Origin of the sequence: Agathobaculum sp. Marseille-P7918 (assembly GCF_964248325.1) — a bacterium.
GTDB lineage: Bacteria > Bacillota > Clostridia > Oscillospirales > Butyricicoccaceae > Agathobaculum.
On record NZ_CAXTXI010000004.1, the window covers coordinates 218,645 to 275,433 of the forward strand.

The 56,789-nt window shown below is 53.5% G+C and carries 57 protein-coding genes, 1 tRNA gene and 1 pseudogene (2 of these 59 running past the window's edge); 48 read left to right on the forward strand and 11 right to left on the reverse strand.

The annotated features are described in order from the left end of the window. On the forward strand, nucleotides 1–814 hold the 3' portion of the coding sequence (locus ACESSO_RS08085; RefSeq protein WP_373164534.1) for an N-acetylmuramoyl-L-alanine amidase. 629 nt of this gene lie to the left of the window's left edge; only the last 814 of its 1,443 coding nucleotides appear in the window; its start codon lies beyond the left edge, outside the window; its stop codon occupies nucleotides 812–814. A gap of 75 nt (nucleotides 815–889) precedes the next feature. Here the strand turns inward: ACESSO_RS08085 and ACESSO_RS08090 are convergent, their stop codons facing one another. Both ACESSO_RS08090 and ACESSO_RS08095 read right to left on the reverse strand, forming a co-directional pair. Next, on the reverse strand, nucleotides 890–1,744 hold the full coding sequence (locus ACESSO_RS08090) for a hypothetical protein (RefSeq protein ID WP_373164535.1): 855 nt from the start codon (nucleotides 1,742–1,744) through the stop codon (nucleotides 890–892). 217 nt (nucleotides 1,745–1,961) lie between these two features. Beyond that, nucleotides 1,962–2,035, reverse strand: a tRNA-Gly gene (locus tag ACESSO_RS08095). 136 nt (nucleotides 2,036–2,171) lie between these two features. Here ACESSO_RS08095 and ACESSO_RS08100 point away from each other — a divergent pair. After that, nucleotides 2,172–2,744 carry a biotin transporter BioY gene (locus ACESSO_RS08100; RefSeq protein ID WP_373164536.1) on the forward strand — a complete coding sequence of 191 codons (573 nt, stop codon included), beginning with the start codon at nucleotides 2,172–2,174 and terminating at the stop codon, nucleotides 2,742–2,744. 144 nt (nucleotides 2,745–2,888) lie between these two features. Here the strand turns inward: ACESSO_RS08100 and ACESSO_RS08105 are convergent, their stop codons facing one another. Both ACESSO_RS08105 and ACESSO_RS08110 read right to left on the reverse strand, forming a co-directional pair. Next, nucleotides 2,889–4,103, reverse strand: a complete 1,215-nt coding sequence (locus ACESSO_RS08105) for an FprA family A-type flavoprotein (protein ID WP_373164537.1) — start codon at nucleotides 4,101–4,103, stop codon at nucleotides 2,889–2,891. 23 nt (nucleotides 4,104–4,126) lie between these two features. Next, nucleotides 4,127–6,037 carry an acyl-CoA dehydrogenase family protein gene (locus ACESSO_RS08110; RefSeq protein WP_373164538.1) on the reverse strand — a complete coding sequence of 637 codons (1,911 nt, stop codon included), beginning with the start codon at nucleotides 6,035–6,037 and terminating at the stop codon, nucleotides 4,127–4,129. A gap of 491 nt (nucleotides 6,038–6,528) precedes the next feature. On the opposite strand from ACESSO_RS08110, the gene ACESSO_RS08115 reads away from it, so the two are divergent. Beyond that, nucleotides 6,529–7,437: a hypothetical protein gene (locus ACESSO_RS08115; RefSeq protein ID WP_373164540.1), complete on the forward strand. Its 909-nt coding sequence runs from the start codon at nucleotides 6,529–6,531 to the stop codon at nucleotides 7,435–7,437. 7 nt (nucleotides 7,438–7,444) lie between these two features. Then, a complete protein-coding gene (locus tag ACESSO_RS08120; RefSeq protein ID WP_373164541.1) occupies nucleotides 7,445–9,223 on the forward strand; it encodes an S-layer homology domain-containing protein in 1,779 nt (592 codons plus the stop codon). Nucleotides 9,224–9,294: 71 nt separating this feature from the next. Here the strand turns inward: ACESSO_RS08120 and ACESSO_RS08125 are convergent, their stop codons facing one another. Together ACESSO_RS08125 and ACESSO_RS08130 are read right to left on the reverse strand one after the other, a co-directional pair. Next, nucleotides 9,295–11,271, reverse strand: a complete 1,977-nt coding sequence (locus ACESSO_RS08125; RefSeq protein ID WP_373164542.1) for a fructose-1,6-bisphosphatase — start codon at nucleotides 11,269–11,271, stop codon at nucleotides 9,295–9,297. Nucleotides 11,272–11,392: 121 nt separating this feature from the next. Then, nucleotides 11,393–12,133, reverse strand: coding sequence for a tRNA 2-thiocytidine biosynthesis TtcA family protein (locus tag ACESSO_RS08130; protein ID WP_373164543.1), 741 nt, complete (start codon nucleotides 12,131–12,133; stop codon nucleotides 11,393–11,395). A gap of 277 nt (nucleotides 12,134–12,410) precedes the next feature. On the opposite strand from ACESSO_RS08130, the gene rplM reads away from it, so the two are divergent. Together rplM and rpsI are read left to right on the forward strand one after the other, a co-directional pair. Further along, complete coding sequence (gene rplM, locus ACESSO_RS08135; protein ID WP_373164544.1) at nucleotides 12,411–12,839, forward strand: 50S ribosomal protein L13; 429 nt, start codon at nucleotides 12,411–12,413, stop codon at nucleotides 12,837–12,839. Between the two features lie 15 nt (nucleotides 12,840–12,854). Then, a complete protein-coding gene (gene rpsI / locus ACESSO_RS08140) occupies nucleotides 12,855–13,262 on the forward strand; it encodes a 30S ribosomal protein S9 (RefSeq protein ID WP_373164545.1) in 408 nt (135 codons plus the stop codon). A gap of 70 nt (nucleotides 13,263–13,332) precedes the next feature. On the opposite strand, the gene ACESSO_RS08145 is transcribed toward rpsI, so the two are convergent. Further along, nucleotides 13,333–14,358, reverse strand: a complete 1,026-nt coding sequence (locus ACESSO_RS08145; protein WP_373164546.1) for a LacI family DNA-binding transcriptional regulator — start codon at nucleotides 14,356–14,358, stop codon at nucleotides 13,333–13,335. A gap of 264 nt (nucleotides 14,359–14,622) precedes the next feature. Between ACESSO_RS08145 and ACESSO_RS08150 the strand changes: the two genes are divergently transcribed. The 32 genes and pseudogenes from ACESSO_RS08150 (at nucleotide 14,623) to rsmA (ending at nucleotide 46,852) form a co-directional block, all read left to right on the forward strand. Continuing rightward, on the forward strand, nucleotides 14,623–15,948 hold the full coding sequence (locus ACESSO_RS08150) for a sugar ABC transporter substrate-binding protein (protein WP_373164547.1): 1,326 nt from the start codon (nucleotides 14,623–14,625) through the stop codon (nucleotides 15,946–15,948). Beyond that, nucleotides 15,945–16,841 (forward strand): carbohydrate ABC transporter permease, encoded by an 897-nt coding sequence (locus ACESSO_RS08155; RefSeq protein ID WP_373164548.1) that lies wholly within the window; start codon nucleotides 15,945–15,947, stop codon nucleotides 16,839–16,841. Before ACESSO_RS08150 ends, ACESSO_RS08155 begins: the two co-directional genes overlap by 4 nt. Then, on the forward strand, nucleotides 16,813–17,664 hold the full coding sequence (locus ACESSO_RS08160) for a carbohydrate ABC transporter permease (RefSeq protein ID WP_373164549.1): 852 nt from the start codon (nucleotides 16,813–16,815) through the stop codon (nucleotides 17,662–17,664). Before ACESSO_RS08155 ends, ACESSO_RS08160 begins: the two co-directional genes overlap by 29 nt. A gap of 6 nt (nucleotides 17,665–17,670) precedes the next feature. Then, nucleotides 17,671–18,765, forward strand: a complete 1,095-nt coding sequence (locus ACESSO_RS08165) for an ABC transporter ATP-binding protein (protein ID WP_373164550.1) — start codon at nucleotides 17,671–17,673, stop codon at nucleotides 18,763–18,765. 33 nt (nucleotides 18,766–18,798) lie between these two features. After that, entirely contained in the window at nucleotides 18,799–20,124 is a 1,326-nt protein-coding gene (locus tag ACESSO_RS08170) for a glycoside hydrolase family 32 protein (RefSeq protein WP_373164551.1), read from the forward strand. Between the two features lie 2 nt (nucleotides 20,125–20,126). Then, nucleotides 20,127–20,366 carry an HPr family phosphocarrier protein gene (locus ACESSO_RS08175; RefSeq protein ID WP_373164552.1) on the forward strand — a complete coding sequence of 80 codons (240 nt, stop codon included), beginning with the start codon at nucleotides 20,127–20,129 and terminating at the stop codon, nucleotides 20,364–20,366. After that, complete coding sequence (locus ACESSO_RS08180; protein ID WP_373164553.1) at nucleotides 20,366–20,941, forward strand: PfkB family carbohydrate kinase; 576 nt, start codon at nucleotides 20,366–20,368, stop codon at nucleotides 20,939–20,941. Before ACESSO_RS08175 ends, ACESSO_RS08180 begins: the two co-directional genes overlap by 1 nt. A 122-nt stretch (nucleotides 20,942–21,063) precedes the next feature. Continuing rightward, nucleotides 21,064–21,249 carry a hypothetical protein gene (locus tag ACESSO_RS08185; protein ID WP_373164554.1) on the forward strand — a complete coding sequence of 62 codons (186 nt, stop codon included), beginning with the start codon at nucleotides 21,064–21,066 and terminating at the stop codon, nucleotides 21,247–21,249. A 124-nt stretch (nucleotides 21,250–21,373) separates the two neighbouring features. Beyond that, complete coding sequence (locus ACESSO_RS08190) at nucleotides 21,374–21,883, forward strand: helix-turn-helix domain-containing protein (RefSeq protein WP_373164555.1); 510 nt, start codon at nucleotides 21,374–21,376, stop codon at nucleotides 21,881–21,883. Nucleotides 21,884–22,144: 261 nt separating this feature from the next. Beyond that, complete coding sequence (locus ACESSO_RS08195) at nucleotides 22,145–25,012, forward strand: EAL domain-containing protein (protein WP_373164556.1); 2,868 nt, start codon at nucleotides 22,145–22,147, stop codon at nucleotides 25,010–25,012. A gap of 95 nt (nucleotides 25,013–25,107) precedes the next feature. Continuing rightward, complete coding sequence (locus ACESSO_RS08200) at nucleotides 25,108–27,036, forward strand: diguanylate cyclase domain-containing protein (RefSeq protein WP_373164557.1); 1,929 nt, start codon at nucleotides 25,108–25,110, stop codon at nucleotides 27,034–27,036. Between the two features lie 658 nt (nucleotides 27,037–27,694). Then, a complete protein-coding gene (gene ychF, locus ACESSO_RS08205) occupies nucleotides 27,695–28,798 on the forward strand; it encodes a redox-regulated ATPase YchF (RefSeq protein ID WP_373164558.1) in 1,104 nt (367 codons plus the stop codon). Nucleotides 28,799–29,038: 240 nt separating this feature from the next. Further along, complete coding sequence (locus tag ACESSO_RS08210) at nucleotides 29,039–30,799, forward strand: VanW family protein (RefSeq protein WP_373164559.1); 1,761 nt, start codon at nucleotides 29,039–29,041, stop codon at nucleotides 30,797–30,799. 29 nt (nucleotides 30,800–30,828) lie between these two features. Beyond that, a complete protein-coding gene (locus tag ACESSO_RS08215; RefSeq protein ID WP_373164560.1) occupies nucleotides 30,829–31,815 on the forward strand; it encodes a DUF975 family protein in 987 nt (328 codons plus the stop codon). A 441-nt stretch (nucleotides 31,816–32,256) separates the two neighbouring features. Then, nucleotides 32,257–34,197, forward strand: a pseudogene (metG, locus tag ACESSO_RS08220) (methionine--tRNA ligase); the annotation flags it as partial. Nucleotides 34,198–34,283: 86 nt separating this feature from the next. Beyond that, on the forward strand, nucleotides 34,284–34,733 hold the full coding sequence (dtd, locus tag ACESSO_RS08225) for a D-aminoacyl-tRNA deacylase (RefSeq protein ID WP_373164561.1): 450 nt from the start codon (nucleotides 34,284–34,286) through the stop codon (nucleotides 34,731–34,733). A gap of 20 nt (nucleotides 34,734–34,753) precedes the next feature. Next, nucleotides 34,754–35,386, forward strand: a complete 633-nt coding sequence (locus ACESSO_RS08230; protein ID WP_373164562.1) for an MBL fold metallo-hydrolase — start codon at nucleotides 34,754–34,756, stop codon at nucleotides 35,384–35,386. Further along, nucleotides 35,386–36,855: a coproporphyrinogen dehydrogenase HemZ gene (hemZ, locus tag ACESSO_RS08235; protein ID WP_373164612.1), complete on the forward strand. Its 1,470-nt coding sequence runs from the start codon at nucleotides 35,386–35,388 to the stop codon at nucleotides 36,853–36,855. Before ACESSO_RS08230 ends, hemZ begins: the two co-directional genes overlap by 1 nt. A gap of 14 nt (nucleotides 36,856–36,869) precedes the next feature. Next, a complete protein-coding gene (locus ACESSO_RS08240; RefSeq protein ID WP_373164563.1) occupies nucleotides 36,870–37,793 on the forward strand; it encodes a uridine kinase in 924 nt (307 codons plus the stop codon). Between the two features lie 90 nt (nucleotides 37,794–37,883). Further along, the gene (locus ACESSO_RS08245; RefSeq protein ID WP_373164564.1) at nucleotides 37,884–38,276 is read left to right on the forward strand and encodes a hypothetical protein; all 393 of its coding nucleotides are present in this window, start codon (nucleotides 37,884–37,886) and stop codon (nucleotides 38,274–38,276) included. 62 nt (nucleotides 38,277–38,338) lie between these two features. After that, entirely contained in the window at nucleotides 38,339–39,964 is a 1,626-nt protein-coding gene (locus ACESSO_RS08250) for an oligosaccharide flippase family protein (protein WP_373164565.1), read from the forward strand. Between the two features lie 16 nt (nucleotides 39,965–39,980). Then, nucleotides 39,981–40,772: a nucleoside triphosphate pyrophosphohydrolase gene (gene mazG, locus ACESSO_RS08255; protein WP_373164566.1), complete on the forward strand. Its 792-nt coding sequence runs from the start codon at nucleotides 39,981–39,983 to the stop codon at nucleotides 40,770–40,772. Nucleotides 40,773–40,789: 17 nt separating this feature from the next. Continuing rightward, on the forward strand, nucleotides 40,790–41,068 hold the full coding sequence (locus ACESSO_RS08260; RefSeq protein ID WP_373164567.1) for an HU family DNA-binding protein: 279 nt from the start codon (nucleotides 40,790–40,792) through the stop codon (nucleotides 41,066–41,068). Nucleotide 41,069: 1 nt separating this feature from the next. Further along, nucleotides 41,070–41,312, forward strand: coding sequence for an RNA-binding S4 domain-containing protein (locus tag ACESSO_RS08265; protein WP_297274375.1), 243 nt, complete (start codon nucleotides 41,070–41,072; stop codon nucleotides 41,310–41,312). Between the two features lie 73 nt (nucleotides 41,313–41,385). Next, entirely contained in the window at nucleotides 41,386–41,670 is a 285-nt protein-coding gene (yabP, locus tag ACESSO_RS08270) for a sporulation protein YabP (protein ID WP_373164568.1), read from the forward strand. Between the two features lie 6 nt (nucleotides 41,671–41,676). After that, nucleotides 41,677–42,135 (forward strand): spore cortex biosynthesis protein YabQ, encoded by a 459-nt coding sequence (gene yabQ / locus ACESSO_RS08275; RefSeq protein ID WP_373164569.1) that lies wholly within the window; start codon nucleotides 41,677–41,679, stop codon nucleotides 42,133–42,135. Between the two features lie 47 nt (nucleotides 42,136–42,182). Further along, entirely contained in the window at nucleotides 42,183–42,464 is a 282-nt protein-coding gene (locus ACESSO_RS08280; RefSeq protein ID WP_373164570.1) for a septum formation initiator family protein, read from the forward strand. Nucleotides 42,465–42,498: 34 nt separating this feature from the next. Next, a complete protein-coding gene (locus tag ACESSO_RS08285; protein ID WP_373164571.1) occupies nucleotides 42,499–42,954 on the forward strand; it encodes a S1 RNA-binding domain-containing protein in 456 nt (151 codons plus the stop codon). 217 nt (nucleotides 42,955–43,171) lie between these two features. Next, entirely contained in the window at nucleotides 43,172–44,344 is a 1,173-nt protein-coding gene (locus ACESSO_RS08290; RefSeq protein ID WP_373164572.1) for an amidohydrolase, read from the forward strand. Next, nucleotides 44,341–45,183 carry a fumarate hydratase gene (locus ACESSO_RS08295; RefSeq protein ID WP_373164573.1) on the forward strand — a complete coding sequence of 281 codons (843 nt, stop codon included), beginning with the start codon at nucleotides 44,341–44,343 and terminating at the stop codon, nucleotides 45,181–45,183. Before ACESSO_RS08290 ends, ACESSO_RS08295 begins: the two co-directional genes overlap by 4 nt. Nucleotides 45,184–45,356: 173 nt before the next feature. Continuing rightward, entirely contained in the window at nucleotides 45,357–45,884 is a 528-nt protein-coding gene (gene hpf / locus ACESSO_RS08300) for a ribosome hibernation-promoting factor, HPF/YfiA family (RefSeq protein WP_373164574.1), read from the forward strand. A gap of 98 nt (nucleotides 45,885–45,982) precedes the next feature. Further along, nucleotides 45,983–46,852: a 16S rRNA (adenine(1518)-N(6)/adenine(1519)-N(6))-dimethyltransferase RsmA gene (gene rsmA / locus ACESSO_RS08305; protein ID WP_373164576.1), complete on the forward strand. Its 870-nt coding sequence runs from the start codon at nucleotides 45,983–45,985 to the stop codon at nucleotides 46,850–46,852. A 43-nt stretch (nucleotides 46,853–46,895) separates the two neighbouring features. Here rsmA and ACESSO_RS08310 read toward each other — a convergent pair whose 3' ends face one another. The 3 genes from ACESSO_RS08310 to ACESSO_RS08320 are packed head-to-tail and all read right to left on the reverse strand — an operon-like array spanning nucleotide 46,896 to nucleotide 47,853. Continuing rightward, complete coding sequence (locus ACESSO_RS08310) at nucleotides 46,896–47,162, reverse strand: hypothetical protein (protein WP_373164577.1); 267 nt, start codon at nucleotides 47,160–47,162, stop codon at nucleotides 46,896–46,898. Nucleotides 47,163–47,184: 22 nt separating this feature from the next. Next, nucleotides 47,185–47,571: a hypothetical protein gene (locus tag ACESSO_RS08315; RefSeq protein ID WP_373164578.1), complete on the reverse strand. Its 387-nt coding sequence runs from the start codon at nucleotides 47,569–47,571 to the stop codon at nucleotides 47,185–47,187. Nucleotides 47,572–47,583: 12 nt separating this feature from the next. Then, complete coding sequence (locus ACESSO_RS08320; RefSeq protein ID WP_373164579.1) at nucleotides 47,584–47,853, reverse strand: hypothetical protein; 270 nt, start codon at nucleotides 47,851–47,853, stop codon at nucleotides 47,584–47,586. A 132-nt stretch (nucleotides 47,854–47,985) separates the two neighbouring features. On the opposite strand from ACESSO_RS08320, the gene ACESSO_RS08325 reads away from it, so the two are divergent. Both ACESSO_RS08325 and ACESSO_RS08330 read left to right on the forward strand, forming a co-directional pair. Beyond that, nucleotides 47,986–48,501 (forward strand): metallophosphoesterase, encoded by a 516-nt coding sequence (locus tag ACESSO_RS08325; RefSeq protein ID WP_373164580.1) that lies wholly within the window; start codon nucleotides 47,986–47,988, stop codon nucleotides 48,499–48,501. Between the two features lie 20 nt (nucleotides 48,502–48,521). Further along, nucleotides 48,522–49,364, forward strand: coding sequence for a type III pantothenate kinase (locus ACESSO_RS08330; protein WP_373164581.1), 843 nt, complete (start codon nucleotides 48,522–48,524; stop codon nucleotides 49,362–49,364). A 58-nt stretch (nucleotides 49,365–49,422) separates the two neighbouring features. On the opposite strand, the gene nth is transcribed toward ACESSO_RS08330, so the two are convergent. After that, the gene (gene nth, locus ACESSO_RS08335) at nucleotides 49,423–50,061 is read right to left on the reverse strand and encodes an endonuclease III (RefSeq protein WP_373164582.1); all 639 of its coding nucleotides are present in this window, start codon (nucleotides 50,059–50,061) and stop codon (nucleotides 49,423–49,425) included. 201 nt (nucleotides 50,062–50,262) lie between these two features. Here nth and glyA point away from each other — a divergent pair, with 201 nt between their 5' ends. The 8 genes from glyA to ACESSO_RS08375 all read left to right on the forward strand — a co-directional run. Beyond that, complete coding sequence (gene glyA / locus ACESSO_RS08340) at nucleotides 50,263–51,507, forward strand: serine hydroxymethyltransferase (protein WP_373164583.1); 1,245 nt, start codon at nucleotides 50,263–50,265, stop codon at nucleotides 51,505–51,507. 209 nt (nucleotides 51,508–51,716) lie between these two features. Beyond that, complete coding sequence (locus tag ACESSO_RS08345) at nucleotides 51,717–53,048, forward strand: glucose-6-phosphate isomerase (RefSeq protein ID WP_373164584.1); 1,332 nt, start codon at nucleotides 51,717–51,719, stop codon at nucleotides 53,046–53,048. A 27-nt stretch (nucleotides 53,049–53,075) separates the two neighbouring features. After that, entirely contained in the window at nucleotides 53,076–54,200 is a 1,125-nt protein-coding gene (locus ACESSO_RS08350; protein ID WP_373164585.1) for an acyltransferase, read from the forward strand. 125 nt (nucleotides 54,201–54,325) lie between these two features. Then, nucleotides 54,326–54,877: a putative ABC transporter permease gene (locus ACESSO_RS08355; RefSeq protein ID WP_373164586.1), complete on the forward strand. Its 552-nt coding sequence runs from the start codon at nucleotides 54,326–54,328 to the stop codon at nucleotides 54,875–54,877. Nucleotides 54,878–54,894: 17 nt separating this feature from the next. Then, on the forward strand, nucleotides 54,895–55,347 hold the full coding sequence (locus ACESSO_RS08360; protein ID WP_373164587.1) for a nucleoside 2-deoxyribosyltransferase: 453 nt from the start codon (nucleotides 54,895–54,897) through the stop codon (nucleotides 55,345–55,347). 41 nt (nucleotides 55,348–55,388) lie between these two features. After that, nucleotides 55,389–55,742, forward strand: coding sequence for a hypothetical protein (locus ACESSO_RS08365; protein ID WP_373164588.1), 354 nt, complete (start codon nucleotides 55,389–55,391; stop codon nucleotides 55,740–55,742). 67 nt (nucleotides 55,743–55,809) lie between these two features. Continuing rightward, a complete protein-coding gene (locus tag ACESSO_RS08370; RefSeq protein WP_373164589.1) occupies nucleotides 55,810–56,580 on the forward strand; it encodes a type III pantothenate kinase in 771 nt (256 codons plus the stop codon). Between the two features lie 68 nt (nucleotides 56,581–56,648). Then, on the forward strand, nucleotides 56,649–56,789 hold the 5' end (the start) of the coding sequence (locus ACESSO_RS08375; protein ID WP_373164590.1) for an ECF transporter S component. It continues 519 nt past the right edge of the window; only the first 141 of its 660 coding nucleotides appear in the window; it begins with the start codon at nucleotides 56,649–56,651; the stop codon falls past the right edge of the window.

Genomic DNA, 56,789 nt, shown 5'->3' on the forward strand with positions numbered 1-56,789 from the left:
GGTATTTATCGGTGTTGGCCACGGCGGCAGCGACCCCGGCGCGGTCGGTTATCTGGTTGAGAAGGATATTAACCTCACAATGGCGACCGCGTGCCGCGATTTTCTGACGGCTTATGGCGTGGATGTGTGCATGTCCCGCACCAAGGACGAGGACGACACGGTCAGCCAGGAGGTTGCGGAGTGCAACGCTTACGCGCCCGATTTGGCGATTGACGTGCACAATAACAGTGGCGGCGGTGACGGCTTCGAGGTGTTCCACACGATCCACGGCGGCACGGGTAAGACGCTCGCGCAGAACATCGAGAAGCACGTCAAGGCCATGGGCCAGAACAGCCGCGGTGTGAAAACCAGACAGGGCACGAGCGGCGATTACTATGCCTTTATCCGTGAGACGGCTGCACCGGCGGTCATTTGCGAGGGCGTGTTCGTCGACACTAAGGCGGACGCCGCGCAGGCCGACACGCTGGCTGAGCAGCAGGCGTTTGGCGTGGCGTATGCGAAGGGTATTCTCGATACGCTCGGTCTGGCCTACGACGAGCCGGAGGAAGATCCGGACGATGAACCGGCAGAGCCAGAGAAGGGAGCAGATAGTGTGACGCAGGCAGAATTTGAGGCAATGTACAACAAGGTCAACCCGCTGTACAAGACCATCGACGACGTGCCGAGCTATTGGCAGCAGGACGTGCGCGAGATGCTCGACAGCGGCGCTATCAACGGCGGCACGGACGGCAACCCCGATGACGTCAATATGCGTCATGAGGCGCTGCAGGCGGCGATTGTTGCTCGTCGCGCGGCGGTAGCAGAGAGCAAATAAGTGTGTTCAATTTGGACACGGGAAAGCCCCGACCGAGAGGTCGGGGCTTTTGCCTGTGATTCTCGAAAATGAAGATTACAGTGTGCCTTGAGGGAGCTTTTCTATCGAAAGGATTTGCTCAGGGGGGATTTCGCTTTTCAGATGAGCAAAAAATATACTGTTATCTTTATTTATACCCCAGCTGTCGAGTAAAAAATGTTTGCTGGCTAAAATACCAATGAGTTGATTTAGCACAAAGTCTCTTGAATATTCGGAAGAGCCATTCATGGTTTCTGTAATTCGAAAACGAAGTTGGATTATATGGGGACAGGTACGCTGGATTAACGATTGATATAATGTACTTTTTTTAATTGTATCCATATGGTCTCTGTTGATTTCCCCAAGAACATTTTTCCCATATAAGAAGGACATATTATCAGAAAAGTCGTATAATGCGAAATTAGAATTAGCTGAAAAAATAGAAATCGTTTCCTTACGGGAAGAAAAGGAAAGGTCTGCATCGTCATGTCCTGTGTCATCTTGATATCGGTTTTTGAAATATTCCCGAAAAGAAGCCTTTTCATTTGGACTGCCATCTATTCTTGATAAGATATCAGCGATATATTCCTTTGTAAAAACACGATCTGGTAAACGTAGACCTTGTTTCCAATAGTACTTTTTGAGGAAGTCGCCATCAGGGAATGCTCGCGTGATATGAAAACCTTCGATCCAACATCCATTTAATTGGTCATAAACGTCTCTTTGTAATTTCTGATATTTGCTATGAGTTTTATAGTTTTCTTGAAGCCACCAAGCAACTGGTGGAAGTTTATTGGATGTGTGTCGGTCTTTTTCATAGTAATCGATGAATAAATCTCTCTGCTGATCTATCAGCCGAACTAAATGCGGAGGATACGATTCGATATCAAAGATTTTGATCATTTTATTCACGATTAAATAGCTCCCTCACATAAAAATAGATTCTTCTGTGCTTGCGGAGAAGATGCAACACGCCTTATATCGTGTTGCATTTTCGTGTTGCATCATGCGGTTTTTGATTGTATTTTAGTGGTTTATTATCGTAACTAAAAGTTATGTGCGCAATCGTTAAAACCCGCACCATATCTGGAGAAAATGAAAAACCCCCGGTATTTCGGGGGTTTTTGTTTGGAGCGGATGATGGGAGTCGAACCCACCTATGCAGCTTGGGAAGCTGCCGTTCTACCGATGAACTACACCCGCAAACAGTAATTTTATTATACTGAAATGGCAGCGCTTTGTCAAGAATAAGTAAACGTAAACCAAAATTTCTAAATGAGTTGACAATGCGGCGAACGTATGATATACTCGTACCGAAAAACGGAAAAGGAGTATTCTCATGGAGCAGAATCAAAGACCAAACACCCGAATGCTGGTGCTCAGCGCATTGTTCACCGCTCTGGTGGCGGTCGGCGCATTTATCCGCATCCCAATTCCGCTGTGGCCGTTTACGCTGCAAACCTTGTTTACGACCATGGCCGGTTTGCTGTTGGGACCGCGCTATGGCACGTTGGCATGCACCGCTTATATGGTGCTGGGGCTGGCAGGATTGCCGATTTTTACGGGCGGCGGCGGACCGCAGTATATTTTCCAGCCGACCTTTGGCTGTATCATTGGCTTTGCGCTGGGGGCGCTGGTGGCCGGTCTCATTGTGCAGCGCGCACCCAAACGGTGCTTCGGTACTTATGTGGTTGCCGCGCTGGTTAACATCGTGGTTGTGTACGTGATTGGCATGGTTTGGTTCTGGGGTGTCAAGGCGTTTTACCTCAATGACCCCATCGGCATGTGGACCCTGTTTGTCACCTGTTTTGTGCCGACCATTGGCGTGGACATTGCCAAGGCATTGGCGGCAGCCGTACTGGCGGCGCGTTTGGTTCCTGTAGTGGGGACCTATCGTGTACCGGCAGCGTGAGCCGGTAGATAGCATAGCAATTCCTGTAGAATACATGTTTCACATGTGCAAAAGCGCTGCCCCGTCCGGTATGATCCGGCGGGGCAGCGCTTTTTTGGGAGTTTATGTGATTTTTTGGTGCTCCGAACCAAAATAGAGGGTTGCTTACTGGTTGACCGATTCGACGATGACATCTGCCAGTGCGTCCAGCTCGCTAGCCTTGTCGGGAAGCAGTGCGGAGGCCATAGACAAACGCTCATTGAGCACGGTCATATTCTTGAGCTCCTCGTCGATAAACTTCTGCATCAGGTCGCCTGATTTAACCGCCCACGAACCGTTCTCAATGATGGCAAAGGTGCGGTTCTGCAGGTTAAGTGCCTTCATATCCATCAGGTAATTATGCATGACCGGATAGATGCCCAGGTTATACGTGACGGATGCCAGCACAACATGGCTCAGGCGGAAGGTTTCGGAAATCAGGTAGGAAACATGGGTGTTGGAAACATCGTACAGCCAAACATTGGTTACGCCTTTTTCGCACAGACGGCTTGCCAGTGCCTGCGCCGCAGCCTCTGTGTTGCCGTACATCGAGGCGTATACGATCATGACGCCCTTTTCTTCCGGCTCATAGCGGCTCCAGTGGTCGTACTTGTCAATGAAGTATCCCAAATCCTTGCGCCAGACTGGACCGTGCAGCGGGCAGATAAACTTGATTTGGTCCAGAATGCCGGCCGCCTTTTTGAGCAGCAGCTGAACGTGAGGGCCGTACTTGCCGACGATGTTGGTCAGATAGCGGCGGGCATCGTCAATCCAGTCGCGGTCAAAGTTGACTTCGTCCGCGAACAGCTTGCCGTCCAGAGCGCCGAACGAACCGAACGCATCAGCCGAGAACAGCACGCCGTTGGTGGTATCAAAGGTCACCATAGCCTCGGGCCAGTGTACCATGGGCGCGGCGACAAAGGTCACCACATGCTTGCCGAAGCTCTGCGTGTCGCCTTCCTTGACCTCGATGAGTTCGTGGTCGTCGATATCAAAGCCAAACTGGCGCATGAGCATGAATGCCTTTTCGGTGGAAATTACCTTGACGGACGGATAACGAATCAAAACCTCCTCAATGGAAGCGCCGTGGTCAGGCTCCATGTGGTTGATGACCAGATAATCCAGCGGACGACCGTCCAGCAGGTGCTCGATGTTTTCCAGCAGCTGGCGGCAGGCCGACCAGTCGACCGTGTCAAACAGTACGGTCTGCTCGTCAAGCAGCAGATACGCGTTGTAGGATACGCCGCGCGGGATGGGGTGGATATTTTCAAACAAAGCAAGACGATGGTCGTTCGCGCCGACCCAATAGAGATCGTCCGTTACATTGCGTACGCAGTACATATATTCTCCTCCTTATTTTCCGGTCAGCCTTCAATGAACATCTCTTTGCCTTCGCCGCATTCCGGGCATACCCAGTCCTCAGGCAGCTTTTCAAACAGCGTGCCGGGAGCGATTTCGGCGTCCTCGTCACCCAGTTCGGGGACATATTCGTAGCCGCAGCCGCCGCAGACATAGCGCTTGCCGATCGGCTCGGGCTTGGGCACGGGCGGGCGCTTCATCTTAACCATGGGCGGAGCGGGCTGCTTTTCGCCGGTATCAAGCGCGGCAGTCAGCAGCGGCAGGATCTCGTTGACATCGCCCACAATGCCGTAGTCACAATTCTTGAAAATGGGTGCATTGCCGTTCTTATTGATTGCCACGATAGTGGAGGCGTCCTTGATGCCCTTGAGGTGCTGAATGGCGCCCGAAATACCGCAGGCGATGTACAGATTGCCCTTGAACTTCTGACCGGACATGCCGACATAGCGGTCAAGCGGCACATATTTGAGCGTTTCCGCAACCGGACGGGAGGAACCGACCGCAGCACCAGCAGCGCGTGCCAAATCCTCAACCAGCTTCATGTTTTCCTTGCTGCCGATGCCCTGACCGGCGGAAACCACACGTTCGGCCTGCGTAATCGGGGTGTCGATCGGGATGCCGACCGTAAAGTCGTGGCCGTCCTTCTGCAGTGCCGCAACCAGTGCTGCGACCTTCTCTTCCGAAGAACCCTCCTTGAGGATGTTGCGCTTGCGCACGCCGGTCACCGGTGCGGGCTTCTTCGGACGGCTGGACGAGCCGCCTTCGCTCTTGGGCGGCTTGCCCAAGATGTTTGCAGCGATAACGACGCGCTGAATTTCGTTGGTACCCTCATAGATCGTGGTGATCTTAGCGTCGCGGTACATGCGCTCCACATCCATGCCCTTGAGGAAGCCGGTGCCGCCGAAGATTTGCAGTGCATCATTGGTCACTTCAAGCGAAATATCGGATGCGTACATCTTAGCCATGGCAGCTTCCGTGGCGTACGGTTCGTGCGCTTCCTTCAGCTCAGCTGCGGAGTAAACCAGCATGCGCGCGCAGCGCAGCTTGGTCGCCATATCCGCGATTTTGAACGAGAGCGCCTGCTGGAAGCCGATCGGCTTGCCGAACTGGACGCGTTCCTTTGCGTAGTCGACTGCCGCTTCGTATGCGCCCTGCGCGATGCCGAGCGCCTGCGACGCGATACCGATGCGTCCGCCGTCCAGCGTTGCCATGGCGATTTTGAAGCCCTGGCCTTCCTTGCCGAGCAGGTTTTCCTTGGGGACCTTGACGTCGTTGAAAATCAGCTCCGCGGTGGACGAGGAGCGGATGCCCATTTTGTCATAATGGTCGCCGAAGGTGAAGCCTTCCCAGCCCTTTTCGACGATGAACGCCGAGATGCCGCGGGTGCCGATATCCGGTGTGGTGACTGCGAACACAACATAAGTATCCGCCTTGGGGGCGTTGGTGATGAAAATCTTGCCGCCGTTGAGCAGGTAATAGTCGCCCTTGTCAATGGCGGTGGTCTCGGTGCCGCCCGCGTCCGAGCCGGCATTGGGTTCGGTCAGGCCGAACGCGCCGATTTTTTCGCCCTTTGCCAGCGGAACAAGGTATTTTTGCTTCTGCTCCTCGGTGCCGAAAGCGAAAATCGGCCAGGAACCGAGCGATACATGGGCGGACAGGATAACGCCCGTGCCGCCGTCCACGCGCGAAAGCTCTTCAACCGCAATCGCGTAGCTCAGCACATCCAGACCGGCGCCGCCGTACTCCTTGGGGTAAGGCAGCCCCATAAAACCGAGCTCGCCCATTTTCTTGACAGCTTCCGCCGGGAATTCGTTTTCTTTGTCCATGAGGAAAGCCTGTGGCTTTACCTCGCTTTCCGCAAAAGCGCGGATTTCAGCGCGCAGTTTCTCATGCGCGTCGGTGGTTCGGAACAACATGGGGAAACCTCCTTAATCAGCATTGCTTTTAAATGATATGTATTATCCTTAACTGATAACAAAAGAGTACCATAAAGGTATTGTTTTAGTCAAGTGCAATTTGCACAAAATTCCCAATAAAAATTTATATATAAATAATTATTTATATAAAATGCATAAATAAAACTGGCACGTTTCGACTATAAAGTAAAAAAGAGGTGGTTTTGGATGGGAAAAGTATGTGGTGCAGAAGGGGAACAGGGGGGAGGCACAGGCATAAAGCAGCATTGAGAGACTGCCGTTCATTCTCGCCTGCATAGGGGGGAAAATACCGTCGGGGGGCTGGCAGAATATGCCCAACGCTGCGCACAAAATAGGGTGGAAACATTGGCTTCTTTCGCTTCTTTTCTTGTTATATCGTACAAAAAGGTGCTTTGGCGATCTTTTCTTTTGCAATGCGCTGTGTTATACTCTATCATAGATAGATATTGACTGGATTGGGAGGGATTTCTATGCCGAAGCAACCGCAAGGCAAAAAATTATCTGCGGAACAGAATCTGGAAAAGCGTCACCGGACACGCCGGCGACTGACCATCCGCGGTGTTCTTTCGTTTTTCATTGTATTGACCTTTGTGCGTGCGGCATTCATGCACCGGTATGAAAATATGTTCGTCTGTGTGCTGTCGCTGGTGCTGTTTTGCGTACCGGTGCTGATTGAGCGCAGTCTGGACATTGATATTCCGCCGCTGATGGAAGCCATTATTTACTGCTTTATTTTCGCTGCGGAAATCCTCGGGGAAATCAACTCGTTTTACACGATTATTCCCGGGTGGGACACCATGCTGCACACCATTAACGGTTTTCTGGTTGCGGCGGTCGGCTTTGCGCTGGTGGATTTGTTTAATCGCAGCGAGCGGTTTACTTTTAAGCTGTCGCCGCTGTTTCTGGCAATCGTGGCGTTCTGCTTTTCGATGACGGTTGGCGTTTTGTGGGAATTTTTTGAGTTTGGCGCGGATCAGATGTTGGGAACCGATATGCAAAAGGACTTCATCGTGCAGAACATCAATTCGGTCTCGCTCAATCCAGATGGTCTGAATAATGTCGAGCATGTGCAGGTGGAAAGCTTGGTCGTCAACGGAGAGGACTGGATGCAGTTTCCGGGCGGCTATCTGGATATCGGCCTTATCGATACGATGAAGGATTTGCAGGTCAATTTTATCGGTGCGGTGGCGTTTTCCATTATTGGTTATTTTTACGTAAAAACACGCGGCAAGGGCAAGCTCGCCGCGTCGCTGATTCCGATTGTGCTTGACACGCAGAAGAACGAACAGGAACAAAAAGAATCAAAGAAAAATGCTCCGGACAGGGAACCAAATGCGGACCAGTCCCGTCCAATCAATCAGAACGACGAAAAGGAGTAGTTTTCTCATGAAAAAGCAAGTGACCGCGGCGTCTCTCGCCGCTCTGGTGGCGATTTCCGCGCTGCCGATTTCTGCGTGTGCGGCCGCGATGAACGATCAGGCTCCGATAAAAGCGCCGGTACTCAACACGACCGACCATATGCAGTATATGAATGGCTATGCGGACGGCACGTTCCGTCCGGATGCGCCGATTACCCGTGCCGAGGCCTGCAAGCTGATTTCCTCGCTTCTGACCGAGTCCTCCGGCGGCGGGGATTACCTGTTCACTGATGTGCCGCAGAACGCGTGGTATGCCGCGGCAGTTGGAGAGATGACCGGCTATTCGCTCGTGGGCGGTTACAGCGATGGCACGTTCCGCCCGGACGCAAACATTACGCGCGCCGAGTTTGTCACCATCCTGTCCCGCATCCCGCACGATGATATCGGCACCGAGGGCAGCTTTTCGGATGTACCCAAGACCCACTGGGCGTATAACGCGGTGCAGACCGCACTGGCACAGGGCTGGGTTGCAGGCGACCCGTCCGGCCTGTTCCGTCCGGATGATTCGATTACCCGCGCGGAGGCGGTGACCGTACTCAATCGCATTCTGGGCCGCACGGGCGATGCGGTGATGGCGTCCACCGGCGAGGGTATCCGCGTGATGCCGGACGTGCCGGACACGCATTGGGCGTATCTGGCGATGCTGGAGGCGACGACCGACCACGAATATGAGCTGACCGACAGCGTAGAGCACTGGACTTCGTACGACAAGGAAACCACCACACTGGCGGAAGGCTGGCATAACATCAACGGTTTGCTGTTCCACGTCAACGGCGCGCAGCAGTTCGATTACAACACCACGGTGGACGGTCTGGAGCTGGACCGCAACGGCCGCTATACAACCGGCTCGGAGGAGCTGGACAAGCTGCTGACGCAGGCAGTCGCGGGTGTGGTCAATGATAAGATGACGCAGATGGAAAAGCTGCGCGCGGTTTATGACTACGCCAAGAAAACCTTTGGTTATCTGGGCATCGGTACGGTCGATACCTCCAAGGACGGCTGGGAGATCGAGCAGGCCATCAAGATGCTGACCGATAAGCGCGGCAACTGCTACTCGTGGTCGAGTGTGTTCACATATCTCGCCCGTCAGGTGGGCTATGATGCCAAGGCCGTTGTCGGCACGGGCGTGTCCCCGAAGGGCAGCGAGTCCGTACACGCATGGACAGAGATTACGATTGACGGCGTGGCCTACACCTTCGACCCGCAGATTGAGAGCGTGTATGCGCAGCGTTACGGCGAAAACTATGATCTGTTTATGAAGAAGTACGGCGAAGCCGAGTGGGGCTACAAGAAGGCAGAGGAGCCGGAGCAGCCCGTCGAGCCGGAAACGCCGGAAGCTGATGCTTCTCTGGTGGCGCTGATGGATAAGATCTACGGCGACAAGAAGGACATCATGGTTGGTCAGACCGTGCTGTATAACGGTATGGGTGCGGATGGCACGATGCAGCCGCTGACCTGGTATCTTGGCACGGAGGATGTGAAGTTTGAGGCCGGTCTCGCATCTGAGGCCATGATTTCCTCGCAGGCGCATTCGATTGTCCTGCTGCGGATGCCGGAGGGCGCGGATATGGAAGCGGCCAAGGCAAAGATAGCGGAGAGTATCGACCCGTTCAAGTGGGTATGCGTTGGCGTGAATCCGGATAAGGTGCGCGTGGAGAGCAGCGGCAACCTCATCTGCGTGGTTCTGGACGACGAAAACGGCGACTACTACGCGGACAATTTCCTGTCCTTCGCGGCGGCAGAGTAAAGCTGTAGAAAAAGCAAATAAAAGGCGCGCAGCCGATAGGCTGCGCGCCTTTTTTACCTCTTTATCGCGCGTTAATTGTCGCGGTTGTCCTCTTTGATTTCGCCGCGGCGGAACGCCGCAAGCAGTTCTTTCAGATCGTCTATGGTCTGCTGAAGCGCATGGCCGACATCGGTTTCGCAGATGCGGATGCGGTTTTCCGAACGGTCGAACGCCATGGAAGTGGACAGAATATCCTTGTTGTCGCGGATGGCGGTCTCCTTGCCGGGGAACGGCTCGTGCGCGGTGATGTGGATGCCCCACGAGTCAAATACCAGCGTATAGCCTGCGATGCCGGTGGTCGGCTGATAGGCGCGGCAGAAGCCGCCGTCAATTACAATCAAACGGCCGCCCGCCTTGATGGGGCTTTCGCCGTCCTTGGTTTTCACCGGCACATGGCCGTTGACAATGTGGCAGTGATCGCCCTCCAGGCCGAATTCCTGCAGGATGCGCACACAGGCAGCGTCCTCATTGTAGAAGGAGTAGTAGGGGTTTTTCGGCTCGGCCCATGTGGATTTATCCTCGATCAGGCGGCGTTCAAAGGTGGCGATGTGGTCGCGCCCGAAGGAGGGCGAGTTGCGTCCGCACCAGAGGAACCACAGAAAATCCTTGCCGAACTGCCGCTCTTCCGTGCCCTCGCGTGCATAGTAACCCTCGCGTGCGACGGTTTCGCACCAGTCCATCAGCGCCTTGCCGGATAACTGTTGTCCGCCGAACGAGAATTGCAGAAACTCACCCTTGTCATCCATTGGGATGCAGCCATGGAACAGCAAATTGCCGTTGAAACACTTGTACAGCCCGCCTTTGGAATAGAGGAAGCCGATGTGGCGCTGCAATTTTTCGCTGCGCAGGAAGGAGTTTTTCAGCTGTGCCATCAGCGCATGCTCTTCGGGGGTCAGGCGGTAGGGGTCTTCCGGGTCGATGGTCGGGAAGTCGCAGTCGCGCAGCTTGTATTCGCCGGTCGGCAGCGTAACTGTACCCTTTGCAAAGTCAATCTTGTCAAGCAGCAGACGGTCGTTCATGTGGAAAGAAGGGTTGCGCCGGATGGTCTGTCCTTCGAGCTTGAACTGGATGACGGCAATCGCCTTGTGCATGCGTGCGGCGCGCGCAGTATCTACGCCGGTCTGCTCGGCCGGTTCCAGCGTCTTGGGCATGAAACAGGATACGTCGCGGCCGCGGTAGGTTTCGTCCGCAAACAGCGCAAGCGGGCGCAGGCTGATGCCGTAACCGGTTTCAATGACATCCAGATTGTTGTAAGTAATGGAGTTGCTCAAAACGGTTGCAATACAGGTGCGGCTGCCGGTAGCGGCGCCCATCCACAGTACGTCGTGGTTGCCCCACTGGATATCGACCGAATGGTGCTCCATGAGCATGTCCATGATGATATCTGCGCGCGGACCACGGTCGAAAATATCGCCGACGATGTGCAGGTGGTCGACCACCAGCCGCTTGATGAGGTTGCACATCGAGATGATAAACTCCTCGGCACGGTCGGTTTCGATGATGGAGGAGATAACCGTGTCAAAGTATTCGCGCTTATTATAGATATCGTTGTTCTTGTTGAGCAGTTCGTTGATAATGTCGCCGTTCCAGCGCGGCAGGGCGCGGCGCACCTTGGCGCGTGTATACTTGGAGGCGCACAGACGGCAGATTTCAAGCAGACGGCTGAGCGTGATGCGGTACCATTCGGCGCGGTCGGGCGAGGCTGCGACCAGTTCCTCGAGCTTTTCTTCCGGGTAGTAAATGAGCGTGGCAAGCTTGGCGCGCTCGTCGGCGGGCAGACTGTCGCGCAGCACGATGTCCACCTTTTCTCGAACCGCGCCCGAGGCGTTGTTGAGAATATGTACAAAGGCGTCCGCTTCGCCGTGCAGATCGCTCATGAAGTGCTCGGTGCCCTTGGGCAGGCTGAGAATGGCCTGTAGATGGATGATTTCACTGCTGGCCGCGCGCACATTGGGGTATTGCAGCGCGAGCAGACGCAGATATTTTTGACGGTCGGTGCGGTTGTCCATGGGAAAACTCCTCTCTGATTCCTCTTTTCTTTAGTATGCCATAAAACAGAGGGAAACACAAAGGGATTTCTGTAAAATCGAAGAAAACCGCCGTCTCCGGTCGCGGGACAGCGGCAAAAAACTATTTGGGTCGCTTGGGCGTGCGGGTGCGGTCGGGCGACCAGCCCTGCAGGGGATAGCGCTGGATGGCGCCGAAAATGCGATCGCGCAGGCCGGGCATGGTCTGTTCGAGGTTTTTGAGCAGGTCCTTAATCTCCTGCCGCTTGGTGTTGCCGTCGGCTGGACAGGGGTTGTGCACAATGGGCAGCGCGTGCCGCTGCGCGAACGAGCGGACGTAATACTCGGGTGTATACAGCAGCGGACGGATGAGCGTGATGCCTGTACGGTCGAGGAAGGTGACCGGCTGGAAGCAGGAGATGCGTCCCTCGTAGAACAGGGACAGCATATAGGTTTCGACTACGTCGTCAAAGTGGTGGCCGAGCGCGACTTTTTTGCAGCCTGCGGCCAGCGCTGCCTCGTGCAGCGCGCCGCGGCGCATCTTGGCGCACAGCGCGCAGGGATTCTCCTCCTTGCGGATGTCGAAGATGATAGGGCCGATTTGCGTCGGGATGCGGATGTAGTCCACGCCCAGCTCGTCGCACAGCGTCTGTACGGGAGAAAAGTCCATCTCGTCATAGCCCATTTCAAGCGTAATGGCGACGACTTCAAATTTCTTGGGGTAAAAGGCGCGCAGCTTTGCCAGCGCAACCAGCAGCGTGAGCGAATCCTTGCCGCCCGATACGCCGACGGCAATGCGGTCGCCGTCCTCAATCATATGGTAATGGTCCACCGCTCGGCGGACATAAGAGAGCATTTTCTGCATGGTTTTGTCTCCGGTTTTTCGTAAAATGAATTCAAATACAATTATTTATAACAGAAAACCGGTGCGGACGCAAATGAAAAATTTGAATTAAGAAATGAGAAAACGAGAGATTGAAAGAGAATATATGAAAATAAAAGAGTTCTACGCGGATTTGAGATAAATTTTGAAATTTCCGCTTGACTTGCGTAAAACGATGTGTTTTAATAGATATGCTCGCTTAGAGTGCATGAAAATGTTGTCAAAATAATTTTTGATAGAATAAACGGAGGAAGAAAACATGTCTACTTTTATGGCTAAGGCAGAGACTGTCGAGCGTAAGTGGTACGTGCTGGACGCTGCGGGCAAGCCGCTCGGCCGCACCGCTGCTACCGCCGCCATGCTGCTGCGCGGCAAGCACAAGGCCGAGTTCACCCCCCATGTTGACTGCGGCGATTTCGTTATCGTCATCAACGCGGACAAGGCGGTTCTGACCGGCAAGAAGCTCACCCAGAAGTACTATCGTCACCACACCGGCTGGGTTGGCGGCCTGAAGGAAGTGCAGTACAAGACCCTGATGACCGAGAAGCCGGAGTTTGCAATGCAGCTGGCTGTCAAGGGCATGCTGCCGAAGAACTCTATCGGCCGTCAGTCGGCTACCCGTCTGAAGGTTTACGCTGGCGAGAACCACAATCATCAGGCGCAGAAGCCCGAAGTTTGGGATAAGTAAGGGAGGAACTAACTGATGTATACACCTAAGAAGGCTTATTTCTACGGCACCGGCAGAAGAAAGTCCTCCGTTGCCCGCGTTCGTCTGTTCCCGGGCGGCACCGGTGAGATCAAGATTAACAACCGCACCATCGACAACTACTTCGGTCTGGAGACTCTGAAGATGGTTTGCCGTCAGCCGTTCGAAGTGACCGGCACTGCTGGCAAGTTCGACGTAGAGTGCACCGTAGCCGGCGGCGGCTTCACCGGTCAGGCCGGTGCGATCCGTCACGGCATCGCTCGTGCTCTGCTGCAGGCGGATTCCGAGCAGTACCGTCCCGCGCTCAAGGCGGCTGGTCTGCTGACCCGCGATCCGCGTATGAAGGAACGTAAGAAATACGGCCTCAAGGCTGCACGTCGCGCTCCGCAGTTCTCCAAGCGCTAAACTTTATCGAAAAGTTTCAAAATCCCCGAAACCATCAGGTTTCGGGGATTTTTGTGTTTGAAAGGAATGCTTAATGGGTTGTTTTGCGGCAAATAAGGATGGGGGGGACGATTTTATGGATTGGTGTAGTCACTTCGACCGGTCTGCGTTTTTTGCGTTCCGTCATTTGCTGTACAAGCAGCTCCATTGCTTCGGTCGCAAGAAGCTTGGTCTGTTGGGCGACGGTGCTGATGGGGATGACTGCTTCGGCGGAAATGGGCGAACCGTCAAAGCCCACAATTTGATAGGTGTCCGGCAGGGAACCAAACCGTTGTATCAAAAGATTCAGCAGGATGTTTGCATGGGTGTCGTTGGGCATAAATATGCCTTTGCGCTCGTCGGGATATTTTTCTTCCAACTGGTCGATAACTTGAGAGATTTGCGTCCGGTTTTCTTCAAAAGTGTTGCCCAAATCGGTCAATATCAATTCATGGCGCAGGTTATGCTCCTGACAGATATCGCAAAATCCTCGGATACGTCCATATGCCGGGACATCCTTCGGAAGACTGCCATTGACATGGATTAACACATCACAGCTGCTTTTGCGGAGCAGGCTGGTGGCTTGGATGCCGCCCATATAATTATCCGTATTGACACTGCACACATGTGCATCTTCGCGTTCGATGGTGACGATGGGTACCCCGAAATCAGCCAGTTCTGCGGAAGGGATGGTGGGGCTCAGAATAATCATACCTTCAATATTGTAGGCCAACAGTTCGCGGATATACTGTTCTTCAATGTCTTTTCGGTCATGGCCCGCAAATACAAGGAATTTATAACCAAATTGTTCGTAAGTGTTCAGAATGCAGTTTAGCATTTCCGAGTAGTAGTGCATATAGAGGTTGGGGATAATCAGTCCTACAAATTCGGTCTGTCCGTTTGCCAGAATCCGGGCAACTTTGTTTTCGCGGTAGTCTAATGCAACGAGCGCATCTGCAATTTTCTGTTGGTTTTCCAGTGTCAAGGAATCAGGGTTATTAAAATAACGCGAGATGGTTGTTTTGGAAAAATTCGTATATGCTGCAATGTCAGAAAATGTGACTTTTTTGCGTCTCATGGTGATACCCCCAGCATCAGTGCTTTCAATGGTAGTATAACAGAATATAAAATGGCTTTCAACCACGAGGGACTGGTACTGAAACTGGCCATATCCAATATAGCCAAATCCGATATGAAAAAAATGTAGGAGTTTACAAAAATCGGCTGGGTATAGTATTTGTCATTGACGGACTTTGCGCAAAAGTGATATTATTCTATTAAAGTAACCGGTAACTTTACCGGTTATGCATTCGGGATTTTCGGAAAGAAGGGAGAGGTGTACATGAAAAAGAGATTGCTGGGCATCACGGCGATGTGCGCAATCGTCTGCTGTTTGGCGGGATGTCAACAAAAAGACCCGCTGCCAGGTGAGCTGGAAGGGTTTGACGCGGGAGAACAGTATTTGTCCATCTGGGTGCATTCCATCGAGGACACGGAAGAAGGTCAGGTATACCGGGATGCGGTAGAACGCTTTAATCAGGCGTTTGATGGGAAGTATTTTGCCGATATTGAATTTGTGCCGCGCAACGACAGTGGCGGCGGTTATTCGGATAAAATAAATGCATCGGTTATGTCCGGGATGCTGCCCGATGTCCTGACCGTAGACGGTCCCAATATTGCTGCATATGCAGCCAATGGCATCATCCAGCCGCTTGCCGAGCTGACCGAAGAGGAGCGCAGTACATATCTGGAATCCATTCTGGAACAAGGCACCTATGATGGGCAGCTGTATGCGCTGGGCGTGATGGAATCCAGTGTAGGTCTGTACTACAACAAAGATATTCTGGACGAGGCTGGTATTGAAGTCCCCACAGCGGATAATCCGTGGACGTGGAGTGAGTTCATGGATATTTTGGAACAGCTCAAACCGATGATGGACGAACTGGGCGGCTATCCGCTGGATATGACATTCCCGGTAGGGGAAACAAGCATCTATTACTATGCGCCGTTTGTGTGGTCAAACGGGGGAGATATGGTGAGCGAGGACGGCATGACCGTGGACGGCATTTTCAATTCGCCTGAAAATGTGGAGGCGATGCAGCTGTTCCGGTCGATTGTGCAGAATGGCTATATGTCCCAGGCGCCGATTGATAAATTGTTTGAAAGCGGGCGGGCAGCCTTCAAGTTTGACGGTGCGTGGGAAGTCAACACCGTCTACACCAGCTACCCCGAACTCAATCTTGGCGTTGCACCCTATATCGTCAGCGATGACTGGGACGGCGGGCGCTATACGCCGACCGGTTCCTGGGCGTTTGCGGCGTCCACCGGCGCGGAAGATATTGAAGCTGCAACCGAACTGGTCAAGTACATGAGCGGCGTGGAGAGTGGCGTACAGATGTGGGAGCAAACCAAGAGCTTCCCATCCACCTATCAGGCATTTGAGCAGATTGACGTGTTCCGCACCGATGAAAATTACCGCGCGCTGTATGAACAACTCAGCCAGTATGGGCATCCGCGCCCCAAGACCCCTGTCTATCCGCAGGTGAGCACCTCATTCCAGCAGGCGCTCGAAAGCATCGCCCTGAGCGGCAAGGATGCACAAACCGAACTGGATAAAGCTGTAGAAAGGATTGACGCTAAGCTGGAGCGTTATACAAGAGCATCATGAAACAGAAAAACGCAATCATGGGCATGGCATTTTTCGGACCGGCGCTGATACTGCTAACCCTGTTCCTATTTCTTCCATTGCTGCTGACATTGGGGTTCAGCTTTACCGATTATTTTGCATTAAATCCTGACCTGACCCATTTTGTCGGCTTGGAAAACTACTTTCAGATTTTTCAGGACGAACTGTTTGTAGCAGCTTTTTTCAACACGGTTAAATTTGTTCTCATTATCGTGCCGCTGCAATGCGGGGGTGCGCTGCTGCTGGCGCTGGCAATCAACAAAGCAGCCCACTGCAAGAAATACTTTAAAGTTGCCTTCTTTATCCCGGTTGTCATGTCTCTGGCGGTGGTATCTACCCTCTGGATACAGATTTACAGCCCGGAAGGCATTTTAAATACGCTGCTTTCCAATTTCGGCATTGACGCGCAGGCGTTTATTTACAGCTCCAATCAGGCGCTGCCATCCATTGCCATTATGAGTGTATGGCAGGGTGTTGGATACCAGATGATTATTTTCTTGGGCGGGCTTCAAAATATCAACCCTGCCCTGTATGAAGCGGCTGAGATGGACCATGCAACCCAATGGCAGAAATTCCGCGATATTACGTTGCCGGAGCTGAAACCTTTGTGTGTATTTGTGTTTATCACGGTGACAATCGGTGCGTTCCGTATGCTGGTGCAGCCGATGGTTATGACCGGCGGCGGTCCCGACCACTCCACCTACACGATTGTATATGACATTTATGAAACCGGTACGGTGAACTGGGAGATGGGTCTGGCCTCTACAATGGCGATTGTATTTACCATCTTCGTGGTTGTGCTGACCATTATCCAAAATGTGTTGACCAAGGATAAGGAGGAACGTCATGTTAACAAAAAAACAACGAGGTCTTAACTGGCTGCTTGTTGCCTTCCTGTTGATTCTGAGCGTATTCTTCTTGTTTCCGGTCATCTGGATGCTTGCCAACTCCTTTAAGCCGGATGCGGCAATCACGGCGGATATGAACTCGGTGGCAGCGTTTATTCCGCCGGTTCCGGGCGGGGGCTTCCTGGACAATTATATCTCCATCCTGACCGATACCAAATTTGTGCGGTATATGGCAAACACGCTTTTGTACGCAGCTATCCTGATTGTACTGGGGATTATTGTGAACGGTCTGGCAGGGTATGCGCTGGCCAAAATCAACTTTCCGTTCCGCGACCAGTGGCTGCTGGTTATTCTGATGCTGTTGATTGTGCCGACCGAAACGGTTATCACCATCCACTTCCTGTTTATCGCAAAGCTGGGGCTGCTGGATACCGTGGTAGGCTATATTTTGCCGATGATTGTAAATCCCTTTAATATTTTCCTGTTCCGGCAAGTGTTTGTCAGCCTGCCGGATGATGTGTACGAGGCGGCGCAGCTCGACTATTGCGGCCCGGTCAAGTATTTCTTTACCATGGTTCTGCCCATGTCGAAAACGGTTGTGGCAACCGTCAGCGTCTTTACCTTCCTCGGTGTTTGGAATGATTACCTCTGGCCCTCGCTTGTGTTCACATCAAGCGACTTGCTTACCGCGCAGATTGGCTTAAATTCCATCACCGCAAATGAAAATACGACAATGGGGCAGACGCTTGCCGTAATTACACTGGTCACCATCCCGGTCATTATCATCTATGCACTGTTCTCCAAACAAATTGTTGCCGGCGTTATGTCAACGGGTTCGAAAGAGGGATAACTGATTATGAGTTTCATTGAATTTAAAGGTATTTGCAAACGGTATCCAGGCTCAGATAAGAATACGGTTGATAATTTCAATCTGGAGATTGAGCCGAAGGAGTTTATTGCACTGGTCGGGCCTTCCGGGTGCGGAAAATCAACCACATTGCGTATGATTGCCGGATTTGAAGAGATTACGGGCGGAGACCTGTACATTGATGGCAAGCGGGTCAATGAGGTTGCCCCCAAGGACCGCGGTATCTCCATGGTATTTCAAAATTATGCCCTGTATCCGCATATGACGGTGGAGAAAAATATCGGTTACGGCTTGAAAAATATGAAGATGCCTGCCGATGAGATTCAAAAGAAGGTAGACTGGGCGATTGATATTCTTGGTCTGGAGCCTTACCGCACGCGCAAGCCAAAAAATTTATCGGGTGGCCAGCGGCAGCGCGTTGCGCTGGGACGCGCAATTGTAAAAAACTCCCGGGTTTTCCTGATGGATGAGCCGCTTTCCAATCTTGACGCGAAATTGCGCGTCAGTATGCGTGCGGAAATCAGCAAGCTGCACCGCGAACTCGGCGCGACAACCATTTACGTCACGCACGACCAAATAGAAGCCATGACCATGGCAGACCGGATTGTCATTATGAAAGACGGTATTGTGCAGCAGGTCGGCAAACCGTTGGAGCTATATGAGCATCCGGTAAATCAGTTTGTGGCCGGTTTCATCGGCTCCCCGCAGATGAACTTCTTTGCCGTGACCCTGAAAGGGACTCAGGTTACGTTTGCCGATGGCAATACCATCACGCTTCCGGACAGCATTGCACAGAAGCTGGCAGACAAGCAAGGAGAAATGACTCTGGGCATTCGGGGCGAAGATATCAAGATGGACAGCCAAAATCTGGACTTGCAACGCAATCAGGTTCAGCGTGCGGTCATCAATAACACCGAGGTTATGGGAAATGAAAACAACCTCTATTTTGAGTTTGGCGGCAGTCAGGCTGTGGCGCGGGTATCGAAATACGAAATCAGCCAGCTGGGTGACGAAATCGAATTTGTATTCATGCCATCCAAACTTCATTTCTTTGACAAACAGACGGGTGAAAGCTATCTGTAATCCAATCATATCACGGAGCGGAGGAACCAAATTTTGCATCAAATTCATTTAAAAGCGCCGAACAACTGGATAAATGACCCAAACGGTTTTATCTATTATAAAGGGCAGTATCATTTGTTTTATCAGTATTTTCCCTATGCTCCCCAGTGGGGAACCATGCACTGGGGCCATGCGGTGAGCGATGATCTGGTCAACTGGGAGCACTGCGGTATTGCACTGTATCCTACCAAATGGGCTGACCGCAATGGCTGTTTTTCGGGCAGTGCGGTGGAGCTGGATGGCAAAATGTATGTATTTTATACGGGTGTGCGCTATCTGGAGGTGGACCCGGAAAATATCCATAAGCCGTTCAACGAACAGTTTGAGCCGACCCAAATGATGATTACATCGGAGGATGGCTTCCACTTTGACAACTGGAATGAGAAGCACGCGATTATCCCACCGATTGAAAATATTGCAATCGGTAACCGGATTCATACGCGGGACCCGAAGGTATGGCGGGGAAAAAATGGCTGGTATCTGATTTTGGGAAGCAGTCTGGAATGCAAGCAGGGGCAGGTGCTGCTGTACCGCAGCAGCGACCTGACACACTGGGAATATGCAGGAAAAGCGATGAACGAGGCACTGCCCGGATGGGGCTGGGAATGCCCGGATTATTTTGAATCCGATGGTACAGGCATACTGCTGTTCTCCGCAATGGGCATGGAAGAACCGGTGGGAGAGTCACAGAGCCATTCGCTTTGCTGCACCGCTTCGTTTGATGAGGAAAGCTGCCGGATGTCGCTTTCAGACCAGTACCAACTGGTGGACTACGGAAAAGACTTATATGCCCCGCAGACAACAACCGATGCACAAGGGCGCCGTGTGATGGTAGCGTGGCTGCGTATGCCGCATCCCACAGAGGAAGGGTGGATTGGCATGTTTACCGCTCCGCGTGTGGTGGAATACCGGGATGGACATATTTATTTCCGCCTGCATCCATCCATCCGACAGGCATTGCAAAAACCGATTGACTGCGCAAGTCAGGCCGATGCCGGCATCTATTGCATACGGACTGCGTTGCATGACGGGGAAGAACTGAAGATAGGCGGTTATCGCATTTACCGCGCAGATGGCAGGTTATATGCTGACCGCAGTGCGCTGGGGGAGGATAGCGAAGGGCATCAGATGGTATCCCAGACACCGCCGGTGCAGGATGGATATGAAATAGAAGTTATTGTGGATAAAAATGTAGTTGAGATATTCGCTAATGACGGCGAATTTGTCATTACCCATGTGGTATATGAGCTTGAACCGCAGGTAACGGCAAGTAAAGGCGTCGAATTGCAGATGTACACAACTGATTCAATGGAGGGATAAAAATGCTTATTACGAAAGTACGGCTGGATTCTATCGATAAAGTAAAACAATTTGTGAATCTGGTATCCTGTCTGGATTGCGATTTGGACTTGGTTTCGGGCAGATATATTGTGGATGCCAAATCGATTATGGGTATTTTCAGCATAGACTTGTCACAGCCAATTGAACTGCGAATCCATGACGGCTCAGAGCAGCCGCAACAGGTGGTAGAAATGCTGAAAGATTACATTGTCACAGACTGATGACGGCAGCTGTAAAAAACGGAGGTGCTTATGACGTGAAACCGGTGGATGTAGTTGCACTTGGCGAATTGTTGATTGACTTCACCGAGAATGGCAGCAGTCCCCAGGGCAATCCGCTGCTGGAAGCGAATCCTGGCGGTGCGCCTTGCAACGTGCTTGCCATGCTCAACCGTTTGGGGAGAAAGACTGCGTTTATTGGCAAGGTCGGGTGTGATACTTTTGGCAGACAGCTGCGGCAGCAGTATGATATTCCGCTGGTACTGGTCACGTTGGGTGCCGATGGCAGCCGGGCCTATTATAAAGCTATCGCAGTCGAAGAACCGGCGTTTCTACAGCAGAAAACGATTGAGACCACCGGGGCAGGTGATACGTTTACCGGATGCGTGCTGCACTTTGTTTTGCAATATGGCATGGAGCATCTGACCGAGGAGATTCTGCACGATATGCTGCGGTTTGCCAATGCGGGGGCATCTCTGATTACAACCCGAAAAGGGGCGCTCAAAGTGATGCCGACAAAACATGAAATTGAGATGCTGCTTGTGGACAGCCATTGTCCTGAGAACGCAGTACCTTGATGGCAGTGCTTGGAATGGACAGCGTTTTGCAGTATCAAAAAACCATGGTAGACTGTAAAAATTTAATGAAACACCTTTTTATACCCTTTTCTTAACAGAGAAGGGTTATTTTTTGTCCACTTTTGAATTTAGCCTCTGACATTGCCGACGTCTACAAGAAAAACACCTTTGACATGGAACGGTACATGAAACGCAGACCGGCCATCGGAAAGCCGGACGAGCCTTTCGAACGGTATGATTGGATAGACAATGGCCCGGTATTTTGTGGCAAGAAGAGAAATTTGATGGAGAAGTTTGCAATAGCATGATAGAATTACAAGAATAATGGAACGAAAATTGCTGTTTTTTTAAATGTTAAAATGCGTTGCTTGTGGCAACGGGCAGTTCCGCCTACAATAACGGTGACAACGAAAAAAGAGGAGGCTATCCCAAATGCTAAACGAAAATATTAAAGCAATCAGAAAATCAAAAGGACTTTCGCAACAAGAGCTTGCTGTCAAGCTGAATGTCGTGAGACAAACAGTTTCTAAATGGGAGCAAGGGTTGTCGGTTCCCGATTCTGATATGTTAATCTCCATATCGGAGGTTCTTGAAACACCCGTGAGTATGTTGCTTGGAGAAAACATCGTTGAGTCGGATGCGGATGATTTAAAGGCGATTTCCGCAAAGCTGGAGGTGATAAATTTGCAACTTGCACAGAGAAAAACCACAAGGAGAAAAATTCTGCATTGGCTTCTTATCTCATTGTGTGCAGTCATCGCAGCAATTTTTGCAATCTTATTGACATTAGGAAGTCCTTACTTAGGGTGGGATTACAGTGACCCGGAAACCGCCGTTCTCGGAGTGGCATTTCACGCATTGGAATGGCTGTTTGTTAGAGTAGCACCGATTATCTTTATTGGTGCAATCATTGGAATTTTCTTAACACGGAAGAAAGATTAAAACCATCCTGCTATCGTATTACCAGACAAATGGGGTGCGGTTCACTGATAAAAAGCGGGTCGGTCTTTCTATTAAAGACGAAGGCGGTTCAGTTTTACTGTTAGCATAAGGTTGCTTTCTGCTTTATTCGCTTACTCTGTCAAAATTCTCCATGTTGCTTCTTGAAATTGTCGAAAAGTGACAATAATTGACTTATGTGTCTAAGCGGAGTAGAATAGAGAAAAATAACGCGAAAATTATCGACAGAGAGATGTGGCCGATATGAAATATTTACAAAATATGGTGGCGTTTCTGGTCGTCAGTATAGCGTTGCTCTGTAATTGTGCTGCCGCCTATGCACAGGCCCCATCTGAAACTGTTGTGCGTGTTGGCTTTCCCATTCAGGGCAGTATATCCTATATTGATGAAGAAGGAAACTATGCCGGATATCTGGTAGATTATTTAGACCAGCTCGCGCTATTTACAAATTGGAAGATTGAGTATGTCCAAGCAGAAGGGGATTTGAATACCCAGTTATCTACGCTGTTGGATGAGCTGCAAAATGGTGAAATTGATATGATGGGCACCATGAATCGTAACGCAGTCTTGGAAGAGACATTTCTCTACCCCGACTACAGCTATGGCTCCACTTATACCGTTCTGACAGTCCGGGATGATTCCAGTTATATTGTGGAAGATTTCGCCAACTGGGATGGAATTGTTGTTGCGTCCTATCCCGGAATGGCAGCGAGAATGGAGCTTCTGGCTCAATACGCCAAGGTCAATGGTTTTACTTATGAAGTGAAGGAATATAAAACCAACAAAGAAATGGTAAACGCGGTCTTGGATGGCGAAGCGGATGCAGTGCTTCAGGTGGATATTTCTATGCTGGATGGTTTGAGGAGTATTGGGCGATTTTCTCCTTCTCCTTATTATTTTGCATTATCCCCTGAGCGATCGGATTTGCTTCCGCAACTCAATTCTGCCTTGAAGATTATGTCCATTTCCTATGAAAATCTGCAGCAAGAACTATATGAGCGCTATTTCCTTGATTCTTCCGATTATTTCCGTGCATCGGAGAAAGAACGGGAATATATTCAGTCCTTGGGGGTTCTTCGCGTATTGTTTTTCACGGGAAATGCACCATTTCAATATATTCAGGATGGTCAGCTGAAAGGATTTTCCGTAGAGTATTTTGATGACTTTGCCAAAAGCGTTGGACTGCAATATGAGGCAGTGATTGAAGATGATTTGAGTGCGGCGACTGAACTGGTGAAGAATGGGCAAGTGGATTTGATTGCTTGTATCGCAACCGATTCAGCACTTTCTTATGAAAATGAGATCTGCCTGTCGCTGCCTTATTTTTCTAGTTATGCAATTCGGACTTATTCTGCACAACATAATGATGCAGAGAAACATATACTGGGATTTAACATGAACACAGAGGAAGCGCTGGAAGATGTATTATCCGATAAGGACTGTTGTACCTGGATTGATGGATATTCCTTAAATTACTACCTCCGCAAAGCGGTGGTTTATGATGATGTTGTGACAGACTGGGCGGATGAAAAAGAATTTTGTTATGCGGCTGCCGTGGTAAATACTCTTCCTGAAGCCGATAAGATGGTTTCCCTATTAAATCAGTTCGCCAGTTCTATAAGCGATCAAGAAACACAGGCGCGTCTGTCTACTTACCTTTTGGATAAAATGGAGTACACTCCAAAAGAGTGGATTTTGGCAAACAGATCGGCCATTGTGGTCATCTCTATCAGTGTCATTCTGATTGTGGGCGTGTTTACCTTCTATATTTACCATAAAAAAATGGCATACAAAACACTGGTCAGCGAGAACAAGGTGCTTCATCTTTCCATTTATGATGAATTAACAGGCGCATATAATCGCACATATTTCTGTAAGCTGATGGAGCAAAAAATTGCACGCGGTGAGCAGGGGACGCTTATTGCTTTAAATATTCACAATTTCAAGTACATCAATGATACCTATGGGACGCACCGAGCAGATCAGCTTCTCTGTAAAATAAAGGATATCTTAGCCGCCAATCTGAGAGAGGATGAATTGCTCTGCCGTCCCTCAGGCGATTGCTTCTATCTTACGGTTTCGGACTATCTGCTGGAGGATATCAATCGCCGAGTGGAAGGAATCCAATCGCAGATAAAAGCAATGGCAGAGGATTTGTTGGATGGTTATCAGATTTCTATGTACTGTGGTGCGGTTTCTTCCGTTACCTCTCCAGATCTGTGCAACACCCAGACAAATCTGAATTGCCTGATCGTGGCATTGGCACATGCAAAGCGAGAAACTGGTTCTATCGTTTGCATGTACAATAGTTCCATGCATAAGGAAGAACAGCTGCGACAATATATTGAAGCAAATATGTACCGTGCGCTTACGGAGAATGAGTACCAAATCTATCTTCAGCCGAAGATGAATCTGCACACTGGTCAAATAGACAGCGCGGAGGTATTAGTGCGTTGGCAAACAAAAGAACGTGGACTTCTTTCTCCCGATCAGTTTATTCCTCTGTTTGAGCAGAACGGATTTTGCAAGCGACTAGACCTTTACATGCTCAAAAAAGCCTGTCAACTGCTGCGAAGCTGGATGGACGCCGGGATTACTCCGATAACTATCTCTATCAATCAGACAAAATCACTTTTTGTCAGCGATAATTATGTGGAAGAATTGCTGGACATTACATCCTACTATCAGGTATCGCCGCAGTATATTGTACTGGAAATTTTGGAAGGTCTGGCCTTTGAAAACAGCGCGCAGTTAAATGATACCATTGCACATCTGAATCAAGCTGGATTCCGTGTGTCTATGGATGATTTTGGCTCTGGCTACTCATCCCTGAACACACTGGGAAAACTGCATATTGATCAGATAAAACTGGATAGGATGTTCTTGATGGACTTGAGACAGGAACAAAGAAGCGCCCAATATGAAGTAATGCTTTCCATCTTTGCAATGGCAAAAAAATTGGGAATTGAGACAGTTGCAGAGGGTGTCGAAACAAAGAAGGACGAAGAATTGATCCGATCCATGGGATGCGACTACGGGCAGGGATATTATTACAGTAAGCCGCTCCCGGCAAACGATTTTTATTCTTTCCTTTTCCCCAACGAGAACTAAATAATGAGGCAGCTTTTAAAATGAATTTATACATCGTAGAAGACGCCTGCTTTATTTATTCCCGATAGTAATCTGGCTTTCAATGGAGGCATCATATGGAAGATAAAAAGTCCTATCAGGAAATTCTCTGGCCTGTCCTTCTAATCCTCCTTCTGGGTATCTGCTTCGTGTTCACTACCCGCATTCTCTGGCGGTTCACTAGGGATGAGTGCTACTATGAGATCGAACAGTCCGCCAGCGAAGCGGCATCGACCCTCAGGTACAATCTGAATCTATATCAGAGTAATCTGGAGTTGGTGGCAAGGCTGCTAACAACAGAGCGGCTCAATGACACTGAGACGCTCCAAAGCGAGTTGGAGCTGTTTTGCAGCCATCAGCAGATTGATGCAGTTTGTGTCCAACTTCGGGATGGGCGTTTGATCTGTGGAGGCAGCACGCTCCCGGACTACTCAGTATTGCCTTCTTTTGCGGAGATCGCACAGAAGGCGCCCTGTGTCTCTGGCCGATTTCCGGGTGTGCCAGAGAGCGGAGCGTGGTTTCTTTATCAGGCGGTCCCCATTCAGAGTGATGGCGAGGTCATAGCTATTCTTTATGGCCTGATGGACTTGAATCAACTTCCGTCTTCCTTTGCGGCTGATATGCCCTTCGGTGGAGCGGGACAGCTCTGTTTGGTGGACGGTGACACCGGCGATGTTCTGATGGATACGTGGCGCGGCACTCTGGGCAATCTTTATGACGGCAGCATGGAATTCGGTCAGGTGAAATCGGGCTACTCGATGGAAACCATGCAGCAGGATCTGCAGAATGGCCAATCCGGTTACATTGTTTTTTCCCCTCAGACCACGGGCAAATATTTTTACACCCGATATCAGCCGGTCGGGATAAATAACTGGTCCATCAATCTGACCGTACCGGAATGTGTCGCCTTTTCCGAAGCCAGCGGGATCAATCAGATTATCTTTTTCCTGGGTGCGGTTGTGACGATCATTACCGCCTTTTATCTGTTTATCACACTCCGGCAGTACCGGCGCCGCTTGCGGTTAAAGCAATCTCAGATCCAGCAGACCACCTTTATGTTTCAGGTGCAGCAAATTCTTTTTGATGCCCATCAAAATCCTGACCTGATGGTCGAGGCTCTGAAAAAGGTGGCTGAGGAGGTTGAAGCGGAAGGCACTTTCCTGTTGACTTTGCACGGCAGTCAGGTGCACCGAATCTCTTTGTGGCGGCGGGAGCATGCCGACTTTGTAGCTGTAGCCGAGGAGAACGACCTCAAGCAGGAGTTTCCCCAAGTATACCAGCACTTGCTCCAAAATCGCAGCGTCTTGTTTTGTGAAGGGGAAAGTAATATTTCCTTTTCTTCTCAGGAACTGGAACGGATGCATTCCAGACGGGTACACAGCATGATGATCACACCGGTTCTGGATATACAGGGAACGCTGTACGGTGTCCTGTGTGCAGTAAATTTTAAAAGGAAGGATATTGTATACAGGTATGTAGAGTGTGTAGCCAATAGTTTCATAATGGCAATGTGCAATATGGAATCCTACCAGTTGATTCATACCATGGGAACCATGGATACACTAACCGGTTTGAAAAACCGGAATAGCTACGAGTCTGCTCTGCTTGAATACGGGAGCATCGCCAGTGATAACTTTCACTGTATTTACGTTGATGTAAATGGATTGCATGAACTAAATAACCAATATGGTCATAAAGCGGGAGATACCATGCTGCGTTTTGTAGCAAACAGTATCTGTTCTGTTTTTGGCACGGAACATACCTACCGAATCGGTGGGGATGAGTTTGTGGCCTTTTCCTTGCAGGACAGCTCCGATATCGTAGCGGAAAAGCTGAAAAGTCTGTGCAGAATGGTCGAGACGAAGGGATACTATATTTCGGTCGGCAGTGCCTGCTGGCAGGACTGTGAGCGCAATCTGGATGAACTGATTGCCCAAGCTGAAGAAGCTATGTATGACAATAAAAGGGATTTTTATCAAAAACATGACCGGAGAGGCGTGCGATAATCAGCTTTTCATGCACTATGCATGAGGATAAAATTCGGTATGACTAATTTTAGGAGGGAATTACAATGAATTGTGACAAGTATTGTAAACATTGCGGGAAAAAACTAAAGTCTGCACAATATAGTGCGGATAAAACGCTGAAATCCTGCCCGAGATGTTCGGTTTTAAATGGACAGGAGCATGTTTATTTTCCGTATCCTGCTTCGTTTGGCGAAACTGGTGCAAGAGCCACTGCGAATAACCCGGATGGACCACAGAGCTATTGCACGGCACACAGGTCCAACCCCAAGCGTAGCATTCCTGAGGGCGGCATTCTTTGCAGTCAGGTCAAATGATGTTGTATCAGAAGTAGGCAGCAGCCGAATGGCATTGGAAACTATACACCTTCCAAAACTTATTGGCCATGCGTTGTATTGAGAAATTCAGTAAGCGATAAAGGGAGTAAAAAGCGGTCACAAGCCCTGGGACGTCTGGTTTCCGGGGCTTTTCCTTATTGCCCGACGGGTCATTTTGCAAGGAAAACTTGCTGGAGAGTTTGAAAAGAACTTGAGGGAAAGGGCGTAATCTGTTATAATAATCCTATTGCGATAAGCGCTTTTTCTGAAATATTATAAAGAGGTTGCGCGCGTAAAAGTCGCAAAAGGAGATGTAAAGATATATGAAATTAGGTATCGTTGGGCTTCCGAATGTGGGAAAGTCCACATTGTTTAACGCGATTACGCAGGCGGGCGCAGAAAGCGCAAACTATCCCTTCTGCACCATCGACCCCAATGTGGGTATGGTTGCCGTGCCGGATGAGCGTTTGCAGCCGCTGACCGAGCTGTATCACGCGAAAAAGACAACGCCTGCGGTGGTGGAGTTTGTGGATATTGCGGGTCTTGTGCGCGGCGCGAGCAAGGGTGAGGGCTTGGGAAACAAGTTTTTGTCCCACATCCGTGAGGTCGACGCCATTGTGCATGTGGTGCGCTGCTTTGAAAACGAGAACATCGTGCATGTGGAAGGCTCGGTCGACCCTGCCCGCGATATTGAAACCATCAATCTGGAGCTGATTCTGGCCGATATCGAGCATTTGGAGCGTCGCCTCGAGCGCACACGCAAGGCGGCCAAGGCGGATAAAAAGCTGCTGGCGGATGTGGAGATTCTGGAAAAGCTCAAGGCGCATCTGGAAGAGGGCAAGACCGCCCGTACGTTTGAGGGTTTTGCAGATGATGAGGATGTACAGCGCGTTATCCGGGAAAGCGATCTGCTGTCCGCGAAAAAGGTGATTTATGCCGCCAATATGGACGAGGCGGGCTTTACCGGCGATAAGACCGAAAACGAGCGTCTGGCGGCCGTGCAGAAAATCGCGGATGCAGAGGGTGCGATGGTGCTGCCGATTTGCGCAAAGCTGGAAGAGGATATCGCGGGCATGGATGCAGAGGAGAAGGAGATGTTCCTCTCCGAGCTGGGTCTGCACGAATCCGGCTTGGACCGCCTGATCAAGGTATGCTACGATTTGCTCGGCCTGATGAGCTACCTGACAGCGGGTGAACAGGAAGTGCGCGCGTGGACGATTGAAAAGGGTACCAAGGCGCCGCAGGCGGCAGGCAAGATCCATTCGGACTTTGAACGCGGCTTTATTCGTGCCGAGGTGATTCAGTATAAGGACCTGATTGAACTCGGCTCGCTTGCGGCTGCGCGGGAAAAGGGCCTGGTCCGTTCGGAAGGTAAGGAATACGTGATGCAGGACGGAGATGTGGTTCTCTTCCGCTTTAATGTTTGATAGAATAATGTAATTTTCGGAAAGCACCGTTTTTGACGGTGCTTTCTGCTGTATACGGGATAAAACGGGCATGCTTTTATTTTACCGAATTGTTATTGCTTCTCCCACTATTGCAGTATATAATAAGAACGGCGAATCATGTCGAAGGACCGTGGATATGCTGGTTTTTGTTTTTTTCGGTAAATTGTATGATGTTTCGCATATCTGCATATATAAGTAGCGGAAAAGAGGAAGAACAATTTGAGCATCCTGACAAACAAACGGAAGGAAGGAACGCATTTGGCCAAGCACACCGCGCAGACGGCTGCTTCCAAAACAGGCAAAAAGCAAATTCGTGTGCCGCTGGCTGCAAAAATAACGGGCGGCATTGTTGTGCTGCTGCTGGCTGCGTTATGCGGTTTTACCTACCTGTATCCGAATATTTTCCCCGGCGTTACGGTCGGGACGATTCCGGTCGGTGGAATGACGCAAAGCGCGGCGGAGGAGCAGGTTGCCGCAAAAAGCAAGCCGCTGTATCAAGATGCGAAGCTGTCGATGACCATCTATGACACAACGTACGATATTCCGGTGCGCGACGTGCTGGAAAGCGTGGACGGAGAACAGTCGGTGCAAAATGCCTATGCGGTGGGCCGCACGGGCAACCCGTTTGCCCGCATGTGGGATGTGGCGAAAGCGCTTGTCGGTATGAACGAGGCGCAGATTGCCGCGCAGGTCGACGAGGATGGACTGACGGAGGCGTTGGAAGACATCGTTTCCAAGGCTTTGACCGAGCCGGTCGAACCGACGTGGGATATCGGTACGGATACGATGACCATTCATGCAGGCAAACCGGGCGTAAAGTTTGATACGGATGCGGTGCGGTCGCTGCTGGAGGAAAAAATCCGGCTGATGGATTTTGAGCCGTACGAGGTTTCGACCGAGCTGACCGATACACCGGCCATTGATATTGACAAGATTGCCGAGGAGGTAATCGGCGATCCGGTCAGTGCGACGGTGAGTAAAGAGGATGGAAAGACCATCATTCCGGAAAAAGTCGGCGTGCAGTTTGATGTGGAAGAGGCAAGGAGCATCATTGGAGACGGTTCGGCGGAGAGTTACACCATTCCTGTCACGACAACGGCGGTTAAGGTAACGGCGGAGGATCTTAAAACCAAGCTGTTCAAGGATACGCTGGCGCAGACCTCTACTTCGTTGGACGAAAGCAATACACCCCGCACCAATAATGTCCGGTTGGCGTCGGCGGCCATCAACGGCACAATCCTCAATCCGGGCGACGAATTTTCGTATAATAATGTCGTGGGTGAGCGCACAGAGGCACGCGGCTATAAACCCGCAGGCGCCTATTCGGGCGGTAAAGTCATCGAAGAATTCGGAGGCGGCGTATGCCAGCCCTCTTCGACACTGTATATGGCGGTGCTGCGCGCGGATTTAGAGGTCACCGAGCGGCATAATCACTCCTTTACCGTGGCTTATACTCCGTTGGGAGAGGACGCAACGGTGGATTACGGCAATCTGGATTTTCGATTTAAGAACAATACGGATTATCCCATCAAGATTCTGGCCGAGCAGACAGACGGCAAAATGATCATGACCATCGTAGGCACCAAGACCAGCGACAAAACGGTCGACACCCGCACCGAGGTATTGGAGACCTACACGCCGCAGACGATCGAGAAAAAGGACAGTTCCATGATGGCGGGGCAGACCCGTGTCGATATCACACCGATTACCGGTTACTCTACGCGCACTTATAAGGTGATTACGGAAAACGGGAAAACGACCGAGGTGCTGGCCAATACGTCCACCTATGTCAAGCGGGATAAGGTGGTGTATGTTGGAACCAAACAGCCGACGCCTGCTACGCCGCAAACGCCGGCGACCGGAGGATCGTCGACGACCGGGGAAACATCGGGCGGAGAGTCGGCGGCAGACGGAGAATCCGGCACGGCCGGAGAAACTTCTACGGAAACGGCAGGCCAACAGACGCAGGCCGCTTCATAATATCAAAAACATTGGTAGGAGGATAACGGATGAGACAAGAGTTTACCGCACAGACACGTAAGGAAATTAAGAAAGCCTGTAAGGGACGGGTGATGAACAATCTGGGCCGCTGTATCGGCATCAACTTTTTGTATATGGTGCCGTTTGCGCTGCTGCTTGTGATATTGTATCTGTCGCTGTTCGGCAGGGTGTTTGCCATGGCGATGTCCGGCTACACCGATGAATATATGCTGGGTATGGCTTTGGCACGAGGCATGAATTCCGTTTGGGTGGTGGTGTTTCTGATGATTGTCATCAGCGGGCCGCTGACTTTCGGTATGATGCGGTTTTACCTTGCTCTGCAGCGCGGGGAGGAACCGGGAGTGAGCATGCTGTTTAAGCCCTTTACCTCGCTGCGTTCGCTCTGGACGGGTATCAAAATGGAGTTCTGCCTGACCTTCCGCTCGTTCCTGTGGATGATTGGGCCGACTGTTGTGTACATGGTGCTGGCATTTTCTCTGGCGTTCGGTGCGGCGATGAGAGGCAACGTAAACAGTGCTTCGACGGTGGTCACGATCCTCAATATTCTGTATATCATCGCGCTCATTCCGATTGAGGTGAAGATAATGACCTATAACGCAGGCTGGGTGATTCTGTGCGACGATGAGACGCATAGTGTCTGGAATGCGACGCGTGAAGCATCTGCCGCATTTAAGGGACAGTATGGCAAGCTGTTTGTGTTTGTGCTCAGCTTTATCGGTTGGAACATTCTGCTGATTGGCGTGACCTATCTGTGCGGCGGCCTGGGAGTTGCTGGTTTGGTGCTGGTCAAGGGCGGCACGGGTATTGCGATTATGGTAACGGCGCTCATCGCAGCCGTCTGTCTGGCAGTGCTGCTGGGGGCGTTCCTGAACGCTTATGAGCTGACCTCCTTCTTCGGCATGTACGAGTATCTTTCTGCACCGGTCGCGGGACCGCAGGATACGCCTTTTACCGACTCCTGGCCGGGACAGGGCGGAAACGGCACACCGCAATAAAGTCAAATCGATATCGAAACGGCGGGTTTTTCCCGCCGTTTCGCGTGCTTGACAGCGCAAAGGCGCAATGCTATAATGAAACCATCATATTGGTTGAAACGCAATGAAGAGGAAAGTACGCGGCGAGGTACGGCAAAGCGAGTCCCGGATGGTGTAAGCGGGGCGCAGAGGGCGCGGCGGAAAATGGCCTCGGAGCACCGCACCGACTGGCGGCAAGTCCGACATAGGCTGCGGCGGGGGATTCCCGTTATCGAATCAGGGTATGGCAGTACCCGCTAAGGCGCGCCGCCGCGAGGGGCGCGTGAAGCAAGGTGGTAACACGGAAGCGTTTCGCTCTCGTCCTTGGATGACGTTCATTCGGGGAGGAGGGCTTTTTTATTTCTTTGCAAAAGCGCGTATGAAAACGGAGGATATTTCGCAAACCTATGGGTAAAGGAGAAGAATAAGATGGATAAGAAACCCTATTATATCTCAACGGCGATTGCTTACACCTCGGCAAAGCCGCACATCGGCAACACGTATGAAATCGTGCTGGCCGACGCTATCGCGCGCTACAAGCGCCTGACCGGCTATGATGTCTACTTCCAGACTGGTACGGACGAGCATGGCCAGAAGATTCAGGAGAAGGCTGAGGCTGCAGGTATCACGCCGCAGCAGCACGTGGATAACGTAGCGGCAGAGGTCAAGCGCATCTGGGATTTGATGAACACCACCTACGATAAATTTGTGCGCACAACCGACCCGATGCACGAGAAGAAAGTGCAAAAGATTTTCAAAAAGCTGTATGATCAGGGCGATATCTACAAGGGCAGCTATAAGGGCAAGTACTGCAAGCCCTGCGAGTCCTTCTGGACCGAGAGCCAGCTCAAGGACGGCTGCTGCCCGGACTGCGGTCGTCCGGTCGTGGACGCGGAGGAGGAGGCCTACTTCTTCCGTATGAGCAAGTATGCCGATCGCCTGATGAAGCATATCGAGGAGCATCCGGAGTTCATCCAGCCGGAGAGCCGCAAGAATGAGATGGTCAACAACTTCCTCAAACCCGGCCTGCAGGATCTGTGCGTATCGCGTACCTCGTTCTCATGGGGCATCCCGGTTGACTTTGACCCCGGCCATGTCGTTTACGTCTGGCTGGACGCGCTGACCAACTATATCACCTTCTGCGGCTATGACCCGGACGGCAACCATGACGAGCATTATAAGCGCTTCTGGCCGGCGGATGTGCATCTGATCGGCAAGGATATCATTCGTTTTCATACGATCTACTGGCCAATCTTCCTGATGGCGCTTGGTGAGCCGCTGCCCAAGCAGGTGTTTGGCCATCCGTGGCTGCTGGTGGGCGAGGGCAAGATGTCCAAGTCGCTTGGCAACGTGATTTACGCGGACGATCTGGTGCGTCTGTTCGGCGTAGACGCGGTGCGCTATTATGTGCTGCATGAGATGCCGTTTGCCAATGACGGCGTGATTTCCTATGAACTCATCTGCGAGCGCATCAATTCCGAGCTGGCCAACGTACTGGGCAATCTGGTCAACCGCACGATCGCCATGACCAAGAAGTATTTTGGCGGCATCGTGCCTGCTCCGGCGGATGCCGAGCCGGTGGATGATGAGCTGAAGGCGGTCGCGCTCGGTCTGCCCGCAGCGGTGGAAAAGCGCATGGCGGATTTGCACGTTGCAGACGCCATCGACGAGGTGTTTACGCTGCTGCGCCGCTCGAACAAGTATATTGACGAAACCATGCCGTGGGCGCTGGCCAAGGACGAGGACAAGAAGGGTCGTCTCGGCACGGTGCTGTATAACCTCTTGGAGTCCATCCGCTTTGCGGCAACCATGCTGCGTCCCTATCTGCCCGACACCGCGGATAAGATTTTCGCGCAGCTGGGCACGGAGGACAAGGGTGTGGAGAGCCTCCAGTCCTTTGGCGGCATGACTGCGGGCGCACCGGTGGGCGAAGCATCCATCCTGTTCGAGCGCATCGACATCCCGAAGAAGCTGGCCGAAATCGAGGAGGAGAAGAAGGCGCAGCAGCAGGCGGAGAAGCCGGCTGTCACCTTCTTGCCGGATATCCCGTTTGACGACTTCTGCAAGGTCGATATGACCGTGTGCAAGGTGCTGGCCTGCGAGAACGTCAAGAAGAGCGAAAAGCTGCTCAAATTCCAGTTGGATGATGGTTCGGGCACGCCGCGTCAGATTCTGTCGGGTATTGCCAAATACTACAAGGCGGAAGAGCTGGTCGGCAAGACGGTTGTCGCCGTCACCAACCTGCCGCCGCGCAAGATGATGGGACAGGAGTCCAACGGTATGCTGCTGTCTGCCGAAAAGGACGGCAAACTCAATCTCATCATGCTGGATGATGCGATTGAAGCGGGCGCAAAGCTGTGCTAAAATGAAAGAGCGAAAGGGGCTGCGGTCTGACGCAGCCCCTTTTGGATAAGCAGGCGCGATATTTGCGCCGGAAATGAGGGAAACAAATGCGGGCACTGATTCAGCGTGTGTCGCACGCATCGGTTACAATCGACGGTGCGGTGCATGGGCAGATTGGGCAGGGCTTTCTTGTCCTGCTCGGCATAACGGACGGCGACACGGTGGAGGACGCGGTTTATCTGGCGGATAAAACGGTAAAACTCCGCGTGTTCACCGACGAAAACGACAAGATGAACCGGTCGCTGTCCGACGTCGGCGGCGGGATTCTGGTGGTGTCGCAGTTTACGCTGTATGGCGACTGCAAAAAAGGCAATCGTCCAAGCTTTACCGCAGCGGCGCGGCCGGAAACGGCGATTCCGCTGTATGAAGCGTTTATCGCGCGCTGCTGTGAGAGCGGCCTGCCGGTGGAAACCGGCGAGTTTGGCGCGGATATGAAGGTTGACCTGCTCAACGACGGGCCGGTTACATTGTGGATGGACACCGCACAGATGCGGTGACGGAAAGGAGAATTTCACTTATGAAAATTATGCAGCTCTGTGTTGGTCCGGTAGCGACCAACTGCTATATTGTTTATGATGAAAACAGCCGCGAGGCGGCAGTTATTGACCCGGGTGACAACGCCCCTTCGATTCTGCACGCGATTGCGGAGGAAAAACTGACGGTCAAGTATGTGTTGCTGACGCACGCGCATTTCGACCATATCCTCGCTGCACATGAGGTGCTGGAAAAGACGGGGGCAAAATATGTTGTGCCGGAGGGCGACCTGTGGCTGCTCAAGCATGAGAATATGCGCCCGTTCCGCGCATTGGCGCGCGGCTATATCGAGGACACGCCGGATATTGTGGCGACCGAAGGCACGCAGGTCACCTTTGGCGGTTTGACCGCGACCTATATGAATACGCCGGGACACACGCCCGGCTCGTCGGTCATCCAGATTGAGGACTGCCTGTTCACGGGTGACACGCTGTTCCGCCATGAGTGCGGCCGCTGCGACCTCGAGGGCGGTGATTTCAGTCAGATGCTGCACTCACTCAAACGTCTGCACGACCTAGAGGGCGACTATAAGGTGTTGCCCGGACATGAGGGGCTTTCGACCTTGTCCGAGGAGCGCGTGGCCAACTCCTATATGCTGCAGGCGGTCGGTAAGTGATGGTTTATACCATGGAAGGGCATGCGCTCAAGCATGCGGTGGAGGAAATGCTGTTTCATCTGCTGCCAACCATTACACTGACGCATGTGGATACCATCCGTGAGGGCGAGGACGACTGGTGCCGCAGCATTCTGACCGAAGCGGATGGGCAGGCGCAGGCTAAGGCGATTATCCGTCTGGGCGGCACGGTACGCGAAAGAGAGAGCCGCGCATCAGTCGAGGGGCTGCAGCCGCTTGACTACAAGCGCACCATCACTGAACTGGTGAAAACGACCGTGTACGACGCAGTCGTGCCCGCGCTGCCCGAGCCTCCGGTCTGGGGCAGTCTGACCGGTGTGCGTCCGGCCAAGCTCGCGCGCGGCCTGATCGAGCGCGGTATGAGCCGCGGCGAAGCGGCGGCATATCTGCGGGAGCATTTTCATGTTTCGCCAGACCGCACTGCGCTGACCATCCGCGCGGCGGCAACCGCGATGGAGCTGGATCGCGCCATCGGGCCGGACGATATTTCGCTTTATGTCGGCATTCCGTTCTGCCCGTCGCGGTGTTATTACTGCTCGTTTGTGTCCTCCACGACCGCGCAATCCGGTCAGCTGATTGAGCCGTATCTGGATACGCTGTGCCGCGAGGTGGAGGAAACCGCCGCGCTGGTGCGCGAGGCAGGCAAACGGGTGCAGAGCGTATATATCGGCGGCGGCACGCCGACCACGCTGGATGAAGCACAGCTGGCGCGTCTGCTCACGGCACTGGAAAAAAACTTTGATTTTTCGCATCTGCGTGAATATACTGTGGAAGCAGGCCGTCCGGATACCATCACGCCGGAAAAGTTTGCGGCGCTGCGGGCCGCAGGCGTCGGGCGCGTGAGCATCAACCCGCAGTCGATGGACGATGCAGTGCTGGCGGCTATTGGGCGGCGGCACAGCGCGCAGGATGTGCTGCGCGCCTATGACGAGGCACGTCAGGCGGGCTTTGAGGCAATCAACATGGATGTGATTGCAGGGCTGACCGGCGATACTGCGGGCAGCTTTGCACATACGATGGATACGCTTATCGGTCTTGCACCCGAAAATATTACGGTGCATACGCTGGCCATCAAGCGCGGGGCCGATCTTACCGATAAGGCTGCGGCCGCCGCGCAGCGCGATACGGTTTCGCGCATGCTGGACGGCGCCTCGCACGCGCTGCAAACGGCGGGTTTCGGGCCATACTATCTGTACCGGCAGAAATTTACCGCCGGCGGCTTTGAGAACGTCGGCTGGTGCAAACCGGATACCGAATGTTTTTACAATGTGACTATGATGGAGGAATTGCAGACCATTCTGTCGCTGGGCGCGGGCGGCGTGTCCAAGCGCGTCGAGCGTGCAACCGGCTGGATCGAGCGGACGAATAACCCCAAGTATCCGCTTGAGTACATCCGCGCAGCCGACCGGTTGGCAGATGGCAAACGCAAACTACTATTTCCCAAGCAATAAGGAGGGAACGGGTTATGGCGGAATTTACGCTCAAATTTATCAATCACCGGGCACGGTATGAGGCAGCGGATTTTATTCACGAGTGTGAGCAACACTACCATGCGCAGGTGCTTGCTGTGGCGGAGGAGATTGCGCGCAACAGTACAAACAAGCCAATCGTATTGATTAATGGACCGTCCTCGTCGGGCAAGACTACGACCAATGACCGCATTGCCCGCGCGCTGGAGGCGCACGGCATTCATGCGGAGATGATTTCAATGGACGATTATTACCGCACGGTCGGTACCTACGAAATTCCGCCTGACCCGGAAAACGGAGTGCCCGATCTGGAAAGTCCGGAGTGCATGAATCTGCCGCTTTTGAGCCAGCACCTGGCACAGCTGGCGGAAGGACAGGAAATCAGCCTGCCGCGGTTTGAGTTTGAAACGCGCACCTCGATTCCGGATGCGCGCACGCTGCGGCTCGACCCGGATGAGGTGGTGCTTATCGAGGGAATTCACTCCTTCAATCCCGTCATCATGGGCGATCTGGCGCATGCGGCGACCGGCGTGTATTTGTCGGTGGCTAGCGCAGTTGTGCCCGAGGAGGGGCCGCGGCTGGAGCCGTATATGCTGCGCTTTTTGCGCCGCGCCATGCGGGACAGCCTGTTCCGCAATTCTCCGGTTGAGGAAACCCTGCATCAGTGGAATTCGGTGCGCCGCGGCGAGCGGCTGTATATTGCGCCGTATCGTGGGCAGGCTAACCTGACGGTGGATACGTTTTTGCCGTATGAGTTCTGCATCCTGATGCAGCATTTGACGCCGCGGCTGCAGCAATATGCGCAGGAGCTGGCCGGGGCGGATCTCGCGCCGATCGGTGCGGTGCTGGGACAGGTAGCGCCGATTGATTATATGGATTTCATTCCGGAGGACTCGGTGCTGCACGAGTTTATCGGCTGAAACGGGCGTAAAACCTTGCTTTTTGACAGGGTGTGAAGTATAATAAACCAAATATGGCGGTCTTTGGCCGCACAGAAGGAGCGATGGACGATGGATGCAAAGGTACAATCGTTTCTGGACAAAATCAGGGTGATGGCGGAAAAAACCGGTAAGGTCGCCGGCCGCGCGGCGGACGCAGCGGGCAAAAAGGCGACGGAGCTTGCCAGTGCGACCCGTATCAATTTGCAGATTTTTGACCTCAATACCGAGTGTGAGGTGCTCTATAAGGAAATCGGCCGTATGGTTTACGAGCTGCACCGCGGCAGCGAGGTTTCTAATGACGAAATGGAAGAGAAAATTGCCGCGGTAGACGCAAAGCAGGAAAAACTCGCGGCTTTGCGTGAGGAGCTGGCGGGCATGCGTACGATCGTGGTCTGCCCGCACTGCGGCAAAACATGCAGCCGGGAAGATGCGTACTGCTCCGGCTGCGGCGGCGCGCTGTGAACACATATTTCAGAGCGCCCTGCCATACGGTACTATAAGAAATAACAAAGGGCGTGTAACGTTTGCAGCGAAAAAAACAGAATTTTATTCAAGGTGCGGTCATTTTAATGGTTGCGAGCCTGATTGTAAAGGTGATCGGCGCGTTTTTCCAGATTCCGCTGCAGAACATGATTGGCGGAGAGGAATCTCCTGCATTCGGATTGTTCAGCGCGGCGTACCGTATCTATACGGCTATGCTCATTATTTCGACAGTCGGCCTGCCTGCCGCACTGTCCAAAATGGTCGCAGAGGCGACAGCCTGCGGGCGTGAGCGCGAGGTGCGCCGGATTGTGCGCGTGGCGGCGGGTATTTTTGTGCCGGTCGGCGTGCTGGCGACGGTAGTGCTGTTTTTTGGCGCAGGTACGTTTGCAAGCTGGATTAAAAATCCGGACGCGCAGCTGGCGGTCATGGCAATCGCGCCGAGCGTTGCGATGGTCTCGATTTTGTCGGTGTTCCGCGGGTATTATCAGGGACGCGCCAACATGGTGCCTACCGCGGTTTCACAGGTGATTGAGGCAATGGGCAAGCTGTTTGCCGGTCTGGGGCTTGCGTACTATGCCAAGCAGCATGGTATGGAGGACGCGGTGGTTGCAGCGCTGACCGTGCTGGGCGTCACGCTGGGCGAGGTCGTGGCGGCGGGCTATATGCTTGTGCAGGCAGGCATCAGCCGCCGGCGCAGCGAACCGGTGCATCTGCTGAGCGATGCAATCCGTCCGACGCGGGAGCTGGCCAAAACGCTGCTTTCGCTTTCCATTCCGATTACCATCAGCTCGGCGGTTATGAGCCTGACCGACCTTATCGACGTGGCGCTGATTACCGCACGGCTGCAAAGCCCGGCGGTCGGCATGACGGCCGAGGCGGCAACGACCGCCTATGGCATCTATACCGGTACGGTCAATTTCTTTAACCTGCCGCAGACACTCATCACGGCGCTGGCGGTCAGCGTGCTGCCGACGATTGCAAGCGCGCGGGCGTCGCAGAATTTTACCAAGGTGTCCAAAACCATGGGAACGACGCTGCGTTTGACTATGATTATCACGCTGCCGGCGGGGGCGGGTTTTCTGTTGCTGTCCGGCCCGATTCTGCGTATGTTCTACTCTGTAGGCGTGTCTGAACAGGGCGGCCCACTCATGGCCATGCTGGGCTTTGCCGTGCCGGCGGTGGCGCTGGTTGCGGTGACGAATGCCACTTTGCAGGCGTTTGGACGCATTGATTTGCCGCTCATTTCCATGTTTTTGGGTGCGGTGGTCAAGATGCTGGGCGACTATTACCTCATCGGTAATCCGGAGTTTGGTATTTTGGGCGCGCCTATCAGTACAGCGGTGTGCTACTGGCTGATCGCGCTGCTCAATCTGATTCACATTGGGCGGCTGTCGCATGCGCTGCCGCCGCTGGGAAAAACGGCAGGGCGGCCGCTTGCGGCAACCGTTGGTATGGGTGCGGCAACCTATATTTGCCATACTGTACTGCTGCGGGTATTGGATACCGCGCCCGGCACGCTTTTGGATAAGCTGGCCACACTCATCGCAATCGCAGTGGCGGCAGTGGTGTATGTTGCTTTGCTGCTAATGCTGCGTGCCATTGAGCGAGAGGATGTGCTGATGCTGCCAAAGGGCGAAAAAATTGCGAATTTATTACATTTGAAGTGAGCGGGAAGTGCGAAAAATGGTTGATTTTCAGCAAAAAGATAAGTATGATTTTGAGGATTTGTTGCGGATTATGGAAATTCTGCGCGCGCCGGACGGCTGCATGTGGGACCGGGAGCAGGACCATCAGTCCATCCGCCGCAATTTTATCGAGGAGACATATGAGGTCTGCGAGGCGATTGACGAGCAGGATGCCGAGCATCTGAAGGAAGAGCTGGGTGATGTGCTGCTGCAGGTCGTGTTTCATACGCAGATGGAGAAGGAGAAGGGTGTATTCGATATCGGAGACGTCGCGGACGGAGTGTGCAAAAAGCTGATTTTCCGGCATCCGCATATCTTCGGATCGGTGGAGGTCGGCTCTTCCGAGGAAATTCTGCGCAACTGGGATGCGCTCAAGCGCGTGGAAAAGCATCAGGAGACCGATACTTCTGCGCTTGACAGCGTGGCGCGCAGTCTACCCGGCCTCATCCGTGCGGAAAAGCTGCAGAAGAAGGCTGCAAAGGTCGGCTTTGACTGGGAAAACGTGCAAGGCGCGTTTGACAAGGTCGGAGAGGAGACAACCGAGCTGCAGCAAGCGATGGACGGAAATGGCGACGTGGAGGAGGAACTGGGCGATCTGCTGTTTGCGGTGGTCAATGTGGCGCGGCATTTGAAGGTTGACCCGGAGCGCGCGCTGGAAAAAACCTGCGATAAATTTATCAGCCGCTTTGCCTCAATGGAGCGGCAGGCGCGCGCAGAGGACAAAACGCTGTCCGATTTGCCGCTGGAGGCATTGGATGCGCTTTGGAATAAAGCAAAAGAAACGGAATGACAAACGGAGGTACACGCATGAAGAAAAGTGAATTTGTCACGCTCGTTGCGGACAAAACCGGTCTGTCTAAAAAGGATACGGAAAAGACGATGGATGCAATTTTTGAAGCCATCGGCGACGCACTTGTGTCCGGCGATAAGGTGCAGATCGGCGGCTTTGGTTCGTTTGAGACCAAGCAGCGCGCTGCGCGCACGGGACACAATCCGCGCACGGGCGAGGAGATCGAAATCGCTGCCGCGACAACGCCGGTCTTTAAGCCCAGCAAGACTCTCAAGGATAAGGTGGATAAAAAATAACGTGAGACTGGATAAATACCTCAAGGTTTCCCGCCTGATCAAGCGCCGTACCGTGGCGAATGATGCGTGTGACGCAGCGCGTATCACGGTCAACGGCAAGCCTGCCAAGGCTTCGTATCAGGTCAAAACGGGTGATATTATCGAAATTGCGTTCGGCCAGCGCACCATGAAGGTGGAGGTGCTTGCCATCGCAGAGCATGCCCTTAAGGCGGACGCTGCCGCCCTGTATCGGGAGATATCCTGATTGGGTCTAAAACATCCCGCCCCTTCATAGGATGAAGGGAGCGGGATGTTTTTTTACAGGGAGGGAATGGCTGATGGCATCCGAAGATCGCAACAGGGAAATGCCGCATAATATCATTCTGGAAGGCCGGGAAAAGCTGTCGATTTCCGGTGTTCTGGACGTGCAGAGCTTTGATGAGGAGCAGGTGCTGCTGGAAACCGTGCGTGGGATGGTAGTGGTGCGCGGACAGGGGCTGCATGTCGAGCGGCTGCAGCTGGAGGCCGGCGAGTTGATTGTGGAAGGCGAGATCGGGCTAATCGAATATGATGACAGTGTTCAGCCGCGCAGCAGCTGGTTTAAGCGTCTGTTCGGCGGGTGAAGCGGCATGGAGGTGTTTTCCAATCAGGAGCAGCTGCGTCTGTTCCTGCAGAGCGTGCTGCTTGGCGCAGGCATTGCCGTGGTATATGATCTGCTGCGCGCGCCCCGACGGGTATTCGGGTTCGGCTGGGCTGCGACTGCGGTATGCGACGCATTTTTCTGGCTGGTGCTGCTGGCGGCGCTCTTTGAATTTAATCTGCTGTTTGCAATGGGACAGAACCGCTATTTTGTGCTGGCCGGTGCAGCCGGCGGCGCCATTTTGTACTTTCAGCTGCTCAGCGGTGTGGTGCTTGCCGTGTTGGAGGGTGTGCTGCATGGGATTGTTCGGCTTGTCGGCTGTCTCTGCTGGCTGGGCAGAACCGTCCGGCAGCGTTGGCAGCAAAGTCTGCTGGTGAGCAGAATTCGATTTTTTGCAAAAAAGTTTGCAAAACCCTCTTCCATTTTTCGTGGGAAAGGTATAAAATAAAATTCGGATCAGTTTGACGCGGACAGACAGTACGAGGTGAGAAAACGGTGTCGAAGCGGAAAATGCCGGTTGTGGTAAAAATAGCGATGCTGGCGTTTTTGCTCTATGCAGTGGTCACAATCGTTCGGCTGCAGTCGCAGATCGCGGATAAGCAGGCAGAATTGGACTCCTTAAACCAGCAGGTGCGGGAATATCAGGAAGCCAACGAGCTGCTACGTCAGGAAATGCAAAGCGGCATTACTGAGGAGGATATCGGCGAGCTGGCCCGTTCGGAGCTGAGCTATGCGGAACCCGGGGAACGTGTTTTTGTGGACACCTCCAGCCGGTAAAAGGGAAAAGATTAACGGAGGCAAAAAAACTTATATGGATTTGGCAGTGGGAGCGATTGTAGAAGGCAAGGTAACGGGCATTACCAAATTCGGCGCGTTCGTTGCGTTGCCGGAGGGCAAGTCGGGCATGGTGCATATCTCTGAGGTTGCGTCCAGCTTTGTCAACGACATCAAGGATTTTCTGCAGGAAGGGCAGACGGTCAAGGTCAAGATCATCAATATCGATCAGGCCGGACGTATCAATCTTTCAATTAAGAAAGCGCAGCCACAGGAGCAGCGCCCGGAGCGGTCAGGCGGTTTTGCGGCCCGTCAGCCGCGTTTTCAGCAGCGTTCCGCTGCACCGCGGGGACGTGCGGCACAGCAGCCGAAGGACCCTGCGACGATGAGCTTCGAGGATAAATTAAAGGCGTTTATGTCGGACAGCGAAAGCCGTCAGGCAGATGTCCGTCATGCGACCGACCGTAAAAACGGTTCGCGCAGACGCAGATAAACAGAAAAACCGAGGGTGACCTCGGTTTTGTTTTTATTCCACTGTATCCGACAGATTTTGCACAATACCATAAAAAATGCGCCCTTCCTCGCGGAAGAGCGCCAAAAGTAGGATTGTGGGGATAAAGATATGAACGGTGCATGGCAGCTTTTCAACTGCCATGGTTAATATACCATATTTTCCCATTTATGTCAATGCTTTTTTCAAAGAGGTTTTCATGAAACAACTGCTAATTAAAAATGTAATCGTTTGGACGATGGATGAGACGGACACGCGCTATTCCGGCTGGCTGCTGATAGAGGACGGAAAAATCGCCGCCACAGGCACACAAACGCCGCCGGATTGTGAGCAAGTGATCGATGGCGCGGGCGGTGTGCTCACGCCCGGTCTTATCGACATCCATTCCCACCTTGGCTTGTATGAGGACGGATTGGGCTTTGAGGGTGCGGACGGCAACGAGGACACCGATCCTGTCACGCCGCATCTGCGCGTCATCGACGGTATCAACCCGATGGATCGCGGCTTTCGTGAGGCGGTCGAGGCGGGCGTGACCGCCGTTGCGATCAGTCCGGGCAGCGCCAATCCTATTGGCGGGCAAATCGCCCTTCTCAAGACCGCAGGACGACGGGTGGACAACATGGTGCTCAAAGCGCCGCTTGCAATCAAATTTGCGCTGGGGGAAAACCCCAAATCGGTTTATCACGACAAGGATGAAAGTCCGGTCACCCGTATGGCGACCGCCGCGCTCATCCGTGAGCAGCTTTACAAAGCAAAGGAGTATCTGGCGCGGCGGGAACGCGCCGAGAGCGACCCGGAGGATGATGGGCCGGATTATGATATCAAGCTGGAAGCACTGCTGCCGCTGCTGTGGGGCAAGATTGAAGCGCATTTTCACGCGCACCGTGCGGATGATATTTTCACCGCGCTGCGTATCGCAAAGGAATTCGGCATTAAGCCGGTCATTGTGCACGGCACGGAGGCCCATCTGGTGGCAGATTTGCTGGCAGAAGAGGGTGTGCCGGTGGTGAGCGGACCGTATATGACCGACCGCTCCAAGCCGGAATTACGCAATCTGACCGACGCAGCGCCGGGCATGCTGGCCGGTGCGGGGATTCCGACCGCGATTACGGTCGACCATCCGGAGATTCCGCTGCGGCTTCTGCCAATGGCACTGATGCTTGCGGTGCGCGCAGGCATGGACAAAGCCGATGCGCTGCGTGCGGTCACTTCGGTGCCGGCGCAGATTGCAGGTATGGCTCATCGTATCGGCGGATTGCAGGTTGGTATGGACGCGGACTGCGTGCTGTGGAGCGGTGACCCGCTGGATTTTGCAACTCAGGTGCAGGCTGTTTGGATAAACGGCGCACTGGAATACAGGAGGACAACATGAGAACGATTGACGTTTCGGAAGTGACCAAGCTGGTGCGGCAGCTGTGCATCGACGCGAATTATTACCTGCCCGCCGACCTGCGGCAGGCGTTTGTGGACGGTCAGAAGGCTGAGCAGTCGCCGCTGGGCAAGGAGATTTTCGGTGAGATGATTGCAAACTGCGATTTGGCGCGCGCAAACGATGTGCCGGTCTGTCAGGATACCGGCATGGCAATTGTGTTTGCTGAGGTCGGACAGGATGTGCACCTGACGGGCGGTGTATTTGAGGACGCGGTGACCGAGGGCGTGCGCCGCGGCTACATTGACGGGTATCTGCGCCTGTCCGTCGTGGGGGACCCGCTGCGCCGCGAGAACACGAACGACAACACGCCTTGCGTGCTGTACACCTCGATTGTGCCGGGTGACAAGGTGCGCATCACGGTTGCGCCCAAGGGCTTCGGATCGGAAAATATGACCGCAATGAAGATGTTTACACCCGCTGCGACTAAGGAACAGATTGTGGATTTCATCGCAGACGCCTGCATCAACGCAGGCTCCAATCCCTGCCCGCCGATTGTCATTGGCGTGGGCCTGGGCGGTACGAGCGATAAGGCAGCGTTCCTTGCCAAGCGCGCACTGCTGCGACCGGTGGGTGAGCATAACGCCGATCCGCTGTATGCGGACATGGAGCAGGCGATTCTGGACAAGGTCAACGCTTCGGGCGTCGGGCCGCAGGGCCTTGGCGGCACGGTGACCGCGCTTTCCTGTGCGATTGAGCCGTTCGGCACGCATATCGCAGGCCTGCCGTGTGTGGTCAACATCTCCTGCCATGTCACGCGCCATGCGGAGGGCGAGATTTGAGGAACGGTTAGGGAAACTGCTGAACAATTTGTGAACTTGCGCAAAATAGATTGGACATTTTGCCCGAAGGCGTGGTATACTGAATATAGCAAAACCCCATATGGCGGCCGCAGCCATCGGCGGACGGCAACGCCAAAGTATCTTGGGCATTCCGCCCGATAGGAGATGATGTTATGAAGTTTACCATCGTCGAGAGAAAAATGAAAATTGACGACGATCTGCGGCAATACGCGCTGCGCAAGGTTGAAAAGCTGGATCGGTATTTCCATCAGGATTCCGATACCACACTGACCTTCAGCGAACTGCGCGGCAAGCAAACTGTGGAAATTACAGTGCGCCAGGCCGGGTTGGTTGTGCGCGCAGAGGAAACCACGACCGATATGTTTGCATCCGTGGATGGAGCAATCAGCAGCATCGAGCGCCAGATCCGCAAGCACAAGACCCGTTTGGAAAAGCGGCTGCGTGAGGGCGCATTTGATAAGCTGGCCGAGCAGCAGGCGGCACTGTCGGAGGAGGACTTCGATATCGTGCGCCGTAAGAAGTTTGACGTTAAGCCAATGAGCGTGGAAGAGGCGATTTTGCAGATGAATCTGCTGGATCATCAATTCTACTTCTTCCGCAATGCGGATGACGACAACATCCATGCAGTCGTTTACAAGCGTGCGGCAGGCGGCTACGGCCTGATTGAAGGTGAGGAGTAAAGAAAGGTTGTCAGGTTATATCCGGACAGGCCTTTCAAGACAACAAAACAAAGGCCGGCGGCATTTCTGCCGCCGGCCTTTTCTGAGGAAAGGAAGCTATGAATCTTTGTGATATTGATGTAATCCGTGCGGTTCTTGCAAAGCATGGATTCCACTTTTCCAAATCGCTCGGCCAGAATTTTCTGACCGATATTTCTGTGCCGCAGCGCATTGCAGCTCAGAGCGGCGCGGCGCAAGCCGGGAATGTGGTCGAGGTTGGTCCGGGCATGGGCTGCCTGACGGCGGAATTGTGCCGTGTGGCGGGGCGGGTTGTCGCGGTTGAGCTGGACCGCGCGCTGCTGCCTGTGTTGGATGAAACGCTGGCAGAGTTTGATAATTTCGAGGTCGTACAGGGTGATGTGCTTGCGCTCGACCTTGCTGCGCTGTGCGCGGAAAAGTTTGGGGATGCACGTGCGGTCGCGTGCGCCAATCTGCCGTATTATATCACCACGCCCGCGATTACGGCGCTGCTCGAAAGCGGCGCATTTGAAAAAATCACGGTTATGGTGCAGAAGGAGGTTGCGCAGCGTATCTGCGCCGCGCCTGGAACGGCGGCATACTCGGCTTTTTCCATCTATGTACAGTATCATGCCGCAGCGGAGATTCTGTTCGATGTGCCGGCAGAGTGCTTCGTGCCGCGGCCCAAGGTGGACTCTGCGGTCTTGCAGCTGACCCCGCTTGAGCAGCCCGCGGTCGAGACGCGGGATGAAAAGCTGTTCTTTGCGCTGGTGCGCGCCGCATTCAATATGCGCCGCAAGACACTGGTTAACGCGCTTGGTCCGGTGCTCGGCGGTGCGCTGGGCAAGGACGGTATTACAGTGCTCATCGAATCGGTCGGGCTGGATACGCGCGTGCGCGGGGAACGGCTGAGCCTTGCGGACTTTGCACGGCTGACGGACGCCGCAGCAGAACGTCTTAAAGCGCAGTAAGACATGCAATGACATACGCAGAAAAAGGGATCTGACACATCGGTCAGATCCCCAGAATCAGCAGCACACCAATGAGGATGAGCTGCTCCCAGTCTACCTCGCCGCCGTCGTCGGAAAGCAGGAACCATACGATGACCAGCGCGATGATGGTATCTGCATCCAGCCGGATGTTTTGCAGACGGCCGGACAGCCCGCGGGACAGTTCTGCCAGCACGGAATCGGTTTGCCCGTTTTGCGGAGGGTGATGCGATACGGTTTCGTTATGTAGCGGCGCGCTGGGCGCGGCTTCGGTCAGATAGCGGTTGTACAAAGACGGTTGCCCTCCTTTCGCATCAAAGTGCGCGCGTGCCGTCATCGGATGGCGAAGCGCCGTCTGCGCGGCTTAGCTGACCGAATTGGCCGAGCGCTGCGCGCGCCATACGCGCCATGCTGACCAAACGCATGGCATGGTCGAACTGGCCAGCGACTTCATCGGTGACGAAGGGTTTGAGCGCGCCCAACAGGGCGCGCTTTTCTTGTCTGACCGCGCTCTGTCCGCTCTGCACAATCGCGCCGAATACGGGCAGCGCCCGCTCCATCCACTCGGCGGTCGGGTCGTACTCGTTGGCAGAGGACGGCGCGGATTGCTCCGCACCGCCCAGCATGCCGGAGACGGTTTTCATCGCGTTTTGCAGTGCTTCCGGGTCGCTCAGCAAGGAGGACAGCATATCGTTATCCATAGCGGAGCCTCCTTATTTGCCGAAGATTTTCTTGAGCTGTGCGGCAAGGCTGGCACCTTCCTGGGTTTGCATCAGCTGCCGCGCCAGACGGGCGGCCTCTCCCATATCGCCGCGCTGCGCGGCCTGCGCGGCGCGCTCCAGATCGGCGGCATGCCGGTCGGAAATAATTCGGGCGGCTTTCTGGCCGTCCGGTGTGCGCAGAGCGGCCTGCAGCTGCGCGAGCGCATCGGTTTTTCCAGCCTGCTCCGCGATGCGGCGGAGAATTTCCTCTTGATTGGGCATTGTTCCCATCCCTTTCCATGCATCGTTTATTGCCAGTATATGCGGCGAAATGGAAAAATGTGAGGGAGAGGGTTTACAAGTGTGCCATCCCGTTGTAAAATACTGCTGTGTCGCCGGAAGGGAGGCAGAGCCTTGAAGATACTGATTTTTACGGATTCGCATAGCTACAATGTGAGCATGGCCTGCGCGGTCGAACGGGAGGCGCCGGATATGGTACTGCATCTGGGCGACCATACGGATGATGCGCGCGAGTTGCAAAGTGTGTTTCCACGACTGACGGTGTGCGCAGTACGTGGCAACAATGATTATTTTGACCGGGAAGTGCCCGAGCATGCTGTGGTAACACCCGATGGCGTGCGCATTTTTCTGACGCATGGGCATCAGGAGCAGGTTTATGTGCGCGAGGGAAAGCTGGTGGCGCAACTGGCGCGTGAGGAAGGCTGCGGCCTTGCCTTTTTCGGGCATACGCATCGCATGTATCTGAAGCGCGTCAACGGCGTGCTGGTCTGCAATCCGGGCAGCATCAGCCTGCCGCGCGGCGGTCCGGCAAGTTATGGCCGGCTGACAGTGGAAAACGGACAGCCGAGGCTGCTTGAACTCGTCAACGAGGACGGAAAGCTGCTGGGGCTGGAGAAATTCGGACAATAAGGAAGCTAAGGGGAAAAGAAATGCTTTTGGCAATTGACGTAGGCAACACCAACATGGTGTTTGGATTATATGAGGGGGAAAAGCTGCGCGGAACATTCCGCATTTCGACCAATGCCGAGCGCACCTCGGACGAGCTGGGCATGCAGATTTCGCAGTATTATCATTTTCATGGCATTGACCGCAATGAAACGAGCGCGGTTATTATTGCGTCGGTTGTGCCGCCCGTGATGTATACGCTGATTAACGCAATTCGCAAGTATCTGCGGGTGCGGCCGGTTATCGCCGGGCGGGATGTGGATATCGGCATTGAAAACCGCTATGCCAACCCGCGCGAAGTTGGTGCGGACCGATTGGTTAACGCGGTGTCTGCGGTGAGGAAATACGGCAAGCCGCTGGTCATTGTTGACATCGGTACGGCCACGACGTTTGACGCAATCGATGAAAAAGGCGCGTATCAGGGCGGTGCGATCTTCCCGGGCATTAAGGTTGCGATGGAGGCGTTGTTTCTCAAGGCGTCCAAGCTGCCGCGCGTGGATATCGAGCGGCCGGAGCGCGCCATCGGTAAAACTACGGTACAGTCTATGCAGTCGGGTGCGGTGCGCGGCTATGTCGGGGCGCTGGCCGGCATCATCACGGACATCCGCGCGGAACTGGGCGGCAACGCGCGCGTTATTGCCACAGGTGGTATGGGGCGCATGATGGCGCAGTACTGCGACCTGATTGATGAGGTTGATCCCAACCTGACGCTGGAAGGGCTGCGGTTGATTTATGAAAACAACCGGACGGTGTTTGAGGGGCGCGGTCTGAACAGCGAAACCTGTCTGCTCGAAGCGACCGAGGAAAACGGATGGGATGCCAAATAACCAAATGGGACAAAAAAACGACGCAGGCAATCTGCGTCGTTTTTGCGTTTGAAATGCACTATTTTGTGATAGGATACGAAGGACAGACCGCGCCGAGCGGGCAGTTTTCGCATTTGGGATTGCGTGCGGTGCAGTGCTCGCGGCCAAACAGCACCAGACGGTGACAGAAGTCCGAAGACTCGGCCGGATCAATCAGTTTGCGCAGTGCGTTTTCCACCTTGACAGGGTCCTTCTCATTTTTGACAAAGCCCAGCCGGTTGGACAGGCGGATACAGTGGGTGTCGGTCACGATGGCCGGCTTGCCAAAAATATCTCCGAGAATCAGGTTGGCCGTCTTACGGCCGACGCCGGGGAGCTTGAGCAAATCCTCCATGTTGTCCGGCACCTTGCCGCCGTATTCGCTCAGCAGCATGATGGCGCAGGCCTTGAGGTCACGCGCCTTGGTGCGGAACAGGCCGCAGGTCTTGATGGCCTCTGCAATCTCCTTTTCCGGAGCTTCCGCATAGCTTTCCAGCGTGGGAAACTGTTTGAACAGTGTTTCGGTTACAATATTGACGCGCGCGTCCGTACACTGGGCGGACAGCCGGGTGGCGAACAGCAGCTCATAATCATGGGTATAATGCAGCGCACACACAGCCTCGGGATAGACCTCACGCAAAAGCTCGGTCACCGCGCGGGCGCGTTCTTTTTTGGTCATGGGAATCCTCTCCTGACGGCGTATATGATACTATCATAACATATCTGGAGGAGAATGCAAGAGATGTTGTTCGATTTAACATTTTCAACATAATGCGCGGAGAAGCGGGAGTAAAATCTATCTGTTTGCCAATAGCATCAAAGGTTAAAATGTGGTTTAATTAAATAGCAGAATGAAATCACACGTTTTGGAGGTTGAAAAATGGTACGCGAAGCAATGGAATTTGTAAAGGCGTATGATCCCGAGTTGGGGCGTATGATACAGGCAGAGTATGACCGTCAGGCTCGTAACATCGAGCTAATCGCATCTGAAAATATCGTCAGCGAAGCGGTTATGGCGGCAATGGGCTCGGTGCTCACCAACAAATATGCGGAAGGCTATCCGGGCAAGCGCTATTACGGCGGTTGTGAGTGTGTGGATGAGGTCGAAAATCTGGCCATCAAACGTGTGTGTGAAGTATTTGGCGCGAAGTACGCCAATGTGCAGCCTCATTCAGGTGCGCAGGCCAACATGGCGGTGTATCAGGCGCTGTGCCAGCCGGGTGACACCGTGCTGGGCATGAGTCTGGACAACGGCGGCCACCTGACGCATGGCTCGCCGGTCAACCAGTCCGGTCTGCTGTATCATATCGTATCTTACGGTGTGGATGATAACGGTTATATCGATTATGATGCGGTACGCGATTTGGCCAAGAAGGAAAAGCCTAAGATGATTATTGCAGGTGCGTCTGCGTATCCGCGTGCAATTGACTTTGCCAAGTTTGCAGAGATCGCACATGAGGTTGGCGCATACCTGTTTGTGGATATGGCGCATATCGCCGGTCTGGTTGCGGCCGGCCTGCACATGAGCCCGCTGCCCTATGCGGACGTAGTGACTACCACCACGCACAAGACGCTGCGCGGTCCGCGCGGCGGTGTCATCCTGTCCAACAACGAAGAGCTGGGCAAGAAGTTCAACAAGGCCATCTTCCCGGGCACGCAGGGCGGCCCGCTCGAGCATGTGATCGCGGCCAAGGCAGTTTGCTTCGGCGAGGCGCTCAAGCCCGAGTTTAAGGCATACCAGCAGCAGGTTGTTACCAATGCGCGCGTGCTGGCAAAGGCATTGCTTAATCAGGGCTTCGATTTGGTGTCCGGCGGCACGGACAACCACCTGATGCTGATCGATCTGCGCAAAACCGGCATCACCGGTAAGGAGCTGCAGCGCCGTCTGGACGAGGTGTATATTACCGCAAACAAGAACGCTATCCCGAACGACCCGGAAAGCCCGTTTGTCACCTCCGGTCAGCGTGTCGGCACGCCTGCGGTTACTTCGCGCGGTTTCGGCGAGCCGGAAATGCTGCATATTGCGGAGTTTATCTGGCAGACAGCGACCGATTTCGACAATAAGGCGGAGGAAATCCGTCATAATGTGTGCGATATTTGCGCGAATTTCCCGATTTACCGCTGAGCCAAAGCCGCTCCCGCTTGGGGAGCGGCTTTTATCATTTTGTAGAGATGGAACAGGTGGAATGCCGCGTTTTATGTCGTTAAGTCAAGGGGTCTGTAAAAAATTAACAACCGCCTTGCGCTTTTGCAAAGATATGGTATACTAATAAAAGCGTTGCTGTAAGTTGATAAAGTGATTTTTGAAAATATGAATGAAGGGGAAATGAAATTATGTCGATGGAATTGAAACTGACAGGATTACAGGGCTTTGTGGGCGAGGAGGAGCTTGCCTGCATGGCGCCGCTGGTGAAGGCGGCACAGGATACCCTGCACAGCAAAAGCGGTGCGGGAAACGATTTTTTGGGTTGGGTAGACCTGCCCGAAGCATATGACAAGGAAGAGTTTGCCCGCATCAAGCAGGCGGCCAAGAAGATTCAGCAGAACTGTGATGTGCTGGTTGTCATCGGCATCGGCGGCTCGTATTTGGGCGCGCGTGCCGCAATTGAGTTTGTCAACGGCCAGATGTATAACGGCGTGCGTCCGGAAGGCATTCCGGAGGTCTATTTTGTCGGCAGCAATATCTCGTCCTCTTACCTGAATGATGTTGTCAAAATTATCGGTGAGCGCGATTTCTGCATCAACGTTATCTCCAAATCGGGTACGACGACCGAGCCGGCTATCGCGTTCCGCATCTTCAAAAAGCTCATCGAGGAGAAGTACGGCAAGGAAGGCGCAAAGGAGCGTATCTTTGCAACCACCGACAAGGCGCGCGGCGCTCTCAAGAAGCTCGCGGACGATGAGGGCTACGAGACCTTTGTCGTACCGGATGACGTCGGCGGCCGTTTCTCCGTGCTGACGGCGGTTGGTCTGCTGCCGATGGCGGCGGCCGGTGTGGACATCGATGCGGCAATGGCCGGTGCGGCCGAGGCGCGCAAGGCGTTTGCGGAAGGCACGGACCATGACTGCGCGAAGTATGCTGCGCTGCGCAACATCCTGCACCAGAAGGGTAAGGCGATGGAGATTCTCGTCAACTACGAGCCGTCGCTCGTCATGCTCGGCGAGTGGTTCAAGCAGCTGTTCGACGAGTCCGAGGGTAAGGACCACAAGGGCCTGTTTGCGACCTCGGCCAACTTCTCGACCGACCTGCACTCGATTGGTCAGTTCATTCAGGACGGTACCCGCAACATGTTTGAGACCGTGGTATGGGTTAAGGAGCCGCGCTCGGAGAGCTATATCGAGGAAACTGCCGAGGATATCGATGGCCTGAATTATCTGGCGGGCAAGAGCGTGCAGTTTGTCAACTCCAAGGCGTATCAGGGCACGCTGATGGCGCATATGGACGGCGGCACGCCCAACATCATCGTGGAAATTGACAAGGCTGACGCATGGCACTTCGGTTATCTGGTTTACTTCTTTGAGAAGGCCTGCGGCATCTCGGGCTATCTGCTCGGTGTTAACCCGTTTAACCAGCCGGGTGTAGAGGCGTATAAGAAGAACATGTTTGCACTGCTGGGCAAGCCGGGCTTCGAGGAGCGCCGCCGCGAGCTGGAAGCGCGTCTGTAAGCAAGCAAAACATTCAGGTTTGCTCAAATGACACAAACAAAGGACGGCGCGGCTGCTGCACGCAGACCGCATGTGCCGTCATGGGATGTACTGCGCACCGCCGCATTTGCGGCGGTCGCGGTGCAGCATATATTGGGGGCGTATGCGCGCCGCTATGATATTAGCTCGAGCGAAAAGGTGGTCGTTGCCGCTTCGTTTGAGTTGCTTCGCTTCGCCGTACCGCTGTTTGTGATGCTGTTTGGTGCGGCACTGTTTTATGTATATCAGGAATCTCCGCGCTATGTGCCGTATCTGGCAAAGCGCGTGCGGCAGCTGGTGCTGCCTTATGCGATATGGACAGCGGTGTATCTATGGTACGCAGAAAAGCCGGTGACACTGCGCAGCGTGGCACGGGGCATGGTTTATGGCGATGCAAGCTATCACCTCTGGTATGTGATGATGATTTTACAGTTCGTCGTATTGGTGCCGTTGTTTTTCGCCGCACGGAACGGATTGCGGCGATGCTGCACGACCCGGCGGCGAATGGTTGTGGCATGCGCGGTGCTGCTGGGTGCGTGGTTGCTGCTGCTTGCTTTCCGTCCAAGCGATGGTTGGGCGCATCAGATGCTCGTCACTTGGCGCACACGCGGCTTTTTGCTGTGGACGGGTTATTTTGCACTGGGCGCACTGTGCGGTTCCTTTCCCGATGCTTTCGCCGCATGGGTGCGTCGTCTGGTCGTGCCGGCAGGACTGATATGTGCCGGCGCGCTGGGTTATGCGATGTGGCTGAGCGTGCGCGCGGTATATCAGAAGGGCGAGGTCAATTTTAACTGTGTCAGCTATTTTTCGCCCGGTTATGCGGTGCTGACCCTGGTGACCATCCTGTTTCTATACGGAGTGGCGGAGTGGCTGGCACGCTGGCGTATGGTACAGCGGGTATGTGGGTTTGTGGGACGGCATTCCTATGAAGCCTATCTGGCGCACGTGCTGGTACTCACCCGTTGCTCGCGCTTTTTGCTGGAGCACTGGCCGGAAATGAATCGCTATGTGTTTTATGCAGTGCTGACTGTGTGTACGATTTTGGGCGCTGTGATCATCGCGTGGGCGGTAGACAGTCTGGTGGCGATGGCACGCCGTGGGATTCGGCGGATGCGCAGCCCGGCAAAAACATAATTCCAAGAGAAAAGCGGTCGCTTTATGCGGCCGCTTTTGTTGTATCGGCTTTTCCCGGATGCAAAAGTATGATATACTGCTGGTACAATGGATGAGATGCCGTTAGAGGAGAGAGGATTGCAGTTATGACGGAAAGAAAGACCGGAATGGAACGCTTTCAAACAGGCTTTCTGTATTTTTGGATGTATTCAGCGCTCGGCTGGTTATATGAGGTGTTCCTGGAGGTTGTGGTATACCGCTGGGGCTTTTCCAACCGCGGTTTTCTGTTTGGGCCGTATCTGCCGGTATACGGTATCGGGGCACTGCTGATTTTGGTCTGTCTGCGGCCATTGTCACACAAACCGCTGCGGGTTGGCAGGGTCAATGTCATGCCGGTTGTGGTGTTTGTTGCGGTGGTTGTGCTGACGACCGTGGTGGAGCTGATTGCCAGTTACTTGCTCGAGTGGACGACCGGCGGCTGGTTATGGGACTATACACGCTACAGCATCCAGTGGCAGGGGCGTATCTGTCTGTCGGCCAGCCTGCGCTTCGGCGTGGGCGGTATGATTATTCTGTACGGCTTGCAGCCGCTGCTGGAAAAGGGGATGGCACGGCTGGGTAAAAAATGGCGGCAGATTTTATTTGTGGTGCTGTTTGTACTGTTCGTAGTGGATTGCGTGAGCCGCGTGCTGCGCTGAAGAAGAGGAGAATGGAATTGAAAAAGATTTATCTTGCAGGCTTTGATGTATTCGCGCCGGACGCCAAGCAGCGCGGCGCGAAAATGAAGATGATGTGTGCAGAAAAGGGATTCGTCGGCCTGTACCCGTTTGACAACGAGGCGGATACCGCGCAGGAGATTTTTGCGGGCAACTGCGGGCTGATTGACAGTGCGGATATCGTCATCGCCAACCTTAATCCGTTCCGCGGAGCGGAGCCGGACAGCGGCACCTGCTTTGAAGTCGGCTATGCCATTGCCAAGGGCAAAACGGTGTACGGTTATGTATCGGATGCGCGCAGTCTGCGGGAAAAGCTGGGTGAGCGGGACGAAAACGACTTTTCGGTTGAGGATTTCGGCCTGCCGCTCAATCTGATGCTGTCTTGCAGCGTGCGCATAATTGAGGGCGATTTTGCAGCAGCGCTTGCGGTTTGCCGCGCCGAGCAGGCATAAAATAACAAAGAAACAGGCAAAATAAGTTCCGGTGATTTGTGATGAAAGGACAAACAGCGGGACTTTTTTTGTTGGGGGCGGGCGGCTATTCGCTCATCGAAATGCTTTGGCGCGGGCATACCCACTGGACGATGGCGCTGACCGGCGGCGCGGTGCTGGTCGGGCTGCATCGGCTGCGTGGCCATGTGCGCGAGGAGAAGCCGCTTGCGCGCTGTCTGTGTGGCGCGGCGTGCATCACGGCGGCAGAATATGTGGTTGGCTGTACGGTCAACCGCGTTTACCGCATGGATGTGTGGGACTATTCGCAGGAAAAAGGCAACATCCAAGGTCAAATCTGCCCCAAATACGCGGCGCTCTGGACCCTGCTGGCGGCGCCCGTTATGCTGCCCAAATAAATGCTTGCCAAGCGAGCGTCAGGGGCGTATAATATCGGTGACAATACGCCGGAATAGGAGATGCACTATGCTGATTGCAGTCAATGCAGGAAACAGTCACGTTTTGCTGGGTGGTTATGAGGAAGACGCGCAGGTCTTTGCCGCTTCCATCGCAACCGAGCCCAAGCAGACCGGGGATGACTATGCCTGCAAGCTGCGGCAGGTCTTTGACCTGTATGGTGTGCCGTCCGGACGCATTCACGGCGCAGTGCTCAGCTCGGTGGTGCCGGGCATGGTGTCCGTGCTGGAGGACGCATTACGCCTGCTGGGCGTGACCGATGTGATTGAGGTGTCCAGCGGGGTGAAAACCGGCTTAAACATCCGCTCGGAGCAGCCGCGGCAGGTTGGCTCGGACCGCGTGGCGGCCGCTGTGGCAGCGCGTGCCAAGGGCAAGCTGCCCTGTGTGGTGGTCTGTCTGGGTACGGCAACAACCTTCACGGTACTCGATGCGGCGGGCGCGCTGGTCGGTTCTGCCATTACTGCGGGCGTGCGGCTGAGCGTGGAAGCCCTGCGTGAGCAGGCGGCGCAGCTGCCTTCAGTGGCACTCGAAGCCAAAAACGAGAGCGTTCTGGCGCGCAACACGGTTGATGCGATGCGCGTGGGCGCGGTCTATGGTGCGGCTGCGATGGTGGATGGTATGGTCAATCGCTTCGCGGAAGCATTGGGGCAGACAACGCATGTGGTGGTCACAGGCGACAGTGCACCGCTGGTGCTGCCGTATCTGCATGCTCGATGTGAGTACGACAAAAATCTGTTGCTGGATGGTCTGCACCAGATTTGGAAGCGGAACCGTTCCTGAGGCGTATTGGTAAAATAAGCCCTGTACCCGACGATAAGGGCGGGACGGGAGCAGGAGGAAAACAGAATATGAATCAAAAAAAGACAGACGTAAGGCTGCTGGCGCAGATGGCATTGCTGGTGGCACTCGAACTGGTGCTGGCGTTCACGCCGCTGGGCTACATACCGCTCGGCTTTATGAATGCAACGACCATGCACATCCCGGTCATT

What these genes read in the sequence shown, in the direction of transcription:
- hpf (WP_373164574.1), top strand. Translation starts at nt 45,357, where the DNA reads ATGAAGTTTACCATCGTCGAGAGAAAAATGAAAATTGACGACGATCTG.
- mazG (WP_373164566.1), top strand. Translation starts at nt 39,981, where the DNA reads ATGGTTGATTTTCAGCAAAAAGATAAGTATGATTTTGAGGATTTGTTG.
- ACESSO_RS08120 (WP_373164541.1), top strand. Translation starts at nt 7,445, where the DNA reads ATGAAAAAGCAAGTGACCGCGGCGTCTCTCGCCGCTCTGGTGGCGATT.
- ACESSO_RS08215 (WP_373164560.1), top strand. Translation starts at nt 30,829, where the DNA reads ATGAGACAAGAGTTTACCGCACAGACACGTAAGGAAATTAAGAAAGCC.
- ACESSO_RS08115 (WP_373164540.1), top strand. Translation starts at nt 6,529, where the DNA reads ATGCCGAAGCAACCGCAAGGCAAAAAATTATCTGCGGAACAGAATCTG.
- ACESSO_RS08365 (WP_373164588.1), top strand. Translation starts at nt 55,389, where the DNA reads ATGAAAGGACAAACAGCGGGACTTTTTTTGTTGGGGGCGGGCGGCTAT.
- ACESSO_RS08200 (WP_373164557.1), top strand. Translation starts at nt 25,108, where the DNA reads ATGGAAGATAAAAAGTCCTATCAGGAAATTCTCTGGCCTGTCCTTCTA.
- hemZ (WP_373164612.1), top strand. Translation starts at nt 35,386, where the DNA reads ATGGTTTATACCATGGAAGGGCATGCGCTCAAGCATGCGGTGGAGGAA.
- ACESSO_RS08295 (WP_373164573.1), top strand. Translation starts at nt 44,341, where the DNA reads ATGAGAACGATTGACGTTTCGGAAGTGACCAAGCTGGTGCGGCAGCTG.
- ACESSO_RS08320 (WP_373164579.1), bottom strand. Translation starts at nt 47,853, where the DNA reads ATGCCCAATCAAGAGGAAATTCTCCGCCGCATCGCGGAGCAGGCTGGA.
- ACESSO_RS08245 (WP_373164564.1), top strand. Translation starts at nt 37,884, where the DNA reads ATGGATGCAAAGGTACAATCGTTTCTGGACAAAATCAGGGTGATGGCG.
- ACESSO_RS08370 (WP_373164589.1), top strand. Translation starts at nt 55,810, where the DNA reads ATGCTGATTGCAGTCAATGCAGGAAACAGTCACGTTTTGCTGGGTGGT.
- rplM (WP_373164544.1), top strand. Translation starts at nt 12,411, where the DNA reads ATGTCTACTTTTATGGCTAAGGCAGAGACTGTCGAGCGTAAGTGGTAC.
- yabP (WP_373164568.1), top strand. Translation starts at nt 41,386, where the DNA reads ATGGCATCCGAAGATCGCAACAGGGAAATGCCGCATAATATCATTCTG.
- yabQ (WP_373164569.1), top strand. Translation starts at nt 41,677, where the DNA reads ATGGAGGTGTTTTCCAATCAGGAGCAGCTGCGTCTGTTCCTGCAGAGC.
- dtd (WP_373164561.1), top strand. Translation starts at nt 34,284, where the DNA reads ATGCGGGCACTGATTCAGCGTGTGTCGCACGCATCGGTTACAATCGAC.
- ACESSO_RS08150 (WP_373164547.1), top strand. Translation starts at nt 14,623, where the DNA reads ATGAAAAAGAGATTGCTGGGCATCACGGCGATGTGCGCAATCGTCTGC.
- ychF (WP_373164558.1), top strand. Translation starts at nt 27,695, where the DNA reads ATGAAATTAGGTATCGTTGGGCTTCCGAATGTGGGAAAGTCCACATTG.
- ACESSO_RS08145 (WP_373164546.1), bottom strand. Translation starts at nt 14,358, where the DNA reads ATGAGACGCAAAAAAGTCACATTTTCTGACATTGCAGCATATACGAAT.
- ACESSO_RS08345 (WP_373164584.1), top strand. Translation starts at nt 51,717, where the DNA reads ATGTCGATGGAATTGAAACTGACAGGATTACAGGGCTTTGTGGGCGAG.
- ACESSO_RS08285 (WP_373164571.1), top strand. Translation starts at nt 42,499, where the DNA reads ATGGATTTGGCAGTGGGAGCGATTGTAGAAGGCAAGGTAACGGGCATT.
- rsmA (WP_373164576.1), top strand. Translation starts at nt 45,983, where the DNA reads ATGAATCTTTGTGATATTGATGTAATCCGTGCGGTTCTTGCAAAGCAT.
- ACESSO_RS08155 (WP_373164548.1), top strand. Translation starts at nt 15,945, where the DNA reads ATGAAACAGAAAAACGCAATCATGGGCATGGCATTTTTCGGACCGGCG.
- ACESSO_RS08180 (WP_373164553.1), top strand. Translation starts at nt 20,366, where the DNA reads ATGACGGCAGCTGTAAAAAACGGAGGTGCTTATGACGTGAAACCGGTG.
- ACESSO_RS08100 (WP_373164536.1), top strand. Translation starts at nt 2,172, where the DNA reads ATGGAGCAGAATCAAAGACCAAACACCCGAATGCTGGTGCTCAGCGCA.
- ACESSO_RS08175 (WP_373164552.1), top strand. Translation starts at nt 20,127, where the DNA reads ATGCTTATTACGAAAGTACGGCTGGATTCTATCGATAAAGTAAAACAA.
- ACESSO_RS08315 (WP_373164578.1), bottom strand. Translation starts at nt 47,571, where the DNA reads ATGGATAACGATATGCTGTCCTCCTTGCTGAGCGACCCGGAAGCACTG.
- ACESSO_RS08130 (WP_373164543.1), bottom strand. Translation starts at nt 12,133, where the DNA reads ATGCAGAAAATGCTCTCTTATGTCCGCCGAGCGGTGGACCATTACCAT.
- ACESSO_RS08355 (WP_373164586.1), top strand. Translation starts at nt 54,326, where the DNA reads ATGACGGAAAGAAAGACCGGAATGGAACGCTTTCAAACAGGCTTTCTG.
- ACESSO_RS08240 (WP_373164563.1), top strand. Translation starts at nt 36,870, where the DNA reads ATGGCGGAATTTACGCTCAAATTTATCAATCACCGGGCACGGTATGAG.
- nth (WP_373164582.1), bottom strand. Translation starts at nt 50,061, where the DNA reads ATGACCAAAAAAGAACGCGCCCGCGCGGTGACCGAGCTTTTGCGTGAG.
- ACESSO_RS08290 (WP_373164572.1), top strand. Translation starts at nt 43,172, where the DNA reads ATGAAACAACTGCTAATTAAAAATGTAATCGTTTGGACGATGGATGAG.
- ACESSO_RS08125 (WP_373164542.1), bottom strand. Translation starts at nt 11,271, where the DNA reads ATGGACAACCGCACCGACCGTCAAAAATATCTGCGTCTGCTCGCGCTG.
- ACESSO_RS08330 (WP_373164581.1), top strand. Translation starts at nt 48,522, where the DNA reads ATGCTTTTGGCAATTGACGTAGGCAACACCAACATGGTGTTTGGATTA.
- rpsI (WP_373164545.1), top strand. Translation starts at nt 12,855, where the DNA reads ATGTATACACCTAAGAAGGCTTATTTCTACGGCACCGGCAGAAGAAAG.
- ACESSO_RS08105 (WP_373164537.1), bottom strand. Translation starts at nt 4,103, where the DNA reads ATGTACTGCGTACGCAATGTAACGGACGATCTCTATTGGGTCGGCGCG.
- ACESSO_RS08230 (WP_373164562.1), top strand. Translation starts at nt 34,754, where the DNA reads ATGAAAATTATGCAGCTCTGTGTTGGTCCGGTAGCGACCAACTGCTAT.
- ACESSO_RS08165 (WP_373164550.1), top strand. Translation starts at nt 17,671, where the DNA reads ATGAGTTTCATTGAATTTAAAGGTATTTGCAAACGGTATCCAGGCTCA.
- ACESSO_RS08350 (WP_373164585.1), top strand. Translation starts at nt 53,076, where the DNA reads ATGACACAAACAAAGGACGGCGCGGCTGCTGCACGCAGACCGCATGTG.
- ACESSO_RS08110 (WP_373164538.1), bottom strand. Translation starts at nt 6,037, where the DNA reads ATGTTGTTCCGAACCACCGACGCGCATGAGAAACTGCGCGCTGAAATC.
- ACESSO_RS08260 (WP_373164567.1), top strand. Translation starts at nt 40,790, where the DNA reads ATGAAGAAAAGTGAATTTGTCACGCTCGTTGCGGACAAAACCGGTCTG.
- ACESSO_RS08160 (WP_373164549.1), top strand. Translation starts at nt 16,813, where the DNA reads ATGTTAACAAAAAAACAACGAGGTCTTAACTGGCTGCTTGTTGCCTTC.
- ACESSO_RS08190 (WP_373164555.1), top strand. Translation starts at nt 21,374, where the DNA reads ATGCTAAACGAAAATATTAAAGCAATCAGAAAATCAAAAGGACTTTCG.
- glyA (WP_373164583.1), top strand. Translation starts at nt 50,263, where the DNA reads ATGGTACGCGAAGCAATGGAATTTGTAAAGGCGTATGATCCCGAGTTG.
- ACESSO_RS08195 (WP_373164556.1), top strand. Translation starts at nt 22,145, where the DNA reads ATGAAATATTTACAAAATATGGTGGCGTTTCTGGTCGTCAGTATAGCG.